68 protein-coding genes (2 of these 68 running past the window's edge) are annotated in these 56674 nt (G+C 35.5%); 50 read left to right on the top strand and 18 right to left on the bottom strand.

The window, feature by feature from the left end:
• Positions 1–924 carry the 3' end of a polyphosphate kinase gene (locus ACVWY7_RS10720; protein WP_000423561.1) on the top strand. 1185 nt of this gene lie to the left of the window's left edge, so 924 of the gene's 2109 nt are visible here — the last part of the coding sequence; its start codon lies off the left edge, out of view; its stop codon occupies positions 922–924.
• A gap of 173 nt (positions 925–1097) precedes the next feature.
• Here the strand turns inward: ACVWY7_RS10720 and ACVWY7_RS10715 are convergent, their stop codons facing one another.
• Both ACVWY7_RS10715 and ACVWY7_RS10710 read right to left on the bottom strand, forming a co-directional pair.
• Entirely contained in the window at positions 1098–1334 is a 237-nt protein-coding gene (locus ACVWY7_RS10715) for a hypothetical protein (protein ID WP_000283746.1), read from the bottom strand.
• Positions 1335–1431: 97 nt separating this feature from the next.
• Positions 1432–2289 (bottom strand): metallophosphoesterase, encoded by an 858-nt coding sequence (locus ACVWY7_RS10710; protein ID WP_000724512.1) that lies wholly within the window; start codon positions 2287–2289, stop codon positions 1432–1434.
• Positions 2290–2532: 243 nt separating this feature from the next.
• Here ACVWY7_RS10710 and fadH point away from each other — a divergent pair, with 243 nt between their 5' ends.
• The 3 genes from fadH to ACVWY7_RS10695 all read left to right on the top strand — a co-directional run bounded on the left by fadH (position 2533) and on the right by ACVWY7_RS10695 (position 5441).
• Entirely contained in the window at positions 2533–3297 is a 765-nt protein-coding gene (fadH, locus tag ACVWY7_RS10705) for a 2,4-dienoyl-CoA reductase (protein WP_000660905.1), read from the top strand.
• A 255-nt stretch (positions 3298–3552) separates the two neighbouring features.
• Positions 3553–4770 carry an EAL domain-containing protein gene (locus tag ACVWY7_RS10700; protein ID WP_000564304.1) on the top strand — a complete coding sequence of 406 codons (1218 nt, stop codon included), beginning with the start codon at positions 3553–3555 and terminating at the stop codon, positions 4768–4770.
• Positions 4771–4952: 182 nt separating this feature from the next.
• On the top strand, positions 4953–5441 hold the full coding sequence (locus ACVWY7_RS10695) for a DUF3993 domain-containing protein (protein WP_456523772.1): 489 nt from the start codon (positions 4953–4955) through the stop codon (positions 5439–5441).
• Positions 5442–5555: 114 nt separating this feature from the next.
• On the opposite strand, the gene ACVWY7_RS10690 is transcribed toward ACVWY7_RS10695, so the two are convergent.
• A complete protein-coding gene (locus ACVWY7_RS10690; protein WP_000717880.1) occupies positions 5556–5792 on the bottom strand; it encodes a glutaredoxin family protein in 237 nt (78 codons plus the stop codon).
• Positions 5793–6025: 233 nt separating this feature from the next.
• Here ACVWY7_RS10690 and ACVWY7_RS10685 point away from each other — a divergent pair, with 233 nt between their 5' ends.
• The 10 genes from ACVWY7_RS10685 (at position 6026) to ACVWY7_RS10640 (ending at position 13013) form a co-directional block, all read left to right on the top strand.
• On the top strand, positions 6026–6262 hold the full coding sequence (locus ACVWY7_RS10685) for a YkuJ family protein (RefSeq protein ID WP_000055151.1): 237 nt from the start codon (positions 6026–6028) through the stop codon (positions 6260–6262).
• Positions 6263–6473: 211 nt separating this feature from the next.
• A complete protein-coding gene (locus ACVWY7_RS10680) occupies positions 6474–6623 on the top strand; it encodes a hypothetical protein (protein ID WP_000440538.1) in 150 nt (49 codons plus the stop codon).
• 74 nt (positions 6624–6697) lie between these two features.
• The gene (locus ACVWY7_RS10675) at positions 6698–7216 is read left to right on the top strand and encodes a ribonuclease H-like YkuK family protein (RefSeq protein WP_000145447.1); all 519 of its coding nucleotides are present in this window, start codon (positions 6698–6700) and stop codon (positions 7214–7216) included.
• Between the two features lie 108 nt (positions 7217–7324).
• Positions 7325–7516 carry an antirepressor AbbA gene (abbA, locus tag ACVWY7_RS10670; protein ID WP_000817794.1) on the top strand — a complete coding sequence of 64 codons (192 nt, stop codon included), beginning with the start codon at positions 7325–7327 and terminating at the stop codon, positions 7514–7516.
• A gap of 170 nt (positions 7517–7686) precedes the next feature.
• Entirely contained in the window at positions 7687–8130 is a 444-nt protein-coding gene (cbpB, locus tag ACVWY7_RS10665) for a cyclic-di-AMP-binding protein CbpB (protein WP_000623565.1), read from the top strand.
• A 142-nt stretch (positions 8131–8272) separates the two neighbouring features.
• Entirely contained in the window at positions 8273–9157 is an 885-nt protein-coding gene (locus ACVWY7_RS10660) for a LysR family transcriptional regulator (protein WP_001984809.1), read from the top strand.
• Between the two features lie 71 nt (positions 9158–9228).
• Positions 9229–9951, top strand: coding sequence for a 2,3,4,5-tetrahydropyridine-2,6-dicarboxylate N-acetyltransferase (gene dapD / locus ACVWY7_RS10655; protein WP_000783248.1), 723 nt, complete (start codon positions 9229–9231; stop codon positions 9949–9951).
• A gap of 61 nt (positions 9952–10012) precedes the next feature.
• A complete protein-coding gene (locus ACVWY7_RS10650) occupies positions 10013–11143 on the top strand; it encodes an N-acetyldiaminopimelate deacetylase (protein ID WP_000301166.1) in 1131 nt (376 codons plus the stop codon).
• 254 nt (positions 11144–11397) lie between these two features.
• A complete protein-coding gene (locus ACVWY7_RS10645) occupies positions 11398–12264 on the top strand; it encodes a hypothetical protein (protein ID WP_001167313.1) in 867 nt (288 codons plus the stop codon).
• A gap of 83 nt (positions 12265–12347) precedes the next feature.
• Positions 12348–13013, top strand: a complete 666-nt coding sequence (locus ACVWY7_RS10640; RefSeq protein ID WP_000504032.1) for a potassium channel family protein — start codon at positions 12348–12350, stop codon at positions 13011–13013.
• A 38-nt stretch (positions 13014–13051) separates the two neighbouring features.
• Here the strand turns inward: ACVWY7_RS10640 and rnjA are convergent, their stop codons facing one another.
• A complete protein-coding gene (gene rnjA, locus ACVWY7_RS10635; RefSeq protein WP_000670368.1) occupies positions 13052–14719 on the bottom strand; it encodes a ribonuclease J1 in 1668 nt (555 codons plus the stop codon).
• 4 nt (positions 14720–14723) lie between these two features.
• Entirely contained in the window at positions 14724–14936 is a 213-nt protein-coding gene (locus tag ACVWY7_RS10630) for a DNA-dependent RNA polymerase subunit epsilon (RefSeq protein WP_000576443.1), read from the bottom strand.
• 556 nt (positions 14937–15492) lie between these two features.
• Here ACVWY7_RS10630 and ACVWY7_RS10625 point away from each other — a divergent pair.
• Positions 15493–16266 carry a Cof-type HAD-IIB family hydrolase gene (locus ACVWY7_RS10625; RefSeq protein ID WP_000998277.1) on the top strand — a complete coding sequence of 258 codons (774 nt, stop codon included), beginning with the start codon at positions 15493–15495 and terminating at the stop codon, positions 16264–16266.
• Between the two features lie 62 nt (positions 16267–16328).
• Here ACVWY7_RS10625 and def read toward each other — a convergent pair whose 3' ends face one another.
• On the bottom strand, positions 16329–16883 hold the full coding sequence (gene def, locus ACVWY7_RS10620) for a peptide deformylase (RefSeq protein WP_000957056.1): 555 nt from the start codon (positions 16881–16883) through the stop codon (positions 16329–16331).
• Between the two features lie 146 nt (positions 16884–17029).
• Positions 17030–17176, bottom strand: a complete 147-nt coding sequence (locus tag ACVWY7_RS10615; protein ID WP_000274562.1) for a YjcZ family sporulation protein — start codon at positions 17174–17176, stop codon at positions 17030–17032.
• Between the two features lie 513 nt (positions 17177–17689).
• Between ACVWY7_RS10615 and pdhA the strand changes: the two genes are divergently transcribed.
• From pdhA to ACVWY7_RS10590, 5 genes are all read left to right on the top strand, one after another.
• On the top strand, positions 17690–18805 hold the full coding sequence (gene pdhA, locus ACVWY7_RS10610) for a pyruvate dehydrogenase E1 component subunit alpha (RefSeq protein ID WP_000536893.1): 1116 nt from the start codon (positions 17690–17692) through the stop codon (positions 18803–18805).
• Positions 18806–18808: 3 nt separating this feature from the next.
• The gene (gene pdhB, locus ACVWY7_RS10605; protein ID WP_000068166.1) at positions 18809–19786 is read left to right on the top strand and encodes a pyruvate dehydrogenase complex E1 component subunit beta; all 978 of its coding nucleotides are present in this window, start codon (positions 18809–18811) and stop codon (positions 19784–19786) included.
• 92 nt (positions 19787–19878) lie between these two features.
• Positions 19879–21168 (top strand): pyruvate dehydrogenase complex dihydrolipoyllysine-residue acetyltransferase, encoded by a 1290-nt coding sequence (pdhC, locus tag ACVWY7_RS10600; RefSeq protein ID WP_000863427.1) that lies wholly within the window; start codon positions 19879–19881, stop codon positions 21166–21168.
• Between the two features lie 5 nt (positions 21169–21173).
• Complete coding sequence (gene lpdA, locus ACVWY7_RS10595) at positions 21174–22586, top strand: dihydrolipoyl dehydrogenase (protein ID WP_456523771.1); 1413 nt, start codon at positions 21174–21176, stop codon at positions 22584–22586.
• Positions 22587–22819: 233 nt separating this feature from the next.
• Positions 22820–23047, top strand: a complete 228-nt coding sequence (locus tag ACVWY7_RS10590; protein ID WP_002156771.1) for a hypothetical protein — start codon at positions 22820–22822, stop codon at positions 23045–23047.
• Position 23048: 1 nt separating this feature from the next.
• Here ACVWY7_RS10590 and ACVWY7_RS10585 read toward each other — a convergent pair whose 3' ends face one another.
• Positions 23049–23441: a DUF1885 family protein gene (locus ACVWY7_RS10585; protein ID WP_001163305.1), complete on the bottom strand. Its 393-nt coding sequence runs from the start codon at positions 23439–23441 to the stop codon at positions 23049–23051.
• Positions 23442–23568: 127 nt separating this feature from the next.
• On the opposite strand from ACVWY7_RS10585, the gene ACVWY7_RS10580 reads away from it, so the two are divergent.
• The 4 genes from ACVWY7_RS10580 (at position 23569) to ACVWY7_RS10565 (ending at position 24551) form a co-directional block, all read left to right on the top strand.
• Positions 23569–23865: a DUF3055 domain-containing protein gene (locus ACVWY7_RS10580; RefSeq protein WP_011181837.1), complete on the top strand. Its 297-nt coding sequence runs from the start codon at positions 23569–23571 to the stop codon at positions 23863–23865.
• A 195-nt stretch (positions 23866–24060) separates the two neighbouring features.
• Entirely contained in the window at positions 24061–24189 is a 129-nt protein-coding gene (locus ACVWY7_RS10575; protein WP_000536778.1) for a GapA-binding peptide SR1P, read from the top strand.
• Positions 24190–24248: 59 nt separating this feature from the next.
• Complete coding sequence (locus ACVWY7_RS10570) at positions 24249–24377, top strand: GapA-binding peptide SR1P (protein WP_000536809.1); 129 nt, start codon at positions 24249–24251, stop codon at positions 24375–24377.
• Positions 24378–24422: 45 nt separating this feature from the next.
• Positions 24423–24551 carry a GapA-binding peptide SR1P gene (locus ACVWY7_RS10565; protein WP_000536793.1) on the top strand — a complete coding sequence of 43 codons (129 nt, stop codon included), beginning with the start codon at positions 24423–24425 and terminating at the stop codon, positions 24549–24551.
• A gap of 34 nt (positions 24552–24585) precedes the next feature.
• Here ACVWY7_RS10565 and ACVWY7_RS10560 read toward each other — a convergent pair whose 3' ends face one another.
• Together ACVWY7_RS10560 and speA are read right to left on the bottom strand one after the other, a co-directional pair.
• Complete coding sequence (locus tag ACVWY7_RS10560; protein WP_000635331.1) at positions 24586–25416, bottom strand: protein-glutamine gamma-glutamyltransferase; 831 nt, start codon at positions 25414–25416, stop codon at positions 24586–24588.
• A gap of 75 nt (positions 25417–25491) precedes the next feature.
• Positions 25492–26964 (bottom strand): arginine decarboxylase, encoded by a 1473-nt coding sequence (speA, locus tag ACVWY7_RS10555; RefSeq protein WP_000084883.1) that lies wholly within the window; start codon positions 26962–26964, stop codon positions 25492–25494.
• A 366-nt stretch (positions 26965–27330) separates the two neighbouring features.
• Between speA and ACVWY7_RS10550 the strand changes: the two genes are divergently transcribed.
• Positions 27331–27600 (top strand): UPF0223 family protein, encoded by a 270-nt coding sequence (locus ACVWY7_RS10550; protein WP_000456563.1) that lies wholly within the window; start codon positions 27331–27333, stop codon positions 27598–27600.
• An 81-nt stretch (positions 27601–27681) separates the two neighbouring features.
• Here ACVWY7_RS10550 and ACVWY7_RS10545 read toward each other — a convergent pair whose 3' ends face one another.
• Positions 27682–28308 carry a YktB family protein gene (locus ACVWY7_RS10545; RefSeq protein WP_000175083.1) on the bottom strand — a complete coding sequence of 209 codons (627 nt, stop codon included), beginning with the start codon at positions 28306–28308 and terminating at the stop codon, positions 27682–27684.
• A 206-nt stretch (positions 28309–28514) separates the two neighbouring features.
• Here ACVWY7_RS10545 and ACVWY7_RS10540 point away from each other — a divergent pair, with 206 nt between their 5' ends.
• Together ACVWY7_RS10540 and ACVWY7_RS10535 are read left to right on the top strand one after the other, a co-directional pair.
• Entirely contained in the window at positions 28515–28703 is a 189-nt protein-coding gene (locus ACVWY7_RS10540) for a hypothetical protein (RefSeq protein ID WP_001250168.1), read from the top strand.
• A gap of 88 nt (positions 28704–28791) precedes the next feature.
• Entirely contained in the window at positions 28792–29583 is a 792-nt protein-coding gene (locus tag ACVWY7_RS10535) for an inositol monophosphatase family protein (protein ID WP_001158696.1), read from the top strand.
• Between the two features lie 44 nt (positions 29584–29627).
• Here ACVWY7_RS10535 and ACVWY7_RS10530 read toward each other — a convergent pair whose 3' ends face one another.
• Positions 29628–29807, bottom strand: coding sequence for a DUF5325 family protein (locus ACVWY7_RS10530; protein ID WP_000400127.1), 180 nt, complete (start codon positions 29805–29807; stop codon positions 29628–29630).
• Between the two features lie 140 nt (positions 29808–29947).
• Here ACVWY7_RS10530 and typA point away from each other — a divergent pair, with 140 nt between their 5' ends.
• The 3 genes from typA to ACVWY7_RS10515 all read left to right on the top strand — a co-directional run bounded on the left by typA (position 29948) and on the right by ACVWY7_RS10515 (position 32541).
• Positions 29948–31792, top strand: a complete 1845-nt coding sequence (typA, locus tag ACVWY7_RS10525; protein WP_000914763.1) for a translational GTPase TypA — start codon at positions 29948–29950, stop codon at positions 31790–31792.
• A 156-nt stretch (positions 31793–31948) separates the two neighbouring features.
• A complete protein-coding gene (locus tag ACVWY7_RS10520; protein WP_000893654.1) occupies positions 31949–32251 on the top strand; it encodes a YlaH-like family protein in 303 nt (100 codons plus the stop codon).
• Positions 32252–32265: 14 nt separating this feature from the next.
• Positions 32266–32541 carry a hypothetical protein gene (locus tag ACVWY7_RS10515; protein ID WP_001258144.1) on the top strand — a complete coding sequence of 92 codons (276 nt, stop codon included), beginning with the start codon at positions 32266–32268 and terminating at the stop codon, positions 32539–32541.
• Between the two features lie 35 nt (positions 32542–32576).
• Here ACVWY7_RS10515 and ACVWY7_RS10510 read toward each other — a convergent pair whose 3' ends face one another.
• The gene (locus ACVWY7_RS10510; protein ID WP_001995040.1) at positions 32577–32777 is read right to left on the bottom strand and encodes a YlaI family protein; all 201 of its coding nucleotides are present in this window, start codon (positions 32775–32777) and stop codon (positions 32577–32579) included.
• A gap of 145 nt (positions 32778–32922) precedes the next feature.
• On the opposite strand from ACVWY7_RS10510, the gene ACVWY7_RS10505 reads away from it, so the two are divergent.
• Positions 32923–33378 (top strand): pyridoxamine 5'-phosphate oxidase family protein, encoded by a 456-nt coding sequence (locus ACVWY7_RS10505; protein ID WP_000024581.1) that lies wholly within the window; start codon positions 32923–32925, stop codon positions 33376–33378.
• Between the two features lie 247 nt (positions 33379–33625).
• Positions 33626–34954, top strand: coding sequence for a PhoH family protein (locus ACVWY7_RS10500; RefSeq protein ID WP_000358083.1), 1329 nt, complete (start codon positions 33626–33628; stop codon positions 34952–34954).
• 31 nt (positions 34955–34985) lie between these two features.
• Here ACVWY7_RS10500 and ACVWY7_RS10495 read toward each other — a convergent pair whose 3' ends face one another.
• Entirely contained in the window at positions 34986–35483 is a 498-nt protein-coding gene (locus ACVWY7_RS10495; RefSeq protein ID WP_001289793.1) for a molybdopterin-binding protein, read from the bottom strand.
• Between the two features lie 150 nt (positions 35484–35633).
• Here ACVWY7_RS10495 and ACVWY7_RS10490 point away from each other — a divergent pair, with 150 nt between their 5' ends.
• The 3 genes from ACVWY7_RS10490 (at position 35634) to pyc (ending at position 40998) form a co-directional block, all read left to right on the top strand.
• The gene (locus ACVWY7_RS10490; protein WP_000135695.1) at positions 35634–35921 is read left to right on the top strand and encodes a YlaN family protein; all 288 of its coding nucleotides are present in this window, start codon (positions 35634–35636) and stop codon (positions 35919–35921) included.
• 125 nt (positions 35922–36046) lie between these two features.
• On the top strand, positions 36047–37228 hold the full coding sequence (gene ftsW / locus ACVWY7_RS10485; protein ID WP_000832776.1) for a putative lipid II flippase FtsW: 1182 nt from the start codon (positions 36047–36049) through the stop codon (positions 37226–37228).
• A gap of 323 nt (positions 37229–37551) precedes the next feature.
• Positions 37552–40998 (top strand): pyruvate carboxylase, encoded by a 3447-nt coding sequence (gene pyc / locus ACVWY7_RS10480; protein ID WP_000164071.1) that lies wholly within the window; start codon positions 37552–37554, stop codon positions 40996–40998.
• Positions 40999–41075: 77 nt separating this feature from the next.
• Here the strand turns inward: pyc and ctaA are convergent, their stop codons facing one another.
• The gene (gene ctaA / locus ACVWY7_RS10475) at positions 41076–42011 is read right to left on the bottom strand and encodes a heme A synthase (RefSeq protein WP_001188730.1); all 936 of its coding nucleotides are present in this window, start codon (positions 42009–42011) and stop codon (positions 41076–41078) included.
• Positions 42012–42508: 497 nt separating this feature from the next.
• Here ctaA and ctaB point away from each other — a divergent pair, with 497 nt between their 5' ends.
• From ctaB to ACVWY7_RS10440, 7 genes are all read left to right on the top strand, one after another.
• Positions 42509–43432, top strand: a complete 924-nt coding sequence (ctaB, locus tag ACVWY7_RS10470) for a protoheme IX farnesyltransferase (RefSeq protein ID WP_001015052.1) — start codon at positions 42509–42511, stop codon at positions 43430–43432.
• Between the two features lie 93 nt (positions 43433–43525).
• The gene (gene coxB, locus ACVWY7_RS10465) at positions 43526–44575 is read left to right on the top strand and encodes a cytochrome c oxidase subunit II (RefSeq protein ID WP_000745267.1); all 1050 of its coding nucleotides are present in this window, start codon (positions 43526–43528) and stop codon (positions 44573–44575) included.
• Between the two features lie 60 nt (positions 44576–44635).
• On the top strand, positions 44636–46471 hold the full coding sequence (gene ctaD / locus ACVWY7_RS10460; RefSeq protein WP_170933223.1) for a cytochrome c oxidase subunit I: 1836 nt from the start codon (positions 44636–44638) through the stop codon (positions 46469–46471).
• Entirely contained in the window at positions 46471–47094 is a 624-nt protein-coding gene (gene ctaE, locus ACVWY7_RS10455) for a cytochrome c oxidase subunit III (RefSeq protein ID WP_000557860.1), read from the top strand. Before ctaD ends, ctaE begins: the two co-directional genes overlap by 1 nt.
• A gap of 3 nt (positions 47095–47097) precedes the next feature.
• Positions 47098–47430 (top strand): cytochrome c oxidase subunit IVB, encoded by a 333-nt coding sequence (gene ctaF / locus ACVWY7_RS10450; protein ID WP_000985698.1) that lies wholly within the window; start codon positions 47098–47100, stop codon positions 47428–47430.
• Between the two features lie 85 nt (positions 47431–47515).
• Positions 47516–48421: a cytochrome c oxidase assembly factor CtaG gene (ctaG, locus tag ACVWY7_RS10445; protein ID WP_000069017.1), complete on the top strand. Its 906-nt coding sequence runs from the start codon at positions 47516–47518 to the stop codon at positions 48419–48421.
• Between the two features lie 227 nt (positions 48422–48648).
• Positions 48649–49647, top strand: coding sequence for a formamidase (locus tag ACVWY7_RS10440; RefSeq protein ID WP_000535793.1), 999 nt, complete (start codon positions 48649–48651; stop codon positions 49645–49647).
• Between the two features lie 46 nt (positions 49648–49693).
• Here ACVWY7_RS10440 and ACVWY7_RS10435 read toward each other — a convergent pair whose 3' ends face one another.
• A complete protein-coding gene (locus ACVWY7_RS10435; RefSeq protein WP_001160950.1) occupies positions 49694–50059 on the bottom strand; it encodes a YugN family protein in 366 nt (121 codons plus the stop codon).
• A gap of 206 nt (positions 50060–50265) precedes the next feature.
• Between ACVWY7_RS10435 and ACVWY7_RS10430 the strand changes: the two genes are divergently transcribed.
• The 6 genes from ACVWY7_RS10430 to ACVWY7_RS10405 all read left to right on the top strand — a co-directional run bounded on the left by ACVWY7_RS10430 (position 50266) and on the right by ACVWY7_RS10405 (position 53757).
• Entirely contained in the window at positions 50266–51300 is a 1035-nt protein-coding gene (locus ACVWY7_RS10430; RefSeq protein WP_000735389.1) for a CAP domain-containing protein, read from the top strand.
• A gap of 145 nt (positions 51301–51445) precedes the next feature.
• On the top strand, positions 51446–51883 hold the full coding sequence (gene ylbD / locus ACVWY7_RS10425; protein ID WP_001143340.1) for a YlbD family protein: 438 nt from the start codon (positions 51446–51448) through the stop codon (positions 51881–51883).
• 11 nt (positions 51884–51894) lie between these two features.
• Positions 51895–52140: a YlbE-like family protein gene (locus ACVWY7_RS10420; RefSeq protein ID WP_001200991.1), complete on the top strand. Its 246-nt coding sequence runs from the start codon at positions 51895–51897 to the stop codon at positions 52138–52140.
• Positions 52141–52222: 82 nt separating this feature from the next.
• The gene (locus ACVWY7_RS10415) at positions 52223–52795 is read left to right on the top strand and encodes a histidine phosphatase family protein (RefSeq protein ID WP_003289268.1); all 573 of its coding nucleotides are present in this window, start codon (positions 52223–52225) and stop codon (positions 52793–52795) included.
• A 116-nt stretch (positions 52796–52911) separates the two neighbouring features.
• The gene (locus ACVWY7_RS10410; protein WP_000634359.1) at positions 52912–53364 is read left to right on the top strand and encodes a YlbF family regulator; all 453 of its coding nucleotides are present in this window, start codon (positions 52912–52914) and stop codon (positions 53362–53364) included.
• A gap of 126 nt (positions 53365–53490) precedes the next feature.
• On the top strand, positions 53491–53757 hold the full coding sequence (locus ACVWY7_RS10405) for a YlbG family protein (protein ID WP_002080814.1): 267 nt from the start codon (positions 53491–53493) through the stop codon (positions 53755–53757).
• 53 nt (positions 53758–53810) lie between these two features.
• On the opposite strand, the gene ACVWY7_RS10400 is transcribed toward ACVWY7_RS10405, so the two are convergent.
• Positions 53811–54200, bottom strand: a complete 390-nt coding sequence (locus ACVWY7_RS10400) for a DUF7147 family protein (protein WP_000616010.1) — start codon at positions 54198–54200, stop codon at positions 53811–53813.
• Between the two features lie 513 nt (positions 54201–54713).
• On the opposite strand from ACVWY7_RS10400, the gene rsmD reads away from it, so the two are divergent.
• Entirely contained in the window at positions 54714–55280 is a 567-nt protein-coding gene (gene rsmD / locus ACVWY7_RS10395; protein ID WP_001266973.1) for a 16S rRNA (guanine(966)-N(2))-methyltransferase RsmD, read from the top strand.
• Positions 55277–55768, top strand: a complete 492-nt coding sequence (gene coaD, locus ACVWY7_RS10390) for a pantetheine-phosphate adenylyltransferase (protein WP_000200598.1) — start codon at positions 55277–55279, stop codon at positions 55766–55768. Before rsmD ends, coaD begins: the two co-directional genes overlap by 4 nt.
• Here coaD and ylbJ read toward each other — a convergent pair.
• On the bottom strand, positions 55760–56674 hold the 3' portion of the coding sequence (gene ylbJ, locus ACVWY7_RS10385; protein WP_000273100.1) for a sporulation integral membrane protein YlbJ. The gene runs 315 nt beyond the window's last position; 915 of the gene's 1230 nt are visible here — the last part of the coding sequence; its start codon lies off the right edge, out of view; the stop codon is at positions 55760–55762. The genes coaD and ylbJ overlap by 9 nt on opposite strands.

Raw genomic sequence — 56674 nt, 5'->3', positions numbered from 1 at the left:
ATCATTCAGGCGCTAAAGATAGCGGCTGAAAAAGGAAAGCAAGTGACAGTATTAGTTGAATTAAAGGCAAGGTTTGATGAAGAAAATAATGTGCATTGGGCTAAAGAATTAGAACAGGCTGGATGTCATGTTATTTACGGTGTAAGTCATTTAAAAACACATAGTAAAATTACACTAGTTGTAAGAAGAAAAAACGGAAAAATTGAAAGGTTCGTACATCTTGGAACCGGAAATTATAATGATGCAACTGCAAAGCTATATACTGATTTTGGCTATATTACATCACGAAAAGACTTTGGTGTCGATGCAACAAATTTCTTTAATTATTTGAGTGGTTATACAACAAAACCGCATTTTCATCATTTATCGGTTGCGCCATTTGATATAAGAGAGCAATTTATGGATTTAATAGATGAGGAAATCCGTTATCATAGACAATATGGAAATGGCTATATTATCGCTAAGATGAATTCATTAACTGATAAACCACTCATTAAAAAAATGTATGAAGCATCACAAGCTGGAGTAAAGGTGGAACTCATCGTTCGAGGAACATGTTGCCTACGACCTGGTATTCCAAATGTAAGTGAAAATATTCGGGTAGTTAGTGTTGTTGGGAGATATTTAGAACATAGTCGAATTTATTATTTCCATCATAATGGGGAAGAGAAAATATACTTATCTTCAGCTGACTGGATGACGCGGAATATGGAGAAGCGAGTAGAAATATCTTTCCCGATATTAGATATTGAAATGAAGGCGAGAATTAAGGCGATTTTACAGCTTACTTTAGCTGATAATGTGAAAACGCGCGAACAAAATAAAGACGGTGACTATTATTATGTTATTAATAGCGGTGCAGAAGAGATTGATAGTCAAGTGAAGTTGTTTAAGATGGCGTATCAAAACACAGATGCTGAATAATGAGAACAAAGTAAAAACCTCTTTTTAAAAAGAGGTTTTTACTTTGTTCTCTACTTATTGTATGTTCTCAAAATAGAAGCAAGAGTAGAGAGAATAGTTTTTATTGTAAGCATGTTAATGGAGTATGGATCGGTTAAGAGAGGGAATAACATTAGTAGAATTGTTGCGGTACATTAATAATAGTATGGTTGTTGACAAGGTCCACCATAACAAGGGTAAGGTGCTGGCGGTGGGAAAGGTGGTGGATATGGTGGGTAAAATGGTCTAGGACCGAAAGCTAATGCCCCGCCGAGCAGTCCACCAGCAATGCCAGCTAGAAATGGAACACCAAAAAACGGAAAGAAGCGTGAGTCGCTTACTGGACCAATAGGTGCTGAACGGACTGGGATTGGTTGATAATATGGATACATGAACAAACCTCCTTTATTGGACTCACTTTTATCATATGGTAAACGAAACATGGATGAGCGCGTACAAGAAAGGATATGTAAGAAAATAGGCGAATTATTACGAATGTTGGAGCGTGAAAATCGTAATTTCAGGTTTTGACATAAATCGGAAGGGGACACGAGTTCTTCCGAGGCCTCGATTGACATAGAGCGCTAAATCCCCAATTGTATAGAATCCTTCAACATAGTTTTGAGCAAGTGATGGAGTAACAACAGCACCTAAAAAAGGAATTTGTACTTGTCCGCCATGGCTATGACCAGAAAGTTGTAAGTTAACTGGATAGTTAGCAATTTGTGGTGCAATATCTGGCTCGTGAACAAGAACAATATTATAAGTGGTTTGCCGAGCGCGTTGCAGTGTCTTTTCTATTTTAGGTTTGCCTAGCAGTATATCATCAAGACCGAAAATGGAAATTTCACTATTATCCAGTAGACGGATTCTCTTTTCGCTATTTAGTAATAGTTCAAATCCAGATTCACGCATGATGTGTTCGTAGTACTCCGTTCCATATCCGCCGTGATCATGGTTACCATAAATAGAAAATTTACCGAAGGGTGCTTGTATATTTTTTAAAATGGATGCAACGAAAGGAGTGTCAGTATACGTTTGATAATTATCAATGAGATCGCCAGTAAAAAGAACAATGTCGGGTTTTACAGCATTAATTTTAGAAACGATTTTAGATAAATGCTGGAGAGAGAAATAGTACCCGAGATGTAAATCGCTAAATTGAAGAATCTTCATACCATGAAAACTTTTTGGTATAAGTTGTGATTTAAGTGTATGTTCTGTAAAAGAGAGTAGATGAGGCTCAATATATTTAGCGTAATAGTATCCGATGCTAGTCGTTATAAATGAATATAGACAAGTTCGCATTCCAGTTTTTAAAAAATCTCTTCTTGTAATTTTCTTCATAAAAATATGAGTATACCTATTTGGCTTATATGACATATGTTCGTTCTATTTACAGGTTACTCAAGCCTCCTTTCAGTTTATTGGAAATATATTTTAAATAATAAAAAAGTAGTATGAATTACGAAAAAACGAATGAAAAGAAACCTCTTTACGTTAAAATATCAGAAAAATTTAAAAATATAAAGATTTCTATTAAATAAAATGATAAAATGAATATGTATTCATTTTTTGGAGGGGATGTATGTGAAAGAAAAGGTAGTTATTATAACAGGTGGATCGAGCGGAATGGGAAAAGGAATGGCAACTCGTTTTGCAAAAGAAGGGGCACGAGTTGTTATTACAGGACGTACAAAGGAAAAATTAGAGGAAGCCAAGTTAGAAATTGAACAATTTCCAGGGCAAATATTAACTGTACAAATGGATGTGAGAAATACGGATGACATTCAGAAAATGATTGAACAGATTGATGAGAAGTTTGGACGAATTGATATTTTAATAAATAATGCAGCTGGGAATTTTATTTGTCCAGCAGAAGATTTATCCGTGAACGGGTGGAATTCGGTCATTAATATTGTGTTAAACGGTACATTTTACTGTAGTCAGGCTGTCGGAAAATATTGGATTGAAAAAGGTATAAAAGGGAATATCATTAACATGGTAGCAACATATGCATGGGATGCAGGTCCAGGAGTGATTCATTCGGCTGCAGCGAAGGCTGGAGTATTAGCAATGACAAAGACACTCGCTGTTGAGTGGGGACGCAAATATGGAATCCGAGTTAACGCGATCGCGCCAGGACCAATTGAACGTACGGGCGGTGCTGATAAATTATGGATTTCAGAAGAAATGGCCAAGCGCACGATACAAAGTGTTCCGCTTGGAAGGCTAGGTACGCCAGAAGAAATTGCAGGTCTAGCTTATTATTTATGTTCAGATGAAGCTGCGTACATAAATGGAACTTGTATGACAATGGATGGAGGACAACATTTACATCAATATCCATTTTAAAAGGGATAAAAAAATGAATGTTTCATTCACTTTTTTACGGTTAAATGTGACGGAATTGTGACATATGAAAGAAAAGTGTTTACAAGAGGTCATATATACGTTATATTTAAGACCTCTTTTTTCTTCATAGTAGAATTGCTAATTCCCCTTAGCATTTTACCCCTCTAATCCCTTCAGGAAAACTGAAGGGATTTTTTATTATTTTTCCGTAAATATCATGTTATAATTTTTGAAAAGTAAAGGGAGGGAAGCACGTTGATAGATGCATTAGATGTAATGAGTAACTTGGATAAAGTCCTTCCTTATTATCAAGCAATTTTTAGTGCTGATGAACATACTGTAATTGGATATGAAGTAGTAGGGCGTATTCAAACAGAAGAGGGCATACAAAGTTTAGCTTCTTTCTTTCATGATGACTCTATTCCAAGTGAGTTTCAACTAGAAGCGGATAACATTATAGTAGAAAAAGCTTTAAATCGTTATTTAGAAAGTGATCAAAAACTATTATTATTTATACATCGGAATGCTAACGTATTAATGAACGATGATGATGAAAGTTTACTTCAACTTTTATTAATGTATGAAAAACAAGGTTTAAATTTGAAAAACATTGTTTTAGAAATTACAGAACATGAATGTAAAGAAGATATAGAGCAATTTAATCATTTGCTTATGTATTATCGTACATATGGTATTCAAATTTCGATTAATAAAGTCGGAACAGGTACAAGTAATTTAGAGCGTATTAGCGTGTTAGCACCTGATATTTTAAAAGTAGATTTAACAAATTTAAGGCAAACTGCACTTTTACAATCTTATCAAGATATTTTATATTCTTTATCATTACTTGCTAGAAGAATTGGTGCGACATTGTTATATGAAGAAATAGATGCTTTTTATCAATTACAATATGCTTGGAAAAACGGTGGTAGATACTATCAAGGAAATTATTTAAAAGAATGTTTACCTGATTTTATTGAAACGAACGTTTTGAAAGAGCGACTTGGTAATGAGTGTCATCAATTTATTCAACATGAGAAGAAGAAGTTACAAAAAATTTATAATTTAACAGAAATGTTACGCGATCGAATTGGTGATGTTCTAGCGAAACAGAAAAAGAATGAAGATATAAATGATTGGTTATTACAATTTAGCCAAAGTGTATCACAGTGTAGTTTTCGCATATTTATTTGTAACGAAGATGGTTTCCAACAATCAGGAAACGTTATGAAAAAAGATGGGGAATGGATTGTGATGCCTGAGTATTACATGAAGAACTGGAGTTGGCGCCCGTATTTTCTAGAAAATATTATGAAAATGCGTTTTGAGAATAAGGCAAGACTTTCAGATTTATATGCTGATATTGAAACTGGTGAGATGGTACGAACATTTTCTTTCCCAATTGATGATGAAAACTTTTTATTTATAGATTTATCGTATGAATATTTATATGAGGAAGATGTTTTATTTTAATGCACGAAGAGATTCGTGCATTTTTTGTTTGTTTTTATCATAAATTGGTAATAGTGAAAATGGTGCTGAAAATGCTGTCTATCGTTGTAAAGATTTTACGAACGAAACGCCCCCTTTCTTTGCATAATCATTGTTACAATGAATACTACAAAGACAAGTTTTCTTAAAAGGAAGGTGAAAAAATGAGGAAATATGGAATATGGTTAATTCTATTTGTGTGCGTTGCCTTTCTAGTTGGGTATAGTGTTACAACGGTTTTAGGAAAAGAGGAAGTGAAAATTGATCGGAAAGAAGTGTTTACAACGATACAAAAGGGTTATGAAACCCAATTTTTAATTCGCGGGAAGCATTTGCCGATGAATAAGATGATAGAAACGTTATCACCATATTTTACAGAGAATTTCCTTCAAGTATTTACAGATGAAAATAGTAGAAGTGATAAACAAAGTGGTGAATATTTACTTCCAGCAAAAGAAGCACCATTCTCTTTTAATTCAGAAACGAAAATGTCATATGATGAAGAGCATAAAATTTTATATGTTTATGAGCGGGCGAAAAGTGGGCAATATCAAATTGTAACATTGCAAAGAGATCAAGGGAAATGGAAATTGGCCGGATATCATGAAAGTCAAGAACTTTTAACTGAAATAAAAAGGTTACAACAATTATAAAGTGAAACTTTAATCAATAGAGGGACATATCCCGTTGAACATTAACTCGCTACAATCGGATGTATACTTCCAAAATATAGCGGGATAAGAATAGGAATAGGTCTTTACCTATTCCTATTCTATATTAAGTAGTTGTTGTAATTTTTCAATTTGAAAACCAGCAACGACTTCACCATCAATTACAACTGTTGGAGTTGAATAAGAATCATAGTCATATAAAAGACGATTGCGCGCAGCGGCGTCTTTTTTTACGTCAAATTCTTCATATACAACGTTATTATGCTTTAAAAATTCTTTCACAATGACACATGGCGGACAATCAGGTTGTGTGTAAACCTCAATTTTTTTCATTGCAATTCCTCCTTTTTACTGTTTTTTATTATATTCTTCCAGTATAAAAATCGCAATAAAGAAGGGAAAAGATGTTCTTTCTGTTTTTTCCTTCGTATTTCGACAAATTTTTAGTTGAGTTTCTGGCCAATAACCTTTATCCTAGAGTGTGGAACATTTTTTCTGTTATGACGGATAGAATGAGTATAGCTGTAAAACCTATTGGTAGGAAGATCAGAGAAAGGAGAGATTTCATGTCTCTACTCCAAGGAATTTTAACTCGACTTGTTAGTCTACAAGAACAAGCTGAAAGCGGTGAAGTAGCACAACGCTATTTTGAAGTGAACGGTGAACGCAAATGTAGCGTGAAATTTTTCGATAAAAGTGAAATGTATGAGTTAGAAGTGTATCAACAAGGTGAAAAACCTCAAGTGTATCAATTCGATAATATCGACATGGTTGCAATTGAGATTTACGATATCATTTCTTGATACATATAAAAAAGGTGTTGCCATATGGCAACACCTTTTTTAGTTTTATTACTTTTAACATATATGTATAGGGATTTTTTATTTTTCCTACAATGGTAATAAAGCGAAATTGTAATCAGTCGTATTTCTGCGTCTTATACTGCTTATTAGCTATCGCCAATTGAGGACGCATAGTAAATAGCAGGATGAAAATAGTGAGGAGGTGTGTTATATGGAACGTTTACCAGTTGTGATTTGTCCTAACTGTCACAATTCTGCTGAGATTATTCATGTATTAACGGCTCAATCTAATCAAAATGTAATTTATACGTGCCAAGTTTGCCAATATGTAATTCGGAATATTGAAACGAATAAAGGGTAGGAAGTTATAATTTTTGTTTTTGTCCCATACAATGAAAATACGAAAAGTCTGTCTAATTGAAAGGACGTGACTATGTGACCGGTGAACATAAATTTTATAATGTTTCAGAGAGACATTTGAATTTTGATATGGTCTTTACCCGTATTTGTAATTTCATTGAAAGGGATCCACGGAATTTATATCGCTTATCTATTGGGACAGACTCACAAGCACATCAAAAGGACACGAGGTTTATTACGGCAATTCATATTCATCGTGTTGGAAAAGGAGCCTGGGGGTGTTTACACCATCAATCAGTAAAAGATAAACCAGCAACTTTACGTGAGAAAATATATTTAGAGACCCAATTTAGTCAAGAAATTGCATGCCTATTTACTCCAAATCATATACAAACGATATGGGATTTATTACATCCGTATGCTCAAGATGGGGCTGGTTTTATAATGGAAATTCACTTAGATATCGGAAATGATGGTTTAACAAAAGAATTTATTCTAGATATGACAGCGAAAATTCAAGCGATGGGGTTAACTGCAAAGATTAAGCCGGATGCTTATGCTGCGTTTAGTTATGCAAATCGTTATACGAAATAAAAAAACATTTTTATATATCTTTCATTAAAAACTGAATATTACATCTATTAAATAGGCAAAAAATTTTATATAATAGGAGTAACGATGCGAGTATAAGGAGAGGGGTATATGAAAAGGGAATTTGTTTTAACGGAAGAAGAGGAAAGTTTGTTACTAGATATTTTATTTCAACAAAATTATGCGAGTGAAATTTTAGCTGTGGAACTTACAGATATTGAGAATGGTTTAAAAAAGACAGATGTGATGCAATATAAAAAAATCACAAGGTTATTTTACAGATTAAAAAATAAAGGGTATTAAGCGCTACCGGAATGGTAGTCTTTTTTTTATGTTGTATGCTAAAATAACTGTGTAATTTTGTTTTTTACTGAAAGAATGTAAGGACAAAATAATAATATGAAAACGCTGTCATAAAATGTGAATAGAGCCGGTGATTATAAGCAGGAAAAAGGGAAAATGGGGGATGTAATATGATTAGTATTCCAAAAGACGAGTTTCAACAAATTTTTGTAAAAGATTTAATGATTTCATCAGAAAAAGTAGCACACGTTCAAATAGGGAATGGTTTAGAGCATGCTTTACTCGTACTTGTGAAATCTGGATATTCGGCGATACCTGTTTTGGACCCGATGTACAAATTGCACGGGTTAATTAGTACTGCTATGATTTTAGACGGTATATTAGGGCTAGAACGCATTGAGTTCGAAAGACTTGAAGAGATGAAAGTAGAGCAGGTGATGAAGCAAGATATTCCGGTTCTTAAGTTAGAAGACTCATTTGCAAAAGCTTTAGAAATGACGATTGATCATCCATTTATTTGCGCTGTCAATGAAGATGGGTATTTTGAGGGGATTTTAACACGTCGAGCTATTTTAAAATTATTGAATAAAAAAGTAAGGCAACATAATCGATAAAGTGAGAAAAGTGACTTCATAGAAACGGAGAAGTCACTTTTTTTTCGTGCATATCAGTTGTGTATGTATTATATTTAAAAAGATAAAAAATATAAGAGTATGTAGTTAAATTAAGGATGAAAAGCTTATTGAGATAAGGTGTATGGAAGCTAAGGAAAGAGGGAGAAAGTTGCAAATTGATGATTTTCAAATGATGGTTGTGTTAGCACAGGAATCAAATATGAGAAAAGCGGCGGAACGTTTATTTGTTTCACAACCTGCGCTTAGTCAACGATTACAATCTATGGAGAAACAATGGGGAATGAAGTTTTTTATTCGCTCGCAAAAAGGATTGACAATTACACCTGAAGGGGAAAAAGTTGCAAATTACGCAAAAGAAATGCTACAAAGGGAAGAGGATATTAAAAGTGAGCTAGCTGTTTTTAGAACAGAAACTCACGGGACGTTAAAAATAGCTGTCGCATCAGTTATTGGTCAATATTGGCTTCCTCCTGTTTTGAAGAAGTTTGTGCATAAATATCCTTCTGTGAAAATATCGTTGTTTACTGGCTGGAGTAGTGAAGTGCAAAAGCAATTTTATGAAGGAGACGTTCATGTTGCTATATTGAGAGGAACACAAGAATATAAAGGCCAGAAGCAACAATTATTTGAAGATGAACTTTATTTAGTGGATAAAGAAATAAAAGATATTTCGATGTTAAAAGAAACAAATAGACCATTTATTCAATTTAAAAGTGACTCAACTTATTATGGACAAATACAAAATTGGTGGTATGGTTTATTTTCTAATCCACCTAAGAGAACAATTGTCGTTGATCAAATTGAGACTTGTAAACAACTCGTTTTAAATGGCATAGGCTACGCGCTTTTACCTTCTACTGTTTTAAAAGAAGTACAAGAAAATATGTATAAAACACCTGTTCAATTAACGAGAGAAACATGGTTATTGACGAGTGAATCAGCTAGACAATTGAAGCAAGTACAAGCATTTTTAGAAATTATAGAAGAAATTCAAATGGAAAAATAGGATTATTATCTTGCTACTCGCTCTATCGTTTGGTAGAGTAACATTATAAATGGATTTAGGAGGCAACAAGAATGAAAATGATGGACGCTAACGAAATTATTTCGTTTATTCAAAAAAGTGAAAAGAAAACTCCTGTAAAGGTATACATAAAAGGGGATTTAAAAGAAGTAACATTCCCTGAAACAGTACAAGCATTTGTAAATAAAAAGTCTGGTGTATTATTTGGAGAATGGTCTGAAATTAAGACAATTCTAGATGAAAATAGCAAATACATTGTTGATTACGTTGTTGAAAATGACCGTCGTAATTCTGCAATTCCAATGCTTGATTTAAAAGGTATTAAAGCTCGTATTGAGCCAGGTGCGATTATTCGTGACCACGTTGAAATCGGCGACAACGCTGTTATTATGATGAATGCAACAATTAACATCGGTGCTGTAATTGGTGAAGGTTCTATGATCGACATGAACGCGGTACTTGGTGGACGTGCAACTGTTGGTAAGAACTGTCACGTAGGTGCAGGTGCAGTACTTGCAGGCGTTATTGAGCCACCTTCAGCAAAACCAGTTATCGTTGAAGACGATGTTGTAATTGGTGCTAACGTAGTTGTGTTAGAGGGAGTTACAGTAGGGAAAGGTGCAGTTGTAGCAGCAGGAGCTGTTGTAACAGAAGATGTACCTCCATATACAGTTGTTGCAGGTACTCCAGCACGTGTAATTAAAGAAATTGATGAGAAGACAAAAGCAAAAACTGAAATTAAACAAGAGCTTCGTCAATTAAACCCAGAGAAATAAAAACATAAAAGCGTAAGAGCATAAACAGGCTCTTACGCTTTTTATAGATAGAGGTGCAAAAATGGCAGTAAGCAAATTCGTTCAAATTCGTAGAGACTTACACAAAATACCGGAAATTGGATTTAAAGAGTGGAAAACACAACAGTATATTTTAGATTACATAGGAACGCTTTCGAACGAACATGTGGAAGTGAAGGTATGGAGAACGGGTGTCATTGTTAAAGTAAAGGGGAAAAATCCAGAAAAAGTTATAGGGTATCGCGCAGATATAGACGGTTTACCAATTACAGAGGAAACTGGATATGAGTTCGCTTCTGTTCATGAAGGAATGATGCATGCATGCGGACACGACTTACATACAACAATTGGTTTAGGCCTTCTAACAGCAGCTGTAACAGAAAGAATAGATGATGACCTTGTATTTCTATTCCAACCAGCTGAAGAAGGGCCTGGAGGGGCTCTTCCTATGTTAGAGAGCGAAGAGTTAAAAGAATGGAAGCCGAATATAATTCTCGGTCTTCATATTGCACCTGAATACCCTGTAGGAACAATTGCTACAAAAGAGGGGCTATTATTTGCAAATACATCAGAATTATATGTTGATTTAAAGGGGAAAGGTGGACATGCAGCTTACCCTCATACTGCAAATGATATGATTGTCGCAGCTAGTCACCTTGTTACACAGCTTCAGTCCGTTATTAGTCGTAATGTAAACCCACTTGATAGTGCAGTAATTACGATTGGGAAAATAACAGGCGGTACAGTTCAAAATATCATAGCAGAAAAGTCTCGATTAGAGGGAACAATCCGAACGTTATCAGTGGAATCAATGAGCCGTGTTAAAAGTAGGATTGAGGCAATTGTTGCAGGTATAGAAGCTTCCTTCCAATGTGAGGCCGTTATTGACTACGGAGCGATGTACCATCAAGTATACAACCATGAAGCATTAACGAGAGAGTTTATGCAATTTGTAAGTGAACAAACTGATATGAAAGTAATTACATGTACTGAGGCAATGACAGGTGAAGATTTTGGTTATATGCTTCAAGAGATTCCTGGATTTATGTTTTGGCTTGGGGTAAATTCAGAATATGGTTTACATCACGCAAAATTAAGACCAGATGAAGAGGCTATTGAGAAAGCTATCGTATTTTTAGATCAATATGTGAAGTGGAAGGGAACTAGAAAGTAAACTTGCTCGCCAACTATGTAACAATTTAAAGTTGGTATTTGTTAGTTTCAAGGTGAAAACATCTTTCATATTTGTTTTGGATACACATCGGCATACAAATGGATAAAATAATGAGCAGTGGTTTTGAGCCGCTGCTCATTATTCATTATCGCTTATTGAGAAGATGATTAGTTAACTAGCTTATATATGTTTACATTTTGTGTGGAAAGTGTGTAAAATCAAGGTGAAACATAGAAAAAAGGGTGGGGAATTACGTGCAAATTAGCAGTGCAATTTTATGTTTTGTCTTATATGCATATGTTATTATTGCGGCGGTTTATTTTGGGATAAGTTTTTACGCCTATCGTTTAGCGAATAATAATGAATATGAAGAGACATACAACTGGGTGAAAAGGTATTTATCACCTGTACTAGAAATTATGAATGGGTTTGTTCTTTTTTTATTTATTGGATTAATTGCTTTTTCAACGAGCTTAGTAGGAAATAAAACTACATTATTTGTACTAGGTATCATTATTTTTATGCTGTTAGGAATACGGATTGGTAATACAGTATTTTGGAATGAGAGAAAAGTAGATGGTTGGACGGGAATGTTAATCCCGTGTATGCTAGCTGCTATCGTCACGAATATAGAACATGAATATTATCAGTTGCATTTTTGGCTCATAATTGTTTTAACAATTCTCTCTGTTTTATATATAAGTACGGTTGTGCTAACATACATTGCAAATGAAAAGGGAGATGTAAAAGGTACGCACTTCTTTAGAGGGCGTGCATTGTTATGGAGCGTACCAACGATGGCTGTTATAGGGATTATTGCGATATTAGTAAATGGGTATCAATTTACGAATTGGCAACTATTTTTAGAAAATTGGTGGATTTTTATTCTTTCGTTTATCGCTTTTTTAGGTGCAACGCATTATTTATTCCATCAACACCATTATATATTGGCATTGCTATTCGCATTTACACAACTATTATTTGCTTTCTTCGGACAAGAAACGTTATTATTCGTTTTTGAAACGTTTAGTTCATTTGGAAACATATTTGTATTTGGTATGTTAATTTTCAGTATCGCATTTTATTTACAACAGTATTTCTATATGCAAAAACAAAAATAAGAATGATATACAGGTTTTTGTAGCAAATCTAAAGTATGTTACAATAAAAATACATAGTATTCGATGTTATTGGAGGAATTCCTGTGGGTGAAAAAGAGAAAGAATTTGCTGTCATTGGGCTTGGGCGTTTTGGTGGAAGTATTTGCCGGGAACTTGCTCAATTAGGTATGGAAGTAATGGCAATTGACTCTGATGAGGATAAAATTAATGAGTTTGCAAATATAGCTTCGCATGCTGTAATTGCAGATTCAACAGATGAGATGGTATTAAAAAGTCTTGGTATTCGTAATTTTGATCATGTAGTTGTTGCTATTGGAGATAACTTAAATTCAAGTATTTTAACAACATTAATTCTGAAAGAGTTAGGTGTAAAAAATATTACTGTAAAAGCTCAAAATGATTACCATGAAAAAGTATTAAGTAAAATAGGGGCAGATCACATTGTGCATCCAGAGCGTGATATGGGAAAAAGGATTGCTAATAATATTGCATCAAGTAATGTGTTAGACTACCTTGAGCTTTCAGATGAGCATAGTATTGTAGAGATTATTGCAAATAAAAAAATTGATGGGCATTCTTTAATTGAATTAGATATTCGTGCGAAGTTTGGATTGAATATTGTAGCAATTAAACGTGGAAAAGAAGTTATTGTATCTCCTCGAGCTACGGAAAATATTCAAGCGGGAGATATATTAATTGTAATTGGTCATGACGATGAAGTAGATCGTTTCAAGCACTTTTTAAGATAAGAGAAAAGGACAATACCATAAAGGTATTGTCCTTTTTCTTATATTTCCATAATGATTGGTAAAATCATTGGGCGACGTTTCGTTTTCTCATATAGGAATGGTGCTAATGTGTCTGTAATTTCATTTTTAATTTCAGACCATTGTGTTGTTTTACGTTCCATTACTTTTTCTAAATGAGTTGTAATTAATGTTTGAGCATCATTAATTAAATCACTACTTTCGCGCATATAAACGAAACCACGTGAGATAATATCAGGCCCTGCTGCAACTTTAAATTCTTTCATATCAATGCTTACAACTACAATAACAAGTCCTTCTTCAGAAAGGATACGACGATCGCGTAATACGATATTACCGATATCTCCAATACCATTTCCGTCAATATAGACAGATCCAGATGGTATTTTACCAGCTACACTTGCTTCATCTGAACGTAAGGCAAGAACATCACCATTATCCATAATGAAACAATTTTCTTCTGGAATACCACAATCATTTGCTAACTTCATATGCATACGTTGCATACGATATTCACCGTGAATTGGCATGAAATACTTCGGTTTAATTAGACGAAGCATTAGTTTTTGTTCTTCTTGTCCACCGTGTCCACTCGTATGAATGTTTGACAGTTTTCCGTGGATTACATCAGCACCCGCACGGTACAACATATTAATTGTACGGCTTACACTAATTGTATTACCAGGGATTGGTGAAGAAGAGAAAACAACCGTGTCGCCAGGAATGATTTGAATTTGACGATGAGTACCATTAGCAATACGTGAAAGTGCTGCCATTGGCTCCCCTTGACTACCTGTACATAAAATAACAACTTTATTAGCTGGTAGACGATTTAATTGAGATGCATCTATGAATGTATCTTTCGGACAGCGAATATAACCGAGGTTTTGTCCGATTTCAATCGCTGCTTCCATACTTCGGCCAAATACAGCCACTTTACGATTATTTTCAACAGCCGCTTCAACAACTTGTTGCAAACGATGGATATTTGATGCAAAGGTTGCGAAGATAATACGACCTTCTACTTTGCGGAAAATATCTTGAATACTATCACCAACACGGCGCTCAGACATTGTAAAGTTTGGAACTTCACTGTTTGTACTGTCAGATAGGAGACAAAGTACACCGTCTTTTCCGATTTCAGCCATTTTTGTTAAGTCCGCTGGTTCACCAACTGGTGTGAAATCAAATTTGAAATCTCCAGTATGAACCACTTGTCCTTGAGGTGTTTTCACAACAACTCCGTATGAATCTGGGATACTGTGAGTTGTACGGAAGAAGGAAACAGATGTCTTTTTAAATTTAATAACATCATCTTCTTGAATTTCATAAAGTTTTGCTTTACGAAGTAATCCGTGCTCTTCTAATTTGTTTTTGATTAGTGCAATTGCTAATTTTCCGCCATAAATTGGAATGTTCACTTGACGTAATAAGTAAGGAATTCCACCGATATGATCTTCGTGACCATGTGTAATGAATAATCCTTTAATTTTATCTTCGTTTCGCACAAAATAAGTGTAATCTGGTATTACATAATCGATTCCGAGGAGTTCGTCTTCTGGAAATTTAATTCCAGCGTCAATTATAATAATTTCATCTTGAAATTGAACAGCATATGTATTTTTACCGATTTCACCAAGGCCACCTAAAGCAAAAACGGCTGCTTGATCATTCTTTAGAAATTTCATATGACTATACGATTTCCGCTAATGTTAAATCAGCGTTTGCTTTTTCATATTCAAGATGATTGCCAGTCACAGACTGAACGAATTCGATATTATATGCGAACTTATTTAATTTTGTACGAACATCCTTCTCAGACGTAGCCTCTAAATATAAAACTTTTGTATTTTCACGTACTGGAACCTCAGTCATTTTTTCTTGATAAAATACTTTAAAAATCATTTGGAAAACCTCTCCTTGTCTATGTTTTGCATTATCTGTTACTTATTATAAAGCAAACAGTCACGATTTTCATGTTTTTTCGAATGAGAATGAAGAAAAAGCCCGAAATGGGCACAATTTAAGCGATCGTCTTTTTACGGACTAGATCTTTTAAATAACGCTTAAGCTTTTTCTTCAGCTTCTTCAGCATGATTACTCCTTCCTTTCCTTATTTTAAACATGCATATTACTAGTGAAAACGCCGTCTCTGATATAAGAAAGAAGACAAAAGTGAATGTTGAATCTTGAATCTTGTCTTTTCTCATACAGGGAAAGTTATTCTTATAGTAACGATTAGTAGCCGTTAGTTATAGATATAGTATGAGAAAGAATAGAAAAGAAAATTCATACGAACAAGTATCCACATTTTTTTACTAATATATATATGCAGGTTTCATAAATAAGGTCAGAAAGTGAACGCTTTCTTCACAGATGTTTAATATGTTATACTTTTTTTTAGCATTTGAAAAGCGATAATCAAAATAGGAATATACAGTAACAGAAAGGATTTTGACAAATGAATGATAAAATTGTCTTTTTTGATATTGATGGAACATTATTAGATCATGATAAAAAAATTCCGCAATCTACACGAGATGCAGTAAAACAGTTACAAGAGAAGGGCGTACATGTAGCAATTGCGACAGGACGTGCTCCATTTATGTTCGAAGATATTCGTAAGGAACTTAATATCCACAATTATGTTAGTTTTAATGGACAGTACGTTGTATTTGAAGATGAAGTAGTATTTAATAATCCATTACATCCAGCTGCTCTACATAAATTTACTCAGTTTGCAAAACAAGAAGGATATCCGCTTGTATATCTTGATCATCAAGAAATGAGAGCATCAGTGGAATATCATGATTATGTGAAAGAAGGCTTTGGTAGCTTAAACTTTGAGCATCCAGCATATGAACCTAATTTTTATGAGAAACGTAATATTTATCAAACGCTTCTTTTCTGTGAAGTGAATGAAGAAGAAAAGTTTATAAATCAGTACCCAGACTTTCATTTTATTCGCTGGCATGCGTATTCAATGGATATTATTCCAAATGGTGGTTCTAAGGCAAAAGGGATTGAGAAATTCATTGAAAAATTAGGATTTAACCGTGAACAAGTGTATGCATTTGGGGATGGCTTAAACGATTTAGAAATGATTGAAGCGGTTGGAACAGGTATTGTGATGGGAAATGGTCATGAAGACTTGAAAAAACTTGCAAATCATGTGACAAAGGATGTTAGTGAAGACGGCATATATCATGGATTAAAATGGGCTGGATTATTATAAGTGGATATGGAACCCATTTCATAATAAAAAAAGGCGGAGGATTATCTTCCGCCTTTTTTTTATTATCGCTCCAGAGGTTTTGAACCGTCAGGAGCAGCAAATGGATTTTCTTTATTAATGTGGTCATAGAACATAACACCATTTAAATGGTCAATTTCATGTTGGAATACAATTGCTGGTAAACCTTTTAAACGTAATTTTACTTCTTCGCCGTTGATAGAAGTTGCTTTCACTGTAATTCTTGTGTAACGAGGTACATAACCAGGTACTTCACGGTCCACTGATAGACAACCTTCACCACTTTGTAAATATGTACGTTCAACAGAATGGCTAATGATTTTTGGATTGAATAATGCATGACTATATAACGTACCGTCCGTATCTGTTACGTGAACTGCAATCATTTTCTTTGAAATACCGATTTGCGGAGCTGCTAATCCGATTCCAGGGCGTAAACTATATTTTTCAGCCATTTCAGGATCTTGGCTATTTATTACAAATTCAATCATTTCTTTAAGGGTATTTGTATCTTCTTCGCTCGCTGGTATTACTACCTCTTCTGCAACGTTTCGCAAAATAGGATCTCCTTCGCGAATTACATCTTTCATTGTAAGCATATGTAATCTCTCCTTTCTCCTTTAGTCTACCAAAGGAGATGGAAAAAGTCATCGACAAGTAAGGGAAAGATAGGTCGGTTATGTAGGAATAAAAAGAAACAGACGGCAGAGCCGTCTGTTTCTTTCCATAGTTGTTTCATTTTACATTAGCGAATGCAAGCAGCACCAACGATAATTAAAAGAATAAACAACACAACGATTAAGGCGAAGCCGCGTCCAGACCCGCCACAAGAACCGCCATAACCGTAGGAAGGATATGAACAAGTTGGATAGCAATATGAGTATCCGTACATGAGATGACCTCCTTTATCATTTCCCGCTAATACTGCGGTTACTATAATGTATGGAGGGAAGGGTAGAAATGTATGGGTAATTACCTATAAAAGGAAGAAGAGTTTGTATATTTTTGCTAAGAAGAGAGAAAAACTAAAGAGAATTAAATCGTTTACATATTATTCTAAGAGAAAAAACAAGTTAAAAAGGGAATAATATAACAGTAGGTTAATGCTTACTAATACAGATGTGAAAAATAAAAACACGTTTGTGTAGAAGAAACCTGCAGATTATTTATAAAAAAACGTATTCAAAGTAATTGACATCGTAATTAGAATAGTTGTAAACTAAAAAACGTGATCAAGATTGTATTAATATGTTTCTGAAAAAACATTAGTACAGATTGTTAGGTACACAAAATTATTCTCAACTGACAAATAAATTTGTTGGTTTACATTGTTGCGTTTTCCACCTAGCTAATAGATAGTGAAAGCGTTTCAGAATATGGTTCAAGAGAGGAAGAGGTGAACGGAATGGGTACTAAAACAAAAAAGACCCTATTTAATGTTGATGAGCAAATGAAAGCTATCGCAGCTCAATTTGAAACATTACAAATTTTAAATGAAAAAGGCGAAGTTGTGAATGAAGCAGCTATGCCTGAATTATCTGATGATCAATTAAAAGAATTAATGCGCCGTATGGTGTATACTCGCGTACTAGATCAACGTTCTATTTCTTTAAACCGTCAAGGACGTTTAGGTTTCTACGCACCAACAGCTGGACAAGAGGCTTCTCAATTAGCAAGTCATTTCGCACTTGAAGCAGAAGATTTCATCTTACCAGGATATCGTGATGTGCCACAATTAGTATGGCACGGTTTACCATTATACCAAGCATTCTTATTCTCTCGTGGACATTTCATGGGTAACCAAATGCCTGAGAACGTAAATGCACTTGCTCCACAAATTATCATCGGTGCGCAAATCATCCAAACTGCTGGTGTTGCGTTAGGTATGAAATTACGTGGCAAAAAATCTGTTGCAATTACTTACACTGGTGACGGTGGTGCTTCACAAGGTGACTTCTACGAAGGTATGAACTTTGCGGGTGCATTCAAAGCTCCAGCAATCTTCGTTGTACAAAACAACCGTTATGCTATCTCTACTCCAGTAGAAAAGCAATCTGCAGCTAAAACTGTAGCACAAAAAGCAGTAGCAGCAGGTATTTACGGAATTCAAGTAGACGGTATGGATCCATTAGCTGTATACGCAGCAACTGCTTTCGCTCGTGAGCGTGCAGTAAATGGTGAAGGTCCTACTTTAATCGAGACTTTAACATTCCGTTACGGTCCACATACAATGGCTGGTGATGACCCAACTCGTTACCGTACAAAAGATATCGAGAACGAATGGGAACAAAAAGATCCAATCGTACGCTTCCGTGCATTCTTAGAAAACAAAGGCCTATGGTCTCAAGAAGTTGAAGAGAAAGTAATCGAAGAAGCTAAAGAAGATATCAAACAAGCAATTGCTAAGGCTGACCAAGCTCCAAAACAAAAAGTTACTGATTTAATGGAAATCATGTACGAAAAAATGCCTTACAATTTAGCTGAACAATATGAAATTTACAAAGAAAAGGAGTCGAAGTAAGCCATGGCTCAAATGACAATGATTCAAGCAATCACTGATGCTTTACGCGTTGAAATGAAAAATGACCCTAACGTACTTGTGTTTGGTGAAGACGTTGGTGTAAACGGCGGTGTATTCCGTGCTACTGAAGGTTTACAAGCTGAATTCGGTGAAGACCGTGTAATGGATACTCCACTTGCAGAGTCTGGTATTGGTGGACTTGCAGTTGGACTTGCACTTGAAGGATTCCGTCCAGTTCCAGAAATCCAATTCTTCGGTTTCGTTTATGAAGTAATGGATTCAATTTCTGGTCAATTAGCTCGTATGCGTTACCGTTCTGGTGGACGTTGGACTGCTCCAGTAACAGTTCGTTCTCCATTCGGTGGTGGCGTTCATACTCCTGAACTACATGCTGATAGCTTAGAAGGTTTAGTGGCTCAACAACCTGGTCTAAAAGTTGTTATTCCGTCTACTCCATACGATGCAAAAGGTCTTTTAATCTCTGCGATTCGTGACAACGATCCAGTTATCTACTTAGAGCATATGAAATTGTACCGTTCATTCCGTCAAGATGTACCAGAAGGCGAATACACAATTGATTTAGGTAAAGCTGATATCAAACGTGAAGGTACAGATGTATCTGTTATCGCTTACGGTGCTATGGTTCACGCTGCATTAAAAGCTGCTGAAGAACTTGAAAAAGAAGGTATCTCTTTAGAGGTTGTTGACTTACGTACAGTTCAACCATTAGATATCGAAACAATCATCGCTTCTGTTGAAAAAACAGGCCGCGTAGTTGTAGTTCAAGAAGCTCAAAAACAAGCTGGTATTGCAGCTAACGTTGTAGCGGAAATTAACGACCGTGCAATCTTAAACTTAGAAGCTCCAGTTGTACGTGTTGCAGCTGCTGATACAGTATTCCCATTCTCTCAAGCTGAGAGCGTATGGTTACCGAACCACAAAGATATTGTTGAAGCTGTTAACAAAGTAATGAACTTCTAATTTTTACTTATTCATGTGCAAAAGAAATCAGCACATGCTGATTTCTTTTGCCATATTCCATAATAAAGAAATGAATCAGGGGGCTGAATTCCGTGGCATTTGAATTTAAACTACCAGATATCGGTGAAGGTATCCACGAAGGTGAAATCGTAAAATGGTTTATTAAACCAGGCGACGAAGTAAACGAAGACGACGTACTTCTTGAAGTACAAAATGATAAAGCAGTAGTAGAAATTCCTTCTCCTGTTAAAGGTAAAGTACTTGAAGTACTTGTAGAAGAAGGTACGGTTGCAGTAGTTGGAGATACATTAATTAAATTTGATGCTCCAGGATACGAAAACCTTAAATTTAAAGGCGACGATCATGACGAAGCTCCTAAAGCTGAAGAAGCAAAAGAAGAAGCTCCTAAAGCTGAAGCTACTCCAGCAGCAACTGCAGAAGTAGTAAATGAGCGCGTAATCGCTATGCCATCTGTTCGTAAATATGCTCGTGAAAACGGCGTAGACATTCATAAAGTAGCTGGTTCTGGTAAGAACGGTCGTATCGTAAAAGCTGACATCGATGCATTTGCAAATGGTGGACAAGCAGTAGCAGCAACTGAGGCTCCAGCAGCAGTAGAAGCTACTCCAGCAGCAGCGAAAGAAGAAGCACCAAAAGCACAACCAATCCCAGCTGGTGAATATCCAGAAACTCGTGAGAAAATGAGTGGTATCCGTAAAGCAATTGCGAAAGCAATGGTTAACTCTAAACATACAGCTCCTCACGTAACATTAATGGATGAAGTAGATGTAACTGAACTTGTTGCTCACCGTAAGAAGTTCAAAGCTGTGGCAGCTGACAAAGGTATTAAATTAACTTACCTACCATACGTTGTTAAAGCTTTAACATCTGCATTACGTGAATACCCAATGTTAAACACTTCTTTAGATGATGCTTCTCAAGAAGTAGTTCATAAACATTACTTCAACATCGGTATCGCAGCTGATACAGACAAAGGTCTATTAGTACCAGTTGTTAAAGATACAGATCGCAAGTCTATCTTCACAATTTCTAACGAGATCAATGATCTTGCTGGTAAAGCACGTGAAGGTCGTTTAGCTCCTGCTGAAATGAAAGGCGCTTCTTGCACAATTACAAACATTGGTTCTGCAGGTGGACAATGGTTCACTCCAGTTATCAACCACCCAGAAGTAGCAATCCTTGGTATCGGCCGTATCGCTGAGAAACCAGTTGTGAAAAACGGTGAGATCGTTGCAGCTCCAGTATTAGCATTATCTCTAAGCTTTGACCATCGTTTAATTGACGGCGCAACTGCTCAAAAAGCATTAAACCAAATTAAACGTCTATTGAATGACCCACAATTATTAGTAATGGAGGCGTAATAACAATGGTAGTAGGAGATTTCCCAATTGAATTAGATACAGTCGTTGTTGGTGCAGGTCCTGGTGGATACGTTGCGGCAATTCGTGCAGCACAATTAGGTCAAAAGGTAGCAATTATTGAAAAAGCTAACCTTGGTGGCGTATGCTTAAACGTTGGATGTATTCCTTCAAAAGCGTTAATCAATGCAGGTCATCGTTATGAGAATGCAATGCATTCTGATGACATGGGTATCACTGCAGAGAACGTAAAAGTTGACTTTACAAAAGTTCAAGAATGGAAAAACGGCGTAGTTAAGAAATTAACTGGCGGTGTTGAAGGCCTTCTTAAAGGTAACAAAGTTGAAATCATTCGCGGTGAAGCTTACTTCGTAGATGCTAATACATTACGCGTTATGACTGAAGAGGCAGCTCAAACTTATACGTTTAAAAATGCTGTTCTTGCAACTGGTTCTACACCAATCGAAATTCCAGGATTCAAATACTCTAAACGTGTTATCAACTCTACAGGCGCTTTAAGCTTACCTGAAATTCCTAAAAAACTTGTTGTAATCGGCGGCGGTTACATCGGTATGGAATTAGGTACTGCATATGCTAACTTCGGTACAGAAGTTACTGTAGTAGAAGCTGGCGACGAAATCTTAGCTGGTTTCGAAAAAGCTATGAGCTCTGTTGTTAAACGTGCTCTACAGAAAAAAGGTAACGTAAATATCCATACAAAAGCTATGGCTAAAGGCGTTGAAGAAACAGAAACTGGCGTAAAAGTTAGCTTTGAAGCTAAAGGTGAAATCCAAACTGTAGAAGCAGATTACGTATTAGTAACTGTAGGTCGTCGTCCAAACACTCAAGAAATCGGTCTTGAGCAAGTTGGAGTTAAAATGACTGACCGCGGCATCATCGAAATCGATGAGCAATGTCGTACAAACGTACCAAACATCTATGCAATCGGTGATATCGTTCCTGGACCACCATTAGCTCACAAAGCTTCTTACGAAGGTAAAGTAGCTGTAGAAGCAATTAGTGGCCATGCATCAGCTATCGATTACATCGGAATTCCTGCAGTATGCTTCACTGATCCAGAATTAGCATCTGTTGGTTACACTAAGAAACAAGCTGAAGAAGCTGGAATGACTGTAACTGTATCTAAGTTCCCATTCGCTGCTAACGGTCGTGCATTATCATTAAACAGCACTGACGGTTTCTTACAACTTGTAACACGTAAAGAAGATGGTCTTCTTGTAGGTGCTCAAGTTGCAGGTGCAGGCGCTTCTGATATTATTTCTGAGATTGGTTTAGCTATCGAAGCTGGAATGACAGCAGAAGATATCGCTCAAACAATCCACGCTCACCCAACATTAGGTGAAATCACAATGGAAGCAGCTGAAGTTGCTCTTGGAATGCCAATTCACATTGTAAAATAATTTAAGTAATGAAAATAGCCCATCTCTTTAGAAGAGATGGGCTATTTTTTATTTTAATAAACTGGCTTACAAGGTCTTGATATGTACTTGTCGAATGAATATATAATACTTTAATTGATCGTTAGAACATATATGAATCCAAAAGCCATATATATGCTTTCGTATAATATGTAATTGATTCAAACTTAATCCCATATATTAATAAAATAGAGCATGTCAAAGGAGAAGGTTCCATGAGAATATTACATGTTATATTTTATCATTTTTTATTATGGAGTGGTTTTTCCATTGTATTATCATTGTCCAATGGTGATAAGTTGCATTATAAAGTCATTCTATTTTTTGTATTTCTGTATTTGGCATATGTGATTGCATACTTTGTGTTGCAAATTAGAAAGCAGGCATTATTCCTTACATGTTCAAATTGCATACTTTTCTTAATTATATTTTCTATTTTTTAAATTAACGTTTATAGAAATACATTGTTCTTCCATTAAATAATTGTAACTCTCCTTCTAATTTCTTCGCTAGAAAACGGCAAAATTCATTTGCTTTTCCTTTATCACCAAATGTTGCATTTGGTGGCAAAGAAATCTGAATATAAGATTGTTCCTTTTCTATACCGACACCAACATAGATGGAGTCATATCGATCGTGAGAAGATTGTAGTTTTAATGTTGTTGTTGAAGTATCTAAAATGTCATAAGGAAAAGCCGTATTTGTATAGGCGTAATTAATTTGAACACCAGTTTTGGAAGTAACTGTTTTATAATAATGAAAAAGTTGTTTTATATCATCTATTGAAACAGATTGTTGATTGGATTTAGGTACAAGCGTAATAAAGGCATGTTGCATATAAGTTCCCCCTAACTAAGTAGAATACTACCATTCTACATCCTACTGAATTTTTTGACAATTAAAAGGAGTATTCCTTTTTTTGTTTAATATATTAATGAAAGGTGATGTGGAAAGGTGGAAACCGATGTTTGAAAAATTGTATGATGAGCATGAAAGTGTGAAGGTACGATTTTTGGGGTTTATGACACATGATACTCGTTATGATTTTGGTGTTATTTATACAAATATGTTCTTTGGAAAGCCACTTATTGTTTGCATGCAAACAGGGAAGTCAACTTTACTTGGACGAGATGATGTGGAGAATATTCAATATTTACAGGAAGTTTTCAAATTAGGCTCAGAAGAGGAAGCAGCTGAGTTATCTCAGTTTTTCTCATTTCTAGTTCCATCTACATCTTTGCATGCGGAATACGAAGAATAAATAATGTAAAACAGTCGTACGTATAAATATGGCTGTTTTTTTGTTTGAATATCGCATACTAATTTAAATTTAAAATATTTAATGTGTTATACTAAAAACCTATTGACGTAAAAAGTATAACATATTAAAATAAAGACAGAAAGTTAAGCGGTTACAAAAAGTTTTTGGGATTATAAACTTAGGGGGAAATGAAAAATGGGAACAATCGTATGTCAAGATTGTGAAGGTACAATTGCACACTTCGAGGATGAGAAAGTAACAGTACTTTACGGGAAATGTGGATCTTGCGGATGTGATCACACAGAGCATACAAAAGCCCAATAATTGATAGGAAATGGACAGCTGAAAGTTTTTAGGACCATAAACTTAGGGGGAAATAAAAAATGGGAACAATCGTATGCCAAGTATGTGAAGGAACAATCGGACATTTTAAAGATGAAAAAACGATAGTACTTTACGGAAAATGCAGAACAAATTGTGACTGTGCTAGTAAAGATAATGCGAAAGCTTAATGATAAATAAGTAGATTACTATTAAAACTCAGGGGGAAATGAAAAATGGGAACAATCGTATGCCAAGTATGTGAAGGAACAATCGGACATTTTGAAGATGAAAAATCAACAGTACTATACGGGAAATGTGGATCTCATTGCGACTGTGACCATAAAGAACATTCAAAAGCTTAAATGAAAAAAGCGCCTACATATGTAGGTGCTTTTTTTAATAAACTGTAGTTGTGTTGCCAACTGTTGCAACGATTGCATCATCTCTAATCGGAATAAATCCTATGGATGTCTGTGGTGTACTAGGAGAAGCGTGGTAGCTCATGAGACGGCTATCAATACGGGTAATAGTATCGGTTAAGAAAGCGGAAATGAAAGCGTAAGGGACTCGTCGCTCATTTAATGCGTATATAATTTCTTCTTTCGTTTTTACACCTACGCCATGCCCATAAAAAAAGAAATTTCCTAGATAGATTGTATTTTCTCCTTGCCACTCGATTGTAGCTGGATTCACTTGTGGATTTTTAAAGTAAACGAGATCACCTGGGACAAGATCGCCACCTGTCTTTGTTATGAGCTTTAAATCTTGATCGTAGTCCCACGTATAAAGTAAAAGGTTTGCAAAGAGACGGTTGAAAGTTTCTTCCTCATACAATGATAGTAAAGCTTTGTAAAAAATAATGATCATAGCGGTGGCACATTCAGTTCCATATAGTTTTCCGTTTTTGAAAATATCTTGTATGGCAATGGAAGGGGGTATGTTTGGAAGGAGCTCGAATCCTCCAAGAGACGTTCTTTTCCAATATTGAGGGTTGCAAAAAGATTGTTGAAATGTGCGAAACTGAAAACCACTTTGAAAAAGTTCTAATGCAGAAGTAATAATATTAACGCGCAAATTTAGATCAAAGCTGAGTTCATTAGAGGTTCGAAAGGAATAGATTTCTTGATTTCCTGCCATTATAGATAAAATTTGTTGTTTCTCAGCTGCAAATGGCTCATATTCATTTGTGATATAAGGATGTACAATAGAACGGCCTATTACAATCATAGTAGTATCCCCACCTATACGTTACATTACATAATATCGTATGAGAAAAGGGAAAAAGGGTGAAAGAAAAGCCTATCAACTGATAGGCTTGTACTCTTTGATCACGCGTAATGTTTGTAATGTCATATCTTCAGGACCTTGTACAGGTAAACCTGCTTCTAAGTTTTTACGAATATACTCTAAGTTGTCTTGTGTAATAATTTCCCCCGGAGTAAAGATTGGAATCCCTGGCGGATAAACCATAACGAAATCAGCTATAATACGACCTGCTGCATTTTCAAATGGGATGACTTCTGTTTCCGAATAAAAAGCATCTCGAGGAGAAAGTGCTAACACAGGTATTTCTGGAATTTCTACTTGTATTCGAACACCTTTATCAGCTTTATTTTTAAATGTTGCTGATAAATCTTGTAATGCTGCAATAAGTGTATTCGTCTCACTTTCTGTATCCCCAAAAGTGACAAGACATAGTATGTTGTATAAATCTGAGAGTTCTACTTCAATGTTATATTGCTCTCTAAGCCATACTTCAGCCTGATGGCCTGTAATACCTAAATCTTTTACAGATACAATTATCTTTGTAGGATCATAGTTAAAAGTAGCATCCGTACCTAGCATTTCTTTCCCTGGACAGTAAAGATGTTCAATATCATTTATAGCATTACGAACTTGTTCCGCTAATTGTATTGTTTGTTCTATAAGCGCCTTTCCTTCTGTAGCAAGACGTTTTCTAGCAACATCTAGGGAGGCTAACAAGATGTAAGACGTTGATGTAGTCGTAAGCATGCTAATAATAGATTGAACATGTTTTACGTTCACAAGGCCTTCTTTTACATTAAGAATAGAACTTTGCGTTAAAGATCCACCTAATTTGTGAACACTCGTTGCTGCCATATCTGCACCGGCTTGCATCGCTGACATCGGCAGTTCATCGTGAAAATGAATATGAACACCATGAGCCTCATCAACGAGTACAGGGATATCGTAAGAATGTGCTAATTGTACAATCTGTTCTAAGTCCGCAGCAAAGCCAAAGTATGTTGGATTAATAACAAGTAAGCCTTTCGCATCTGAGTGCTCTTCAAGTGCTTTTTTGACAGATTGGATTGTGATTCCATGTGAAATACCAAGTTTTGGATCGATTTCAGGATGCATGAAAATAGGTTTTGCACCTGAGAAAATAATAGCTGACATTACTGATTTATGCACGTTTCGTGGCACTAGTATTTTGTCACCAGGACCGCAAACGCTCATCACCATTGTCATTATTGCGCCACTTGTACCTTGAATAGAAAAGAAAGTATGATCCGCACCAAATGCAGCGGCTGCTAAATCTTGTGCTTCTTTAATCATACCTTTTGGATGATGTAAATCATCGAGCGGCGCAATGTTAATTAAATCAATTGCTAATGCATTATGCCCAATAAATTCGCGAAATTCAGGATCCATGCCTTGCCCTTTTTTATGACCTGGAATATGGAATTGAATTGGATTTCGCTTACTGTGCTCAACTAAAGCGGTAAACAATGGTGTTTCGTATTGGGACAATCTATACACCCCTTCTTTTTTTAATATTTATTAGAGTTTGTTTTATATAATCTCATTCTAAAAAAGTTAAGTTCTTTTTTAGAATGAGACTTGTTTTTCTGCCATTCACAAAAGCTTTTTTGAGATGGGAGCTTCACTTTATTTCCTATAAAACAAAAGCATTATATCACCAATAATTATAGATGTATAGCAAAAAATATTTTTACGGTGAGTATGTTAAATAGTTGATCCCTACTAACTTCTAGAGGAAGACAATTCCATTAAAATGAATAAATAGTGTATAATGCAAAGTGGCTATACTGAAGAAGAAAAAATCTCTTTAAAATAGCGAGTTGAAATAAGAAGAAATGATAAATGAGGTGCACAATGGAATATCAATATCCGTTAGATTATGATTGGTCAAATGAGGAAATGGTTACAATGGTGAAGTTTTATGAAGCGATTGAGAAAGCATATGAAAAAGGAATTATAAGAGAAGAGTTAATGGGATTATATCGTCGTTTTAAAGAGATTGTTCCATCGAAAGCAGAAGAAAAGAAAATTGATAAAGAGTTTCAAGAAGTAAGTGGGTATTCTATATACCGTGTGATTCAAAAGGCTAAAGAAATCGAAGAACAAAAGCTTGTGAAAATGTAAAAAATATTTTGAAAAATAAAAACTGAAGTGATATAATGTGATAACAACTAAAAACGGACAATATAAATTGTCCGTTTTCTACTATCGATTACAAAGTGCATATAAAGGAAGGAGTGATTGCATCGTAGATTCAATCTTAGCAAGGAATTGTTCGTTGGTCATTGCTGAAAACTCCTCTGGTGATATATGAATACCAACTAATAATTCTGCTTTTTTCACAGTGGCTAGACGTTCAATCATCTTTTGCAAGTCTTCTGTTTCAAGTGTTTTATGTAATTTTACACTTGGTTTAGTATGGTCAATGGACCAAACGAAGTCATTTGGAATATTTGTTTTTAAATCATTTAAATGTTCTAAGAAGGCGTGAGCCGTCTCCACTTTTTGTGGACACTCATAGATTAAACCAAAGTATATGAAGGCATGAGTACCCCATAATCCAATTTGGAAATGTGGTAGCATTTTATATCCGCGTTTATTTGTTGAAAAAGCAACCCAAGTATCGTTTGGTGGATTGACTTTGCGACGTGCGTGTTTTGCTACATGATAAAAAAAGTTCTCATCAGTTTGTTTGGATAAATACGCTGCAAACTGTTCCCCTAAAGCTTCTAGCTTAGGATGAATGTTCGTTTTAATTGCACTCATTCGTTCTTCGAGACCATCAACTGTAAAGACCTCAAAATCAGTTGATTTGAATGTTTGTAGTGTCATGATTGTTCCTCCAACTCCTATTTTGCTTTTATTTTAGCATAGCTTGTACTATTCATAAAAAAAACAGCACAAAAAAATTTAAATAAAAAAATATAATTTTGTTGCATAGATGATTTATCCAACATAGTATAGTATAAAACAAAAAATCAGAAAATTGAATCAATTCTAGTCCGAGGGCAGACGAATATTGGGAGGAGGCAAATAATATGAGACAGGTGATTAATGCGTTAAAGAGAACAGATGCTGAAAAGAGAATACCGGTGCTACGTTTGGAGCTAGATTATGAATTAGCAACTTTATATGATGCGATGATGGAAAATGATAAACAGAAAAAAGAAGAGTGTGTACAAAAGTTAGAAGTGTTAAGACTTGAAATGATTCGTTTAGAAGCGTAATAATAGTATATGTATAAAAAATTAGTTGGTGCGAACCTTATAAAGGGTTCGTTTTTTCTGTGAACAGTATAGATCGGAGTGTTTAAACATGCAAGAAGTATGGAAAGACATCGATGCACACGCCAAACAGTGGATTCGGGATGCAGGAGAGCATTTAATGGCATCAATGAAAAAAGCACTTATTATAGAAACAAAATCAAATGCAGCTGATTTAGTAACAAATATGGACCGAGAAATAGAACAGTTTTTAATTGGGAAAATTAAAGAAACATTCCCACATCATAATATTTTAGGTGAAGAGGGCTATGGAGACGAGGTAACTTCTTCTGACGGGGTTGTTTGGTTAATTGATCCAATTGACGGCACGATGAACTTTGTTCACCAAAAAAGAAATTTTGCGATTTCAATTGGGATTTATGAGAACGGTATCGGAAAGATTGGACTTATTTATGATCCAGTTCATGATGAATTATATCATGCGTTAAAAGGGGCTGGAGCATTTTGTAATGAAGTACCAATACCTTTATTACAAAGAGGTACTGTAGAGCAAGGTATTGTAGCTTTAAATGCGATATGGCTTACCGACAATCCATTGCTTAATATGGAAAGTATGATGGCACTTGTTAAGAAAGCAAGAGGTACGAGATCATATGGCTGTGCAGCATTAGAGATGGTATACGTTGCAACCGGAAGAATCGATGCATATGTAACGCCAAGATTATCACCATGGGATTTTGGCGGGGGACAGATAATTGTAGAAGAAGTTGGAGGTAAGGTAACAACATTCTCCGGAACGCCACTTTCTATCGTAGAGAAGAGTAGCGTGTTAGTTGCGAAGCCAGGGGTGTATGAAGAAGTGTTATCGTTTATATCGAAGTAACAAAAAAAGTAAGAGGCTGTAAATAGGCTTCTTACTTTTTGACGTTATTGCGATTTACGCATTTTTCTTTTTGTTACAAAACCGTATCCAACTGTAACAAATGTGCCGATAATGCAAATAATAATACCGATGGGACTATTTTCAGCAATCATAATGCCGATACCAATTAAGAAAATAACACCGATAATTGCGGTTAATAAAAAGCGATATTGAATGTGTTCCATTTCTTCACCCTCCAATCTCATTTTACTTTCACAAAAGTAAGAATACAACTATATTTTCATTCTTGATTTTATTTTAATTGCTATTGTATCCCCTTCGCTCTTATAATAGAGAAGGATTAAAAAGACATTAGGAGTTGGACATGTTGAAAAAACGACAAGATTTACGTAATATAGCAATTATTGCCCACGTTGACCATGGTAAAACAACACTTGTTGACCAGTTATTACGTCAAGCGGGGACTTTCCGTGCGAACGAACACGTTGAAGAACGCGCAATGGATTCAAATGATCTAGAAAGAGAACGCGGTATTACAATTTTAGCGAAAAATACTGCGATTCACTATGAAGATAAAAGAATTAACATTTTAGATACACCAGGTCACGCTGACTTCGGTGGAGAAGTAGAACGTATTATGAAAATGGTTGATGGTGTATTACTTGTTGTTGATGCATATGAAGGTTGTATGCCACAAACACGATTTGTTTTAAAGAAAGCTCTTGAGCAAAACTTAACTCCAATCGTAGTTGTAAATAAAATTGACCGTGACTTCGCTCGTCCTGATGAAGTAGTTGATGAAGTAATCGACTTATTCATCGAACTTGGTGCAAACGAAGATCAATTAGAGTTCCCAGTTGTATTTGCATCAGCAATGAACGGAACAGCAAGCTTAGATTCAAACCCAGCAAATCAAGAAGAGAATATGAAATCATTATTTGATACAATCATTGAACATATTCCTGCACCAATTGATAACAGCGAAGAGCCACTTCAATTCCAAGTAGCACTTCTTGATTACAACGACTATGTTGGACGTATCGGGGTTGGACGCGTATTCCGCGGTACAATGAAGGTTGGACAACAAGTTGCTTTAATGAAAGTAGACGGAAGTGTAAAACAATTCCGCGTAACGAAACTATTTGGTTATATGGGATTAAAACGTCAAGAAATCGAAGAAGCAAAAGCTGGAGACTTAGTAGCTGTTTCTGGTATGGAAGACATTAACGTAGGTGAAACAGTATGTCCAGTTGAACATCAAGATGCGTTACCATTATTACGTATTGATGAGCCAACACTACAAATGACATTCCTTGTAAATAACAGCCCATTTGCAGGTCGTGAAGGTAAATACATTACATCTCGTAAAATTGAAGAGCGTCTTCGTTCACAATTAGAAACAGATGTAAGTTTACGTGTAGATAATACAGAATCTCCTGATGCGTGGATTGTATCTGGACGTGGGGAACTACATTTATCTATCTTAATCGAAAACATGCGTCGTGAAGGTTATGAACTACAAGTATCTAAACCAGAAGTAATCATTAAAGAAGTTGATGGCGTAAGATGTGAGCCTGTAGAGCGTGTGCAAATTGATGTACCTGAAGAATACACTGGTTCTATTATGGAATCTATGGGTGCACGTAAAGGTGAAATGTTAGATATGGTGAATAACGGAAACGGTCAAGTTCGCCTTACTTTCATGGTTCCAGCACGTGGTTTAATTGGTTACACAACAGAATTCTTAACATTAACTCGTGGTTACGGTATTTTAAACCATACATTCGATTGCTACCAACCAGTACACGCTGGACAAGTTGGTGGACGTCGTCAAGGTGTTCTAGTTTCACTTGAAACAGGAAAAGCATCACAATACGGTATTATGCAAGTTGAAGACCGTGGTGTAATCTTCGTTGAACCAGGTACAGAAGTATATGCTGGTATGATTGTTGGAGAACACACTCGTGAGAATGACTTAACAGTTAACGTTGTGAAAATGAAACAACAAACTAACATTCGTTCTGCGACAAAAGATCAAACTTCAACAATGAAAAAACCACGCTTAATGACTTTAGAAGAGTCATTAGAGTACTTAAACGATGACGAGTTCTGTGAAGTAACTCCAGAATCAATTCGTTTACGTAAAAAGATTCTTGATAAGAGCGAACGTGAAAGAGCTGCTAAGAAAAAGAAATCTGTAGAAGCGTAAAAAATAGAACAGCTATCTTAATATAAGGTAGCTGTTTTTTTTATGTTTATTTTTTAGAATATTTACTCTTTTTAGTGGACAGTATTTTTTTTGCGGGTTACTCTTGTATTAAGTGCATAAAGAAATTTTATTTTTTATGAGAAGGGAGGATAAATAATGTTAGAAAGAATGTCGTTTTTTGCGAAATTATGTAAAGTTGATGAAAATCCAGAACTAGGGATGTGGTTACTGTATGGCATCATTATTATATTAAGTGCAATTGTGTATAATTTAGGTTTTGCAAGAAAATTATCCATAATAAAAAATATAGTGATATATATATCGTTAGCGATTGGGTGTACAGTGTTAACTTTCTTTGCAGTTTTTTTACCTGTTGGAGAGGGGCTTGTTGTAGCGGCGATTGTACTTGGGATGTATAGGTTACGATTACGACAAGCGAGACAACAAAAAGCAGGGTGAGGGGGCGAAGTTTTATGCGTTCAGTACAAGATGCATTATATAATTGGTTAACAATTAAAACAGTTGCCGAAGCACGTCCGGATGATAGTGCTGCAAAAGAAACGTATTTGTTATTTCAAAATATGATATATGAAGAACACAAATTGAAGAATGTGGAAGTTAAAAAGAACGAGGAAATGTATTTAGTTACATATGAAATCGATGGGGAAAGAAAATCTGCAAGGTTTCCATTAGAAGCTATTGATTGTTTCTTGGATCAGATGAATCGTGAACCCGAAAAATATAAATAAGTCCTTATCTATATGATTAAGGACTTATTTACATTTTACCAATCGTCTTCGACTTTTTTATCACGATATAATCGGAAATTACCACTTGCATGACGTTCCATCGTACGTTCTGCAATTCGTTCCGAACATTCCATGCACATATATGTATGAATAGGGCGATTACGCAGTTTTTTTGCCATAGGATTTTCATCATCTAACATATCTTTTTTATCACAAATCATACATTTGACTCTCATTTCGTCACCTCAATACGAATTCTATCAGTATAAGTATATCATGGAAGTATAATGTTTTTGAATAATAGTGGGAAAAAATAATATTTTCGCAATTCAAAAAATAGGTTATGATAAGGATACATCAAGTATATTTGGGGGTGGAAATATGGCGAATGTAGTAGAGCCTACATTAACAGATGATTTAGTACAAACGTTGCGTAAAGATTGTATTGTTATGGTAGCAACAACAGATTTTGAAAAACAAGTTCCTAACGTAAGTGCTATTTCTTGGGTGTATGCAGTGAGTAAAACTAGTATTCGATTTGCAGTAGATCAACGTTCACGTATTGTGGAAAATATACGGCATAGTACTGGAGTGGTATTGACTATAATGGCAAATGAATCCGTATTTTCCATAAGTGGTGCAGGTGAAATTTTGACTGATAGAATGGAAAGCATTCCTCTAAAGTTAACTGTAATAGAAGTAAATGTGAAAGAAGTACGTGATGTTATGTTTTATGGTGCGAAACTTGCAACTGAACCAACATATGAAAAAACATACGATCTTCGGGCAGCAAAAAAGCTAGATAACCAAGTGTTAGTAGGAATGAAAGAATTATAAATTTAATAAATAAGAAAGTCAGTTAGTAACTTTTGTAATCAGTTATTGTGATTTTATGTTAATAATTATAATTAAAAGTAATATATTGAATAGAAATGAATAAAAAATAAATAAAAGGTTTAATGGCTATAAATTTCGATTCTACCTCGTTTATACGGTACATATAATTATAACAATGGTTCGTCCATATTGTTATGGATGAAACCCTTGTTCTACAAATTTAAAAGTGGAGTCAGGGGGTAACAGGTTGGATAAAATTTATGTGTTAGATACGAATGTACTTTTGCAGGATCCTTTATCTATTTTTTCATTTGAAACCAATGAAGTAGTGATTCCAGCAGTTGTATTAGAAGAGGTTGATTCGAAAAAACGTTATATGGATGAAGTAGGACGAAACGCTCGTTATGTATCTAAGTTAATAGACAAATTTCGTGAAATAGGAAAGCTGCATGAAAGTATTCCGCTAGAAAACGGCGGTACATTTCGTATTGAATTAAATCATCGTTCATTTGTTCAACTACAAGATATTTTTGTAGAAAAAACAAATGATAATCGAATTTTAGCTGTAGCAAAAAATCTATCTTTAGAAGAACAAGAAAAAGAGGACGGGAAGTCTGTTATTTTAGTAAGTAAAGATGTGCTCGTAAGGGTAAAAGCAGATGCAATTGGCTTGAAGGCGGAAGATTATTTAAGTGATCGCGTCATTGAAGTAGAAAATATATATTCCGGATTTTTAGAAGGGTATATATCAAAGGAGCAATTGGATTATTTTTATGAAAAAGGTGAGTTGCCTTTATCTGAAATTGCAAATCATCCTTTTTATCCCAATCAATTTGTAGTAATGAAAGACGCATTAGGGGGATCTAGTTCGGCACTGGGCATTGTAGATCACTTAGGTAAGAAGGTAAAGAAACTTATTTTTCATAATGAACAAGTATGGGGGATACGACCACGAAATGTGCAGCAAATTATGGGGTTAGAATTGTTGCTTCGTGAAGATATTCCATTAGTAACGTTAACGGGGAAAGCTGGTACAGGAAAAACATTACTAGCGTTAGCTTCAGGGCTCATGCAAACGGAAGATTTAGGACTATACAAAAAACTACTCGTTGCAAGGCCAATTGTTCCAGTCGGAAAAGATATCGGTTATTTACCAGGAGAAAAAGAAGAAAAATTAAGACCGTGGATGCAACCGATTTTTGATAATCTAGAGTATTTATTTAATACGAAAAAGCCGGGAGAGTTAGATGCTATTTTAGCTGGGATGGGTTCGATTGAAGTTGAAGCTCTAACGTATATACGCGGAAGAAGTATTCCAGATCAGTTCATTATAATTGATGAAGCACAAAATTTAACGAAACATGAAGTGAAAACGATACTAACAAGGGTAGGGGAAAAAAGTAAAATTGTATTAATGGGCGATCCTCAGCAAATTGATCATCCGTATTTGGATGAATATAATAACGGTTTAACATATGTTGTAGAGAAGTTTAAAGAGCAACGTATTAGTGGTCATGTGAAGTTTGTTAAAGGTGAGCGATCTAATTTAGCTCAACTAGCCGCAGATTTACTATAAAAAGGAGTGAGCCGAAGCTCACTCCTTTTCTTTAAATAATTGTAAATTTACGGATGTTACGAATTGGACTTTGTCTATTAGATCCATCATTGTAATATAAATGAACAGGGCCATCTTCTTTTAATGGTTTTCCTTCTTTTGAAAAACCAAGAATAGCATTTTTGACGGTTTCTAATGGAAGCGTTATTGTATCATCTACTGTTTCAATCGCGACTTGTGTAGCGTCATCTGAAATTTCGGCATTAGCAAGAAAAGGATGAAATGGTATACCGAACGTTCCAGTAATTAGCTGTTCTTTTTTATATTTCTTTACACTTTGTTGTATCGGCGGGAAAGCAGCACCATCACGGATTTCGCGATCCCAATGTTCTGAAGTGTTTTTTAAATAAGCTTCTAGTTCTGAAGTGTTTTCTCTCGTTTCATCAAAGTAAGTTGTCAAATCTACTTTTCGATCATCAAAGATCCAAACGGTTGGATCGATAGTGATTGGAAAACGAACTTTTCCATTAATAAATAAAATTTCGCTCATTGTTGTTCCCCCATTTGTGTTATACTCCCACTTTTCAGTATAATAGTATTAGACACTATTGTCACAAAAAATGTTTCTATTGCAATTTATTAAAACTATCGCTAATATTAATAGATAGGAGAGAGTAGGACGGAAACGGAGGGAATCAATTTGGCGTCTGAGACAGTATCAAATCATCAGGAAAAGGCACTAGCCCTTCTACAAGCGGATGCGGAGAAGATTTTAAGACTTATTAAGGTGCAAATGGACCATCTTACAATGCCGCAATGTCCATTATATGAAGAAGTGTTAGACACACAAATGTTTGGACTATCCCGCGAAGTCGATTTTGCAGTTCGCCTTGGTCTTATTGCAGAAGAACAAGGGAAAGCAATGTTAGGAGAGCTTGAACGTGAGTTATCTGCACTTCATGAAGCATTTACAAACAAACAACAATAACGGGTTCAAATAAGGGGGCTCAAACTGAAAAAGTTTGGGCTTTTTATTTGTATAATAAAGCAGGAAGAAGCAATGTACATATGGAATACAACAATAATTAAATTGAAACAGAGAGAGGAAATGAAATGAAAAGAGTATGGAAATCAATGGATTATTCATTATTACTTCCTCTTGTTATCTTATGTGTGCTGGGAGTTATAATGGTATATAGTTCTAGTTCCATTGTTGCGATTTCATCGAAATATAACTGGCCGGCAGATCACTTTTTTAAAAAACAATTAGTTTCTCTCGCTATTGGAACGGTAATGCTAGTGATTGTCGCTGTAGTACCTTACAAATTTTGGAGGAAGAAAATAGTTCTTGCAGCTATGGGGTTAGGGGGTATTGGCTTACTAACAGCAGCCTTCCTTTTCGGTAAGGTAATCAATGGTGCAAAAGGATGGATACTAGGTATACAACCAGCTGAGTTTGTAAAAATAGCAGTAATTATTACGTTAGCAAGTTTTTTTGCTAAGAAACAAGAGAGGCAAACCCCTTTTTTACAAGGGATAATCCCCCCCCTATTTGTGGTGGGTGGATCGATGGTATTAATTTTATTACAAAATGACTTAGGGACTGACATATTAATAGGTGGAACAGTGTTAATTATGTTCTTCTGTTCAGGAGTTAATGTTAACCTGTGGATAAAAAGGTTTATATTAACATCTATCGTATGGGTTCCTGCATTGTATTTTATTGGGAATTATAAATTGAATAATTACCAAAAAGCCCGATTTTCAGTTTTTCTTGACCCGTTTAACGATCCTCAAAATGATGGATTCCAATTAGTTAATTCATTTATTGGAATTGCCTCAGGTGGGTTAAATGGTAGAGGATTAGGGAATAGTATACAAAAGTATGGCTACTTACCAGAGCCGCAAACAGATTTTATTATGGCAATTATATCTGAAGAACTAGGTTTTATAGGGGTAGCTATTATTTTAATCTGTTTATTACTTATTATTATTCGTTCGTTTAGAGTAGCGCAAAAATGTAAAGATCCATTTGGAAGTTTAATTGCAATCGGAATTGCAAGTTTAATTGGAATACAAACTTTTGTTAATGTCGGTGGTATGTCTGGATTAATACCGCTTACAGGGGTACCTTTACCGTTTATTAGTTATGGTGGTAGTTCTTTATTGGCTAATTTAATTGCGATGGGTATATTATTAAATATTGCCAGTCATGTAAAACGACAAGAGAAAGAGCAAAATGAGATAATGAAAGAAAGAGAACAAGATGGACCACGTCTTGTAGTTGTAAAATAAAAACACATTGTGCTTTAGAGCGCGATGTGTTTTTTGTTTTTTAAATAGGATATACCATTTTGTTTTTTAACGAAAAGATATATCACATTCGAATAAATGTGATATACAATTAGGTTGTTACATAAGGAAGAGGTATGCTATACTATTTTTGTGAGACAAATTGCTCAGAAAACTTATCATTTGTTAAAAAATAAGGTATGATGGATAAAAATAAAGTGAAGCTTTCCAAGTATAATATAATGTAGAAAGTGAAGAACTTCACGCTCTTTAGGGTGTGTATATATTTTATCTCTAGAGTGGTAGGAAAGTAGAGGGGGAAAATCATGACAAAGCTGCAACGTATTCAAAAAGTATTGGTAGCTAACCGTGGAGAGATTGCAATTCGTGTGTTTCGAGCTTGTTCGGAACTGGGATTAAAAACAGTTGCAATCTATTCTAAAGAGGATAGTGGTTCTTATCATCGTTATAAAGCCGATGAATCCTATTTAGTTGGGGAAGGAAAAAAGCCAATTGATGCTTATCTAGATATTGAGGGCATTATTGAGATTGCGAAAAGTAATCATGTAGATGCAATCCACCCTGGATATGGTTTCTTGTCAGAAAATATTCAATTCGCAAAACGTTGTGAAGAAGAAGGGATTATCTTTATTGGTCCAAAAAGTAAGCATTTAGATATGTTTGGAGATAAAGTAAAAGCAAGAACACAAGCGCAGCTAGCACAAATTCCAGTTATTCCTGGTAGTGATGGGCCGGTAGATTCGTTAGAAGAAGTTAAAGAATTTGCTGAAAAGTATGATTACCCGATTATAATCAAAGCTTCCCTTGGCGGTGGCGGTCGTGGTATGCGTATTGTACGTACTAGTGAAGAATTAAGAGAATCGTATAATCGAGCGAAGTCAGAAGCAAAGGCAGCCTTTGGTAATGATGAAGTATACGTTGAAAAATTCGTTGAAAAACCTAAACATATAGAAGTTCAAATTTTAGCAGATGAAGAGGGCAATGTTGTTCATTTATACGAGCGAGACTGTTCTGTACAACGTCGTCACCAAAAAGTAGTAGAAATTGCACCTAGTGTGTCGCTTTCAGATGATTTGCGTCAGCGTATTTGTGAAGCTGCTGTAAAGTTAACGAAAAATGTAAATTATTTAAACGCAGGAACAGTTGAATTCCTTGTTAAAGATGATAATTTCTATTTCATTGAAGTAAATCCACGTGTTCAAGTAGAACATACAATTACAGAAATGATTACAGGAGTTGACATCGTTCAATCGCAAATTTTAATAGCTGATGGACATGCATTACATAGTAAAATGGTAGGTGTTCCAAAGCAAGAAGAAGTAGTTGTGCACGGTTTTGCAATCCAATCACGTGTAACGACTGAGGACCCACTAAATAATTTCATGCCGGATACAGGGAAAATTATGGCATACCGATCAGGCGGTGGCTTTGGGGTTCGTCTTGATACAGGTAATAGTTTCCAAGGTGCAGTAATTACACCGTACTATGATTCTTTACTTGTAAAAGTTACAACATGGGCGCTTACTTTTGAACAAGCTGCTGCAAAAATGGAACGTAACTTAAAAGAATTCCGTATTCGTGGTATTAAAACTAATATTCCATTTCTAGAGAATGTAGTAAAACATAAAAACTTTTTATCAGGGGAATATGACACTTCATTTATTGATGCGTCACCTGAACTATTCTTGTTCCCAAAACGTAAAGACCGCGGAACGAAAATGTTAAATTACATCGGGACAGTAACAGTAAATGGTTTCCCGGGAGTAGGGAAAAAAGAGAAACCAATTTTCCCGGATGCTCGTATACCGAATGTATTCCACTCAGAGCCGATCCAAAATGGAACGAAACAAATTTTGGATGAGCGTGGAGCAGACGGATTAGTAAAATGGGTACAAGATCAAAAACGTGTCCTTTTAACGGATACAACATTCCGTGATGCGCATCAGTCATTACTTGCAACGCGTATTCGTACAAAAGATTTACATCAAATTGCAGAGCCAACAGCGAGAATGTTACCGAACTTATTCTCAGCGGAAATGTGGGGCGGTGCAACGTTTGATGTTGCATATCGTTTCTTAAAAGAAGATCCATGGGAACGATTACTAGATCTTCGTGAAAAAATGCCAAATGTTTTATTCCAAATGTTACTTCGTTCTTCAAACGCAGTTGGCTACAAAAACTATCCGGATAATTTAATTCAAAAGTTTGTGGAGTGTTCTGCTCAAGCTGGAATTGATGTGTTCCGTATTTTTGATAGCTTAAACTGGGTGGAAGGTATGAGAGTTGCGATTGATGCTGTACGAGATACTGGTAAAATTGCAGAAGCAACGATGTGCTACACAGGGGATATTCACGATCCATTGCGTAGTAAATACGATTTAAATTACTATAAAAACTTAGCAAAAGAATTAGAAGCATCAGGAGCTCATATTTTAGGTATTAAAGATATGGCGGGCTTACTAAAACCAAACGCAGCATATGATTTAGTTTCAGCATTAAAAGAGACGGTATCGATTCCGATTCACCTGCATACACACGACACGAGTGGAAATGGTATATTAACGTATACGAAAGCAATTGAAGCAGGTGTTGACATTGTCGATGTAGCAGTAAGTTCTATGGCTGGTCAAACGTCACAACCAAGTGCGAACACGCTATACTATGCGTTAGGCGGAAACGAAAGACAGCCAGATGTTAATATAGATTCATTAGAAAAACTATCTCATTACTGGGAAGATGTACGTAAATACTACGCACCGTTTGAAAGTGGTATGAACGCTCCTCATACAGAGGTATATATGCACGAAATGCCAGGCGGACAGTACAGTAATTTACAACAACAAGCGAAAGCGGTTGGCTTAGGCGATCGCTTCGATGAAGTGAAAGTAATGTATCGCCGTGTGAATGATATGTTTGGTGATATTGTTAAAGTAACGCCATCATCTAAAGTTGTCGGTGATATGGCATTATTCATGGTTCAAAATCACTTAACAGAACAAGATGTTTTAGAGCGTGGACATTCTATGGACTTCCCAGGATCTGTTGTTGAAATGTTCTCTGGAGACTTAGGACAACCATATGGTGGTTTCCCGAAAAAGTTACAAGAAATTATTTTAAAAGGGAAAGAACCATTAACAGTAAGACCGGGTGAATTATTAGAGCCAGTAGATTTCGACGCGTTAAAAGAAGAGCTATTCCATAAGCTTGGACGCGAAGTGACGATGTTTGATGTAGTTGCATATGCATTATATCCAAAAGTATTTATAGATTACGAAAAAGTTGCTGAGCTTTATGGAAATGTATCTGTGCTTGATACACCGACATTCTTCTATGGTATGAGACTTGGTGAAGAAATCGATGTGGAAATTGAACAAGGTAAAACATTGATGGTTAAACTAGTATCAATCGGAGAGCCTCAGCCAGATGGAAATCGTGTTCTTTATCTGGAATTTAACGGTCAACCACGTGAGATTGTTGTGAAAGACGAAAGTGTGAAAGCAACAGTTGCACAACGCGTGAAAGGAAACCGTGAAAATCCAAACCACATTAGCGCAACAATGCCAGGAACGGTTATTAAAGTAGTTGTAATAGAAGGCGATGAAGTGAAAAAAGGCGATTCTATGGCAATTACAGAAGCGATGAAAATGGAAACGACAGTTCAAGCGCCGTTCAATGGTAAAGTGAAAAAAGTATATGTTAATGACGGAGATGCAATTCAAACGGGTGACTTACTCATTGAATTAGATCACTAAAATAAAAAAGAGTTGTGAAAACACAGCTCTTTTTTATTGCGAAAAAATACCTTGCCAATTCGGCAAGGTATTTTCATTTATTTTGTTTGTTTAGAAGTTGATGCAGCTTCTTTTGCATTCACTTTACTTCTTGTTCCTAACATAACTAAATAGCATAGTACAGCAAACAAACAAGAAATGAATAGGGAATGTAATAATGCCATTGCTAAACTAGCATTTGTAAATACGACTAAAATTCCTACTATAGCTTGAAGTGTAACAAGGATAAATGAAATAATCCATCCCCAGTATACGACAGGCTGTTGCTTATAATGGCGAATAGCGAGAATCATCGCATATAGTATCCAAACGAAAATTAACATGGCTGCCAATCTATGTCCCATTTGAACCCACTCATGTAGTTGAGTCGGCATAGGTCTATTTTTGCTACATAAAGGGAAGTCTGGACAAGCTAGGCTAGCTCGTTCGTGACGTACTAAAGCTCCTGTGTAGACAACGAGATAACAGTAAATTGTTACACCATAGATATGGAATTTCATTTTTTTGTCCATAATAAGTGAACGTGCATCAAACTTTTGGTCAATTTCAAAGATAAGACACGTTAATAAAATGACAGAAGCAAATGAAATTAAGGAAATACCAAAATGAATAGCAAGTACAGCTGGCATTTGTCCCCAGACAACTGCAGCGGCTCCCATTAATGCTTGTGCAACTAAAAATACGAAAGATAAAATTGCTAACGTTTTTGTTTCGCGCACATGTTTATAATATTTCCAGGACAAAATACAAAGGAGAGTGACAAGAATTCCTGCTGATCCTGATGTAAGGCGGTGACTTAGTTCAATAATAGTTTCCATTGATAAATTAGATGGAACAAATTCACCGTTACAAAGTGGCCATGATTTACCGCATCCTTGGCCAGAACCTGTTTTTGTAACTAAGGCGCCTCCTAATAAAACTATTAATAAATCAAGACTTGTAATGACTGCTAACCATTTAATAAAGCGTTGCAATCTCTTTCACCATCTTTCTGCTATGAAGTTATTGCGAAATATTTTCATTCCATTATGTATAGAATAAAACGCGCTAGTTCCTATGATATATAAAAAATAATAAAATAGCAAAGAAATGCCGGGGGAAGACAGGGGAGAGAAAACGGGTGTGGAAATAAGGTTTATAAGGAAATTTTTAGGTGAAAAATAGGCTGTTTTGAAAAGAAATGAGGAGAATACGTGTTAAATATGACAAAAAAGTTTATTATAGAAGGTAACATCATGTTATGATATGGATAAGTAAGAATTAAGTTTTTATATTCGACACAAAAAGTTCATGTTTTCTTCACAAAATGTTCGGGAAATATGATTTAATATATTGGAGTATGGGCGTAGATTAGTAGTAGGATGGGTTAACAATGTTTCTACTGTAATAATATTGCTATATAGAAGCGAATTATTTCATTTTGAAATAGGCGCAAAAAGAAAGATGAAAGTTTTAAGAGGGGGTTAAAGTGATGAACCATGCAACAAGTGAGCTGCATGATGAGTCTGCTGTTACAAGTATACCGGAAACAACTCGGTTACAAGATTTAAAAGCACTCGTTAAAATGGGGATTGTAAACTCAAATACACTTACTGTATTTACAGGATTTTGGTTGGCATTACACTTTAATGGATTAAGTGTGATGGACAATCTGGATAAGTTATTCTTTACAATCGTTGGTTCTGGATTAGTTATGGCAGGGGTATGTTGTTTAAACAACTACATTGATCGAGACATCGATCCATTAATGGAAAGAACAAAGACCCGTCCAACGGTTACTGGAAAGTATAAACCAGGATTTGCACTTACATTTGGATTAGTTATATTACTTCTTGGGTTTGTATTTTTATTATTAACAACACCAATGGCAGTTTTAATGGGGTTTATTGGTGCTTTCACATATGTTGTTCTATATAGTTTATGGACAAAGAGAAAGTATACACTAAATACTGTTGTAGGTAGTATCTCTGGTGCAGTTCCACCTTTAATTGGATGGGCAGCAATCGATCCATCTTTAGGTCATCCAATTGCTTGGATGCTATTTTTGATTATGTTTATTTGGCAAATCCCACATTTCCTTGCATTAGCAATGAAACGTGTTGATGAATATCGAAATGCAGGAATTCCAATGCTTCCTGTAGTTCATGGATTTGAAATTACGAAACGCCAAATTATGATTTGGACAGTATGTTTATTACCACTACCATTTTATATGAGTGGACTAGGGATAACATTTATGGTAATTGCAACGCTGCTTAACATCGGATGGATCGTTTTAGGATTTTATGGCTTCCGTAAGAAAGATGACATCAAATGGTCCGTACAAATGTTTGTTTATTCCCTAAATTATTTAACAATCTTATTTGTATCAATGATTGTAGTTACATTCTTCTAAGACAACGACATAATTGGATTTCTTTACGTTGAGATTTACTTTACTTAACTATAAAGTACAATCTAATTCACAAGGAAAGTGGGGGTTGTTTGTATGAAGAAACAGTGGCGACTGCTTTCGTTCGTTTCACTGCTGGCTTTACTGTTAGGGGGATGCGGTAAAGCCTTTCAATCTACTTTAATTCCGCAAGGAGAAGTAGCAAAAATGCAATATGATCTGCTCTTACTAGCAAGTGCAATCATGGTAGGAGTAGTACTAGTAGTTACTATTATTTTCTTATATGTAATTGTGCGTTTCCGACAAAAGAAAGGTCAGGAAGATTATATTCCAGAGCAAGTTGAAGGAAATCACAAACTAGAAATTATATGGACAGTTATTCCGATTATTCTTTTGTTAATCTTAGCTGTTCCAACGGTTACATATACATTCAAACTTGCTGATGTAAGTGCGATGGAGAAAAAGAATATTGATAAAGATACTATCGTTGTTGATGTAACAGCGAATCTTTATTGGTGGGAATTTTCTTATAAATCAGAAAAGATAGTAACTTCTCAAGATTTAGTTATCCCCACAGGTAAGAAAGTGTATTTGAATTTGAAGGGTGCCGATATTAAACATTCGTTTTGGGTTCCATCTTTAGCTGGGAAAATGGATACAAATACAGATAATGTGAACAAAATGTGGTTAAAGGCAGATAAATCGGGCACTTATAATGGTTTTTGTACAGAATTTTGCGGCCCATCACATTCTTTAATGCAATTCAAAGTGAAAGCTTTAGATGAAAGCGACTACAAAAAATGGCTTGCTGATATGAAGAAAATTGATGGGAAGAAAGAAGTAGCTTCAACAAAGGCGCAAGAGGGCCAAGAAATATTTAATAAAAGCTGTATTGGTTGTCACGCAGTTGGATCTAATGATAGTAGACCACCTTCCGCTCGTATCGCACCAAACTTAGCAAACTTTGCGGATCGCGATACAGTTGCCGGCATCGCCGAAAACAATGAAGAAAACTTAAAAAAATGGCTGAAAGATCCTGAAAATATGAAACCAGGAAATAAAATGACTGGTAAATATGGCAACTTAACAGACGATCAAATTGATGCATTAAATGCATACTTACAAACGTTAAAAGTTGAAAAGTAAAGAGGGATTATTCGCGAAGGGGAGGTTGAAAACGTGAGTTCTGTAGCAAAAAAACAGGGGATGGGTGCTGTCATATGGGATTATTTAACGACAGTAGACCATAAAAAGATTGCCATTCTCTATTTAATTGCAGGTGGATTGTTTTTTGTAATAGGCGGAATAGAAGCTCTATTTATTCGCCTTCAATTAGCGATTCCTAACAACGCTTTTCTTGTTGGGGATGCTTATAATCAAGTATTAACCATGCACGGTACAACAATGATTTTCCTCGCAGCTATGCCACTCGTGTTTGCATTTATGAACGCCGCTGTACCACTTCAAATTGGTGCACGTGATGTAGCGTTCCCGTTTTTGAATTCACTCGGATTTTGGTTATTTTTCTTTGGTGGAGTATTTTTAAATTTAAGTTGGTTTTTAGGTGGAGCACCTGATGCAGGATGGACATCTTATGCATCTTTAGCTTTAGCCTCTAAAGGCCATGGTGTTGATTTTTATGTACTCGGCTTGCAAATCTCCGGTATAGGTACATTAATTGGAGGCATCAACTTCCTTGTAACCATTATTAATATGCGTGCGCCAGGGATGACGTATATGCGTATGCCGATGTTTACATGGACGACATTTGTAACATCTTCGTTAATATTATTTGCTTTTCCGCCGTTAACTGTCGGATTAGGACTTTTAATGTTAGACCGCTTATTTGGAACAAGTTTCTTTAATCCAGCGCTGGGCGGGAATACAATTATATGGGAGCATTTATTCTGGATTTTTGGTCATCCAGAAGTATACATTCTTATACTTCCAGCTTTCGGAATATTCTCAGAAATCTTCGCTACATTTTCGAAAAAACGATTATTTGGTTATTCGTCGATGGTGTTTGCGACAGTATTAATTGGATTTTTAGGATTTATGGTATGGGCGCATCATATGTTTACTGTTGGACTTGGTCCAGTTGCCAATGCTATTTTCTCAGTTGCAACAATGGCTATTGCGGTTCCGACCGGTATTAAAATATTCAACTGGCTCTTTACAATGTGGGGCGGAAGTATTCGCTTTACGACACCTATGATGTGGGCAGTAGCCTTCATTCCATCATTCGTAATGGGAGGAGTTACAGGTGTTATGCTAGCATCTGCACCAGCTGATTATCAATTTCATGATAACTATTTCGTAGTAGCTCATTTTCATTATGTAATCGTCGGCGGTGTTGTATTTGGTCTACTTGCAGGAGCGCATTATTATTGGCCACTGATGTTTAATAAAGTATTGAATGAAACGTTAGGAAAGATAACATTTTGGTTATTCTTTATCGGTTTCCATTTAACGTTCTTCATTCAGCATTTCCTTGGGTTAATTGGTATGCCGCGTCGTTACTACACATACCTTGAGGGACAAGGATTAGAGATGGGGAATATGATTAGTTCTATTGGAGCGGTATTTATGGCTCTTGGAACGATTGTTCTTCTATTCAATGTCATTAAAACGACAGTTTCAAAAGAAAAGGCAGGGCGTGATCCATGGGATGGACGCACATTAGAATGGACAATGCCAGCGCCTACACCGGAATATAACTTTAAACAATTGCCATTTGTTCGCGGGTTGGATCCGTTTTGGATTGAAAAACGCGAAGGGAATAAAGAGATGACAGCGGCAGAACCAGTTGGTGATATTCATATGCCAAATCCATCATTTTCACCATTTATCATTTCTTTAGGATTGTTTATAGCGGCATTTGGTGCAATGTATATGCAGGGTGGAAAAGATAAGTTTTGGTTATTAGTAGCAATTATTGGTTTAATCATTACGTTTGGTGCAATGTTCCTGCGTTCAGTAATCGATGATCATGGATATCATATTCATAAGGAAGATTTAGAAGATAAGGGGGGCAAGGCGTAATGCATGTAGATGAAAAATTAACGAATGAAACATTTCCAGCAGAGCCTGAAAAAGCAACCCTTGAAGGGAAAAATAAGTTTGTCGGTTTTTGGTTATTTCTTGGAGGCGAAACAGTATTGTTCGCTTCCTTATTTGGCACATATTTAGCGTTAAAGAATTCTACAAATGGTGGACCAACATCTCAAGAGATGTTCCAAATGCCACTCGTTTTTATTATGACGATGCTTTTATTAACGAGTAGTTTAACGAGTGTATATGCGATGTATCATATGAAAAACTTTAATTTTAAGAAAATGCAACTTTGGCTACTGGTAACAGTATTGCTAGGTTTAGGGTTTTTAGGGTTTGAGATATATGAGTTTTATCATTATGCGCATGAATTTAAGCATACTATGAGAAGTAGTGCGTTTGGTTCCGCGTTTTATGCTCTTGTTGGTACACATGGACTCCACGTATTGTTTGGGTTGTGTTGGATTTTAACATTAATCTTTAGAAATGCGAAGAGAGGTCTAAATTTATACAATGCACCGAAGTTTTATGTTGCATCGATTTATTGGCACTTTATTGACGTAGTTTGGGTGTTTATTTTCACTGTAGTATATTTAATGGGAATGGTGGGATAAACAATGGCGATAAAGCAAACGAATAATCCTAAAGTTGATCTTATTTACCGGAAGAGAAAAAGTGCGGAGGAAATGAAGCATCAAGTTATTACATTTGCATTAATGATATTTTTAACATTAGTTGCATTTGTAGCAGTAGCATATCCGAAAACTTTCAGTCCGACTTTCTCAGTACCATTTATTTTACTATTAGCTGTGGTACAAGTAATTTTTCAATTGTACTATTTTATGCATATGAGTCATAAAGGACATGAAGCCGCAAGTTTCTTTCTTTATTCGGGTCTGTTAATCGGGTTGATTACAATTTTAGCTTTTATGACAATTGTGTGGATTTGAAAAGTGAAGAATAAGGGAGCTTGTGTTGTCACAGCTCCCTCTTCATATTATGTGAAAGGATAACCTTAAGAAGGTAGGTGTGACAATGAGTAACTTGTGGATATTTGGTTTTCAAGCTCTATGGAGTCCAATCTTTTTATTATTTATGCTTTCGATCCTTATTGGGTACTTTTTAATTATTGGGCCATATAGAATGCGATTTGAACATGCGACGAAGGTAAGTAAGAAGCAAGTTTTTTATTTTACGACCGGAATTGTTCTTTTGTATTTTGTAAAGGGAGGTCCTATTGATTTAATTGGTCATATTATATTTAGTGCACATATGTTCGAAATGGCAGTCATGTATATTGCAGTTCCGCCGTTATTGTTACTTGGTATACCAGTTTGGTTATATCGTTATATTACTTCTTTTAAGTTCGTTCAAATTATATTAAAGGTATTTGCTAGGCCTCTTATCGCATTGTTTGTATTTAATGGCCTGTTTTCTTTTTATCATTTACCAGTTGTTTTTGATACAGTAAAACAAAGTCAAATTGCTCATCCTATTTGTCTCGCTATATTGTTCTTTACAGCAATCATGATGTGGTGGCCGATGCTAAATCCATTACCAGAATATCAAACGTTAAGTGATATAAAGAAACTTGGTTATATGTTTGCGAATGGTATATTATTAACGCCAGCTTGCGCGTTAATCATTTTTGCGACTGCACCGTTATTTGCAACGTATACGGATTCTGCTGCTTGGATGAAAGCGATGGAACTATGTGTGCCAGCGGGAACTTTATCAGATTTAAATATAACTGGACCGGAATTTTTGCATTGGATGCCGGTCGTACAAGATCAACAAACTGGTGGCATTATTATGAAAATTGTCCAGGAAATAGTGTATGGTACAATTATCGGTTATGTATTTTTCCGATGGGCCCGTCGAGAGCGTGAAAAAGATAAAGAACAGTTGCAACAATTACCGCCATATTTACAGACGAAGTAAAAAGTGTATGGGTTTCCATACACTTTTTTAGTTTTACTAAACTTTAATAAATTGAATTTTCTAATTATTTATGTTAAGTTAGTGTAGGCATGTACTAAAAGTGGATATAAGATTTACTACTAGCTTTAATACATAATAATTCCATGTGTAGTACAAGTTTTTTAGAGAGTTACAAATTTATATTGTTATCTTTAATAAAACAAGGACTATTTTAAGGGGGAATTTAAATGGGTAGTAGTGGAAGTATGGTAAAGCCAATTAGTGGGTTTTTAACAGCATTAATACAATATCCAGTACCGGTAGTAGAGTCCCGTGCAGACATTGATAAACAAATTAAACAGATCATAAAAACAATTCATTCAACTAAAGCAGGGTATCCTGGATTGGAATTGATAGTATTTCCAGAATATAGTACGCAAGGGCTTAATACAAAAAAATGGACTACAGAAGAGTTTTTATGTACAGTCCCTGGGCCAGAAACAGACTTGTTTGCTGAGGCATGTAAAGGGTCTGAAGTATATGGTGTTTTTTCTATAATGGAAAGAAATCCTGATGGTGGAGAACCGTATAATACAGCAATAATTATTGATCCACAAGGTGAAATGATTTTGAAGTATCGTAAGCTAAATCCTTGGGTGCCAGTTGAACCTTGGAAGGCTGGAGATTTAGGTTTACCTGTTTGTGATGGACCGGGAGGAAGTAAATTAGCTGTTTGTATTTGTCATGATGGTATGTTTCCTGAAGTAGCTCGTGAAGCAGCTTATAAAGGTGCAAATGTCTTGATTCGTATTTCTGGATATAGCACACAAGTTAGTGAACAATGGATGTTAACTAATCGTTCGAATGCATGGCAAAATTTAATGTATACATTGTCGGTGAACTTAGCGGGTTATGATGGTGTATTTTATTATTTTGGTGAAGGACAAGTATGTAATTTTGATGGGACTACTTTAGTGCAGGGACACCGAAATCCTTGGGAAATTGTTACTGCTGAAGTATATCCAGAGCTAGCAGATCAAGCTAGATTAGGATGGGGTCTCGAAAATAATATATATAATTTAGGTTCAAGGGGATATGTAGCGACTCCTGGTGGGGTGAAAGAAAACCCGTATACGTTTGTAAAAGATTTAGCTGAAGGTAGATATAAGGTTCCTTGGGAAGATGAGATTAAAGTAAAGGATGGAACTATTTATGGGTATCCAGTCAAAAAGACGATTCATTCTTAAATAAGATAAATAGAACAAGCGCATCATATTGATGCGCTTGTTCTATTTACTCAATGATTTGGAATTCTTTTAACTCTTTTTCGATATTTTGTAGGAGTTGTTCGCTTTTTTGAAGTACATTCGTTGGGAAAATTTCACCATCCCCATATTCAACACCATGAGGATAATAGTGTTTACCTAATAAGGGAGGAAGTAGCTTTATTTCAGCGTGTCTACTACCAATGTCACCTTCAACAGCTAAACCTTGTACACGTAAATAATAAACATCGTTTAATATTTCGAATTTATAATCGTATGTAACTCGTTCATAATCCCACTGTCCAGCGAGTACAAAATGGTTCTTTTCCATAATCTCTGTTAATAGTGTTAAATCAACAATTACCCCATTAAATTTCGTGTTTGTAAATTGCATATAATACCTCCTCTTTTCATGTTACGCCATTATTTTTATAATAGTATGAATAATAAGAAAGTGCAATTCATATTGAGAGAAAAGGGATAATCCAGACTTTTTTTGTGAAAATATGATATAGTGAAAAGAGTACGGTACACACAAAAAAGGAAAGAAAAGGATTTGTGTATATCTCAATTTTATGTTTTGTGCAGGAGGTATATCGATTGAAGAAATTATTGCGTATCGTAATGATTACAATTTTAATTTTAGCTGTTGATTTATATGGGAAATTGCTCGTTTCACAATATATATTAACCCCATCTCAATCAAAGCAAGAAAATAAAATTGTGAAAAAGAAAAAACAAATAAATGAAGATTCTTCCGATACTGTTTTAAATATGATTGGTGGGGACTCTGAAATTTTATTAGCAAAATGGGGCGAACCTTCTCGAATAGAGCCATCTGCTTATGGATATGAGTGGTGGGTATACAATCAAGATTTAGCTCAGTATGTTCAATTTGGGGTTGCTGAACGTAAAGTTGTAACGGCGTATGTTGCTGGTGAGCAAGTTAAGGTGCCACCTTATTATATAAATGAAAAGTATGAAGATGTGTATAAAAAGAATCCACTCTCGCATGAGATTTCATTAAAAAGAGGGAAGAGTAGTTATCAATTTGAGTTATCCGATACCGAAGTGATGGAACAACCATTAGTACCAGTAGAAGATGGCTGGGCACAATTATATTTTGATCATTTTACGCATGAGCTTGTCGGTGTTCGTTATATGGATGACGAAACGTTATTACGTCAAAGACCGTATCAGCTCGTTTATTCAGGTGAATTATTAGCAGAACAACCATTAACTCCAGATAAAATGAAACAAATAGAGAATGGGAATATGCAACAAATTTTTGATTTAACAAATATTATTCGAAGTCGTCATAATTTACCGTTATTAGCTTGGGATCAACAAACAGCAGATGTGGCAATCGGTCATAGTAAAGATATGAAGGATAATAATTACTTTTCGCATGATTCACCCACATTAGGTACGTTAGGAGATCGTTTGCAGCGCGGGAAAGTAGGATTTCAACTTGCGGGTGAGAACATAGCGGCGCAACATAGTGATGGAGTTGCGGCATTACAAGGTTGGTTAAATAGTGAGGGACATCGAAAGAATTTATTGAATGAACAATTTACCGGATTGGGTGTTGGAGTATACGATAAGTTTTATACACAAAACTTTATTCGAAAATAAAGTGAAACTGTAAATTGTCGAGGGGAATCTTACCCTATGCGAATAGTAAGAAAAAAAGGTGCATGAATCGTCTGAAAATAGGCGAACCATGCGCCTTTTTTTTCTTACTATATAGTAGGTAGATATATATGAAGAGGTGAGGATTATGCCAACAACAAAAGGACCGTTACATCCATCGGTTCAACAGTTTAAAGAGTTTGTAAACCATCACCCTAAAATGGTTCATGAAGTTCGAAGTGGTCATAAAACTTGGCAACAGTTTTATGAGGAATGGTACTTACTTGGCGAAGAAGATCCGATATGGGCAACTTTTAGACCTGATGGAGCGCCTGCTTATTCTTCGGTAAAAGAAAATAAAAAAGAAAAAGATAATCGAACCGAAGAGGAAAAAACTGCAGATGTGATGGGACAAATGCTTTCTTTCTTTAAAAAGCTAGATGTGGAACAAATGCAACATCATTTAGCTAATGTGACGAGTGCTATTGGTAGTGTGCAACAAGTTTTTCAACAATTTCAAGGAAAACGTACGCAGCAAGAGGAGAGTACTTCCGAAAATAATCCATTTTTCTTTCAGAAGGATTAGGGGGAAAGCGGATGAGAGCAGAAATTATGGAGTTTATAAAGGCTGATGAGGATTTATCTCGCTACATTAGGGAGCAACCGTACTGGTATAGAAAACTAACGCGAAACCCTGAAGAAAAAGAGGCATTTGAGTTAGCGGCTATGCAACATTTCAAAAAAACGATACCAGATAAAGTTGAGAAATTTCAAAATCAATTAGCAGTTGCTTCCATTATGATTGATATGTTTCAGTATATGAAGCAGCAAAATACAACATAATTGGAAGGGAAAACTATGTCCGTCATGCACAACTTTTGATACAATAGAAGCGGATTATTTAAAAAGGAGTTGCAGCATGAGCATGACGGAAATTTGTTTAGTACGACATGGACAAACTGATTGGAATTTTCAAGAGATTATTCAGGGACGTGAAGATATTCCGCTTAATGAAGTAGGGAAGAAGCAAGCGAGTCAAAGTGCAGCTGCTTTGCAAGCGGAGGCATGGGATGTAATTATAAGTAGCCCATTAATTAGAGCACAAGAAACAGCTAAGGAAATTGCAGAAGCCACTGGATTACAATCCATTTTATTAGATGAGCGATTTGTTGAACGTAATTTCGGTGAAGCTTCTGGGAAGCCGGTTGCGACTGTTAGGGAATTAATTGCAGAAGGTAAAGTAGAAGGTATGGAGCAAGATGAAGAAATTGTAGCTCGTTGTTTTGCTGCGGTAAAAGATGTTGCAGAAACTCATTCAGGTAAACGTATTATCATTGTAGCCCATTCGCATGCGATAAAAGCAATTTTACATGCAATTGCGCCAGAAGATATTACATTTAAAACACCGTTAAAAAACGCATGTATTAGTTATGTGAACGAGAATAGTGGGAAGTGGGATGTTCTTAAATATAACATTGCGGAACATATTCATGTATAAGTGTGTGTTGACATAATGTGCAAAATAGTTAGAAGGATATCTTTCTATTTAGTGAGACACTTCAATTAGTAGTTCTATTCTAAATGTGGTATGATGAATACTCGGAGGTGTCTCTCATGATTGTAGCGACGCTAGAAAGCGTATTAATATTAGATAAGGCAGAGCAGCTTGCAAAAGCGATCATCTGTTCAGATATAGCAGAAGATTACCGTAAATGTTATAAAGAATTGCAAGAAGATATGGAAGTTCAGACGTTAATTCAGCAATTTACAGCGATGAAAGAACGATATGAGGAAGTACAACGTTTCGGTAAATATCATCCTGACTATACTTTCGTTTCGACGAAGATGAGGGAGTTAAAGCGTTCTGTAGACTTACATGATAAGATTGCAGCTTTTAAACGAGTAGAAACGGCTTTGCAAAAGTTGCTAGATGAAGTTAGTGTAGCAATCGGTTCTGAGGTGTCCTCTTCCATCAAAGTTCCAACAGGAAATCCATTTTTTGATGCTGGTGGCTGTGGTGGCGGTTGTGGTACTGGCGGAGGTTGTGGTTGTAAAAAAACGGGGTAAATCACCCCGTTTTTTGGAAGATAGAAGAAAACGTATACAGAGTTTGTCCTGTAATGTCATAAATTTCTGATTGGTTTTCATAAAATATAAAATAAATGTTTTTAAAAGGAGAAGATGGAGAAGATTATGTTCGGGCAACGACAAAGTATGATTGTTTATTTACATTCATTGAAACATGCCAAGATTTTAAGGAAATATGGTAACATACATTACATATCAAAACGCTTAAAATACGCAGTAGTATATTGTGATATGGAACAAATTGAGCATATGATGCAAAAGTTGAACAAACTTCCTTTTGTGAAAAAGATAGAACAGTCGTACCGTCCGTATTTAAAAACGGAATTTGAAAATTCGCGTCCTGATCGGGCAAAAGAATACGATTATAGCTAATATAAAAATCCCCTGCTAATTTTAGCAGGGGATTTTTTATTTGAAATAACACATTATTTCATTGGGGGAATAAAATTATTCATTCGTAAAATACCAATTAAATGATTGAAAAACAGTTCTTTTTCTGGGAAAGTTGTAGATGGTTTTACCGTAAAGGTAGTCACTTTTTTTCCAAGTTGTTCTGCCGTTTCTTCAAATAAAATGATGCGTTTACTTTTTTTATTTTCAAGTACAGGAATGCCTTCACGACATATGTATAATGGTTGGAAATCACCAGTAGTAGTTGGTTTTAATATTACAACAAGTGAGCACACTTTTTTTTCATTTTTAATCGTTTCAAATTGTAACATATGTGTTATACGTTCTTGATTTGCTTTGGCAATTTCAAGTAATTCATATAAATCAGAGTAGCCCTCTCCGAGTTCTATAAAGCGTTGAATCATATTTTTTCCTCCTCTTTCTTTTACTGTACCATCTCACTTTTTAAATGAAAAGTAGACAAAGAAAAAAAACCCTGCAAAGCAGGGCCCTTCTTATACTAGCATGTACTAGTAAGAAGGCAAAGGGAGAGGAGAAACCGGAGGAAGAACTTATGGGGAAACGTAAGTCTTCTCCGCGGTTGGCAACAACATCGAAGGTGATGTTGTTATAGTTATTTATGTCCAATCTAAATGAAGATATACATGATGAAATTAAATTTTATGTTGGGCTTTTTATTTTTCTTTTTTTTATTTTATGATAGGATAAAAAAGGTAAAGTGATACGAATATACATAATGGGTTCGTGTTAGCGAATAGTGAGATGAATACATAAAAATGCAGAGTGATTATTTTAAGCTAAGTTCTCCTAGTGTTCGTTGAAAGATGAACGGACTAGTACGGTTTGGTAGCGGTTACTGAATGGAGAAGAGTTTTCTATAATTGCTCGTTAGATTGAAATAAAGGTAGTGACAGCAGATGAGAGTAGTTTCAGGAAAATGTAAAGGGCACCCACTTAAAGCGGTACCAGGTAATACAACACGTCCAACAACAGATAAAGTAAAAGAATCAATTTTTAATATGATAGGTCCTTATTTTGATGGTGGTATCGCTCTTGATTTATTTGGCGGTAGTGGTGGTCTTGGAATTGAAGCGATAAGTAGAGGGATTGATAAAGCGATTTTTGTTGATCGAGATAATAAAGCGATAAAGACAATCCATCAAAATTTAGAAAGTTGTAGAATACAGGAACAAGCTGAAGTATATCGAAATGATGCAGAACGTGCGATAAAAGCACTTATAAAACGTGAAATGTCATTCGATCTTATACTAATTGATCCTCCATATAAAGATCAAAAAATTGTATCTTTAATTAGTGTAATGGATCAACATGGATTGCTACATAACGCTGGTTTAATTATGGCGGAACATGGTAATGATGTAGTTTTACCAGAATCTATAGGAAGACTTGTAAAAGTGCGAGCTGAAAAATATGGCATTACAGCAATATCGATCTATAAGTATGAAGGTGAGGGGACGGAATGACAAGTATAGCTATTTCTTCGGGAAGTTTTGATCCAATTACCCTTGGGCATCTGGATATTATTAAAAGGGGAGCAAAAGTATTTGACGAGGTATACGTAGTAGTTTTAAACAACTCGTCAAAAAAACCGTTCTTTTCAGTGGAAGAGCGCTTAGATTTAATTCGAGAAGCCACAAAGGATATCCCTAATGTAAAAGTAGATTCACATAGTGGACTACTAGTTGAGTATGCGAAAATGCGTAATGCGAATGCGATTTTACGTGGGTTACGAGCGGTTTCTGATTTTGAATATGAGATGCAAATTACTTCTATGAATCGAAAATTAGATGAAAACATTGAAACCTTTTTTATTATGACAAACAATCAATATTCATTTTTAAGCTCGAGCATTGTGAAAGAAGTGGCGAGATATGGAGGAAGTGTAGTAGACCTTGTCCCTCCTGTTGTAGAACGTGCTTTAAAAGAAAAGTTTCAAACCCCGTTAAAGTGAACGGGGTTTTTCTTTGTTGCTCCGAAAAAATAATAAGATGACATATACATATAAACAAAATAATGTAAATATTGGTCCGTAGTGTACAAAAGATGTCCAAATTTCATGCAGTATAGAAGAATGATTCGATAAAAAGACAGGGATATCTTTTTGCATAGGTGAAAAAGAGCTTACTTTTTCATAAAACGGTTTCCAAAATATAAAAGTAAAAATAGGAGCAAGAATACTTTGGATAATTCGTGCGAAAAAATAGGGCTTAAATCGAATGTCTGTTTCAGCTAATATGCTAGCGACTTGTGCCTGAATAGAAAGGCCGCTAAATGCTAAAATAAAGCTTGTTACCATAGCTTGCTGCAGGAGGGGTGTTTCAGTTATTTGACTAATCATTTGGCTTCCGAGTGTCATTTCAAAAATGCCAGATAATATTGGGATACTAAATTCGGTAGTTAGTTGGAAGAATGATAAAATATGTTGCATAATAAAAGAGAGGGCTGCTGTAATATGAAATACAGTAATCATTTTATTTAAAACAGAGAATAAAATAATGAATCCACCAATCATAAGTAATGTTTGGATAGAAGAAACGATAGCGTCCCCAAGTAATTTTCCTATTGGTCTTTTTTCTTGCATACGTGTCTCGTGTAGAATTGAAAAAGGGTTTTGAAAAGGGCGTTTTTTAGTAGCATGTTTATCATGCGTGGAACTGTTGTTATTGCCGTAAAAACGCATCAGTAACCCGACAGCAAAATTACTTACATAATGTGCAGCAGCTAATACGATTCCTAATTTCGGATTATTGAAAAAACCGATAGAAACAGCCCCGAAAATAAAAAGTGGATTGGATGAGTTTGTAAAAGATACGAGGCGTTCTGCTTCAATTTGTGTTAGCTGATTGCTTTTGCGCAG

Source organism: Bacillus sp. TE9106W (assembly GCF_054062215.1).
Note: the sequence above shows the minus strand (reverse complement) of the source record. Positions and strands in the feature narration are given on the sequence as shown.

Coding starts and splice junctions, on each gene's coding strand:
- ACVWY7_RS10715 (WP_000283746.1), bottom strand. CDS start 1,334: ATGTATCCATATTATCAACCAATCCCAGTCCGTTCAGCACCTATTGGT.
- ACVWY7_RS10710 (WP_000724512.1), bottom strand. CDS start 2,289: ATGAAGAAAATTACAAGAAGAGATTTTTTAAAAACTGGAATGCGAACT.
- ACVWY7_RS10695 (WP_456523772.1), top strand. CDS start 4,953: ATGAGGAAATATGGAATATGGTTAATTCTATTTGTGTGCGTTGCCTTT.
- ACVWY7_RS10690 (WP_000717880.1), bottom strand. CDS start 5,792: ATGAAAAAAATTGAGGTTTACACACAACCTGATTGTCCGCCATGTGTC.
- ACVWY7_RS10685 (WP_000055151.1), top strand. CDS start 6,026: ATGTCTCTACTCCAAGGAATTTTAACTCGACTTGTTAGTCTACAAGAA.
- ACVWY7_RS10680 (WP_000440538.1), top strand. CDS start 6,474: ATGGAACGTTTACCAGTTGTGATTTGTCCTAACTGTCACAATTCTGCT.
- abbA (WP_000817794.1), top strand. CDS start 7,325: ATGAAAAGGGAATTTGTTTTAACGGAAGAAGAGGAAAGTTTGTTACTA.
- cbpB (WP_000623565.1), top strand. CDS start 7,687: ATGATTAGTATTCCAAAAGACGAGTTTCAACAAATTTTTGTAAAAGAT.
- ACVWY7_RS10660 (WP_001984809.1), top strand. CDS start 8,273: ATGGAAGCTAAGGAAAGAGGGAGAAAGTTGCAAATTGATGATTTTCAA.
- dapD (WP_000783248.1), top strand. CDS start 9,229: ATGAAAATGATGGACGCTAACGAAATTATTTCGTTTATTCAAAAAAGT.
- ACVWY7_RS10650 (WP_000301166.1), top strand. CDS start 10,013: ATGGCAGTAAGCAAATTCGTTCAAATTCGTAGAGACTTACACAAAATA.
- rnjA (WP_000670368.1), bottom strand. CDS start 14,719: ATGAAATTTCTAAAGAATGATCAAGCAGCCGTTTTTGCTTTAGGTGGC.
- ACVWY7_RS10630 (WP_000576443.1), bottom strand. CDS start 14,936: ATGATTTTTAAAGTATTTTATCAAGAAAAAATGACTGAGGTTCCAGTA.
- ACVWY7_RS10625 (WP_000998277.1), top strand. CDS start 15,493: ATGAATGATAAAATTGTCTTTTTTGATATTGATGGAACATTATTAGAT.
- def (WP_000957056.1), bottom strand. CDS start 16,883: ATGCTTACAATGAAAGATGTAATTCGCGAAGGAGATCCTATTTTGCGA.
- ACVWY7_RS10615 (WP_000274562.1), bottom strand. CDS start 17,176: ATGTACGGATACTCATATTGCTATCCAACTTGTTCATATCCTTCCTAC.
- pdhA (WP_000536893.1), top strand. CDS start 17,690: ATGGGTACTAAAACAAAAAAGACCCTATTTAATGTTGATGAGCAAATG.
- pdhB (WP_000068166.1), top strand. CDS start 18,809: ATGGCTCAAATGACAATGATTCAAGCAATCACTGATGCTTTACGCGTT.
- lpdA (WP_456523771.1), top strand. CDS start 21,174: ATGGTAGTAGGAGATTTCCCAATTGAATTAGATACAGTCGTTGTTGGT.
- ACVWY7_RS10590 (WP_002156771.1), top strand. CDS start 22,820: ATGAGAATATTACATGTTATATTTTATCATTTTTTATTATGGAGTGGT.
- ACVWY7_RS10585 (WP_001163305.1), bottom strand. CDS start 23,441: ATGCAACATGCCTTTATTACGCTTGTACCTAAATCCAATCAACAATCT.
- ACVWY7_RS10580 (WP_011181837.1), top strand. CDS start 23,569: ATGTTTGAAAAATTGTATGATGAGCATGAAAGTGTGAAGGTACGATTT.
- ACVWY7_RS10575 (WP_000536778.1), top strand. CDS start 24,061: ATGGGAACAATCGTATGTCAAGATTGTGAAGGTACAATTGCACACTTC.
- ACVWY7_RS10570 (WP_000536809.1), top strand. CDS start 24,249: ATGGGAACAATCGTATGCCAAGTATGTGAAGGAACAATCGGACATTTT.
- ACVWY7_RS10565 (WP_000536793.1), top strand. CDS start 24,423: ATGGGAACAATCGTATGCCAAGTATGTGAAGGAACAATCGGACATTTT.
- ACVWY7_RS10560 (WP_000635331.1), bottom strand. CDS start 25,416: ATGATTGTAATAGGCCGTTCTATTGTACATCCTTATATCACAAATGAA.
- ACVWY7_RS10550 (WP_000456563.1), top strand. CDS start 27,331: ATGGAATATCAATATCCGTTAGATTATGATTGGTCAAATGAGGAAATG.
- ACVWY7_RS10545 (WP_000175083.1), bottom strand. CDS start 28,308: ATGACACTACAAACATTCAAATCAACTGATTTTGAGGTCTTTACAGTT.
- ACVWY7_RS10540 (WP_001250168.1), top strand. CDS start 28,515: ATGAGACAGGTGATTAATGCGTTAAAGAGAACAGATGCTGAAAAGAGA.
- ACVWY7_RS10535 (WP_001158696.1), top strand. CDS start 28,792: ATGCAAGAAGTATGGAAAGACATCGATGCACACGCCAAACAGTGGATT.
- ACVWY7_RS10530 (WP_000400127.1), bottom strand. CDS start 29,807: ATGGAACACATTCAATATCGCTTTTTATTAACCGCAATTATCGGTGTT.
- typA (WP_000914763.1), top strand. CDS start 29,948: ATGTTGAAAAAACGACAAGATTTACGTAATATAGCAATTATTGCCCAC.
- ACVWY7_RS10520 (WP_000893654.1), top strand. CDS start 31,949: ATGTTAGAAAGAATGTCGTTTTTTGCGAAATTATGTAAAGTTGATGAA.
- ACVWY7_RS10515 (WP_001258144.1), top strand. CDS start 32,266: ATGCGTTCAGTACAAGATGCATTATATAATTGGTTAACAATTAAAACA.
- ACVWY7_RS10510 (WP_001995040.1), bottom strand. CDS start 32,777: ATGAGAGTCAAATGTATGATTTGTGATAAAAAAGATATGTTAGATGAT.
- ACVWY7_RS10505 (WP_000024581.1), top strand. CDS start 32,923: ATGGCGAATGTAGTAGAGCCTACATTAACAGATGATTTAGTACAAACG.
- ACVWY7_RS10495 (WP_001289793.1), bottom strand. CDS start 35,483: ATGAGCGAAATTTTATTTATTAATGGAAAAGTTCGTTTTCCAATCACT.
- ftsW (WP_000832776.1), top strand. CDS start 36,047: ATGAAAAGAGTATGGAAATCAATGGATTATTCATTATTACTTCCTCTT.
- pyc (WP_000164071.1), top strand. CDS start 37,552: ATGACAAAGCTGCAACGTATTCAAAAAGTATTGGTAGCTAACCGTGGA.
- ctaB (WP_001015052.1), top strand. CDS start 42,509: ATGAACCATGCAACAAGTGAGCTGCATGATGAGTCTGCTGTTACAAGT.
- coxB (WP_000745267.1), top strand. CDS start 43,526: ATGAAGAAACAGTGGCGACTGCTTTCGTTCGTTTCACTGCTGGCTTTA.
- ctaD (WP_170933223.1), top strand. CDS start 44,636: ATGGGTGCTGTCATATGGGATTATTTAACGACAGTAGACCATAAAAAG.
- ctaE (WP_000557860.1), top strand. CDS start 46,471: ATGCATGTAGATGAAAAATTAACGAATGAAACATTTCCAGCAGAGCCT.
- ctaF (WP_000985698.1), top strand. CDS start 47,098: ATGGCGATAAAGCAAACGAATAATCCTAAAGTTGATCTTATTTACCGG.
- ctaG (WP_000069017.1), top strand. CDS start 47,516: ATGAGTAACTTGTGGATATTTGGTTTTCAAGCTCTATGGAGTCCAATC.
- ACVWY7_RS10440 (WP_000535793.1), top strand. CDS start 48,649: ATGGGTAGTAGTGGAAGTATGGTAAAGCCAATTAGTGGGTTTTTAACA.
- ACVWY7_RS10435 (WP_001160950.1), bottom strand. CDS start 50,059: ATGCAATTTACAAACACGAAATTTAATGGGGTAATTGTTGATTTAACA.
- ylbD (WP_001143340.1), top strand. CDS start 51,446: ATGCCAACAACAAAAGGACCGTTACATCCATCGGTTCAACAGTTTAAA.
- ACVWY7_RS10420 (WP_001200991.1), top strand. CDS start 51,895: ATGAGAGCAGAAATTATGGAGTTTATAAAGGCTGATGAGGATTTATCT.
- ACVWY7_RS10415 (WP_003289268.1), top strand. CDS start 52,223: ATGACGGAAATTTGTTTAGTACGACATGGACAAACTGATTGGAATTTT.
- ACVWY7_RS10410 (WP_000634359.1), top strand. CDS start 52,912: ATGATTGTAGCGACGCTAGAAAGCGTATTAATATTAGATAAGGCAGAG.
- ACVWY7_RS10405 (WP_002080814.1), top strand. CDS start 53,491: ATGTTCGGGCAACGACAAAGTATGATTGTTTATTTACATTCATTGAAA.
- ACVWY7_RS10400 (WP_000616010.1), bottom strand. CDS start 54,200: ATGATTCAACGCTTTATAGAACTCGGAGAGGGCTACTCTGATTTATAT.
- rsmD (WP_001266973.1), top strand. CDS start 54,714: ATGAGAGTAGTTTCAGGAAAATGTAAAGGGCACCCACTTAAAGCGGTA.
- coaD (WP_000200598.1), top strand. CDS start 55,277: ATGACAAGTATAGCTATTTCTTCGGGAAGTTTTGATCCAATTACCCTT.